This window comes from Brevundimonas sp. PWP3-1b1, from assembly GCF_049896065.1.
Classification (GTDB): domain Bacteria; phylum Pseudomonadota; class Alphaproteobacteria; order Caulobacterales; family Caulobacteraceae; genus Brevundimonas; species Brevundimonas intermedia_B.
On sequence record NZ_JAFCTO010000001.1, the window covers coordinates 391,527 to 447,241 of the forward strand.

Here is a 55,715-nt window from a genome sequence, read left to right on the forward strand (position 1 = left end):
CGCCGGCTCTGTTCCCGGCGGCGGTCCGCCGGATGGACGGCAGCGCGCCGGTCTATTTCGAGGCAGCGGCCATCATCACCGTCCTGGTTCTGGTGGGCCAGATTCTTGAGCTGCGCGCCCGCGAACAGACGTCCGGCGCCATCCGGGCGCTGCTTGATTTGGCGCCCAAGACCGCGCGGCGGCTCCGTGACGACGGCGGCGACGAGGACGTCACGCTCGACATGGTCGCCGTCGGAGACCGGCTGCGCGTCCGCCCCGGCGAGAAGGTGGCGGTCGATGGCGAGATTCTGGACGGTCGGGTGACCATCGACGAGTCCCTCGTCACGGGTGAATCCATGCCGGTGACCAAGGACGTCGGCGACAAGGTCGTCGCCGGATCGCTCAACAAGACCGGCTCGTTCGTGATGCGGGCCGACAAGGTGGGCGCCGACACCCTTCTGGCGCAGATCGTCCAGATGGTGGCCCAGGCCCAGCGCAGCCGCGCGCCGATCCAGCGGCTGGCCGACAAGGTGTCCGGCTGGTTCGTGCCGGCCGTGATCGCCATCGCGGTTCTCGCCGCCGTCGTCTGGGGCCTGATCGGTCCGGAGCCGCGCCTGTCCTACGCCCTCGTCGCCGCGGTGTCGGTGCTGATCATCGCCTGTCCCTGCGCCCTGGGCCTGGCCACGCCGATCTCGATCATGGTCGGGGTGGGGCGCGGCGCCCACGCCGGGGTGCTGATCAAGAACGCCGAGGCGCTGGAGCGTTTCGAAAAGGTCGACACCTTGGTGCTCGACAAGACCGGTACCCTGACGGAGGGGCGACCGTCGGTGACGGCCATCCGGCCCGCCGCCGGGTTCGACGAGACCGAGCTTCTGAGACTCTCCGCCAGTCTGGAGCGGGCCAGCGAACATCCGCTGGCCGACGCCGTCGTCCGCGCCGCGACGGATCGCAAGCTCGCGCTGTCGGAGGCCTCGGAGTTCGACAGCCCGGTCGGGCGTGGCGTCACCGGGGTGGTCGACGGCCGCCGCGTGGCGCTCGGCAACGGCCGCTACCTCGGCGAGATCGGCGTCGATGTCGCCGCCCTCGAGGCCGAGGCCGAGGCGCTACGCCAGGACGGCGCCACCGCGATCTTCGTGGCCGTGGACGGGGCCGCGGCCGGCGTCCTCGGCATCGCCGACCCGGTCAAGGCGACGACCGCCGGGGCCATTCGCGATCTGAAGGCCGCGGGCCTGCGCCTGGTGATGATGACCGGGGATAACCGGACCACGGCCGAGGCGGTGGCGCGCCGGCTCGGCATAGACGACGTCCAGGCCGAGGTCCTGCCGCAGGACAAGGCGGCGGTCGTCGAGCGGCTGCGCGCCGAGGGCCGGATCGTCGCCATGGCTGGCGACGGGGTCAACGATGCCCCGGCCCTGGCCGCCGCCGATGTTGGTGTGGCCATGGGCGCAGGTTCCGACGTGGCGATCGAGAGCGCCGGCGTCACCCTGCTGGGGGGCGACCTCCAGGGCATCGTCCGGGCCCGCAAGCTGTCGAAGGCGGTGATGAGCAACATTCGCCAGAATCTCGTCTTCGCCTTCGGGTACAACGCCCTGGGCATCCCGGTCGCGGCGGGGCTGCTGTACCCGATCTTTGGCCTCCTGCTGTCGCCGGCTCTGGCGGCGTTGGCGATGGCCCTGTCCTCCGTGAGCGTCATCGGCAATGCGCTGCGGCTTCGTGCGGTCAGACTTTAACGGGGGCGGCATGGGGGACCGGGGCCAGGAGAAGGCGACGACCGGCGTTTGCGCCATTACGCACTCCGGCAGCCGATCCCTCGCCTGATCCAACAGCGTTCGGGTATATTTGATCAAGGCGGAACCGTGTCGGAGGACCCGGATTTAACTGGCGTTCATGTCCGGTTGCGCAACGGCGCCGAGATCCCGGTTCAAGTCCGCGTCCCGCCGCCGCCCCGCGGCGCTTTCGTCAACTAGCCGCCGGCCGATTCGCCGGCGCCGCCCCACGCCGGAGACACCCGATGTTCAACCTGACCTTCACACGCTCGTCCGTTCTGCTCGCCGGCTGTTCCGCTCTCCTCGTGGCGGCGTGCAGCCCGGCCGCCGAGCCGCCGGCGGCCTCCAAGGCCGACGAGTCGGCGCAGACTCCGGAGCCCATGGCGATGGCGCAGACGTCCTTCTCCGCCGCCGAGGCGAGGATGCACGAGGCCATGAGGTCGGCGACGGGAGCCAGCGCCGGAGAGGCATGGGCCCGCAAGATGATCCCCCATCACCAAGGCGCCCTCGATATGTCCCAGATCGTGCTGCGCGACACGCGGGATGCCGACATTCGCCGGATGGCGCAGAAGACCGTCGAGATGCAGACCGGGGACATCGCCGAGCTCCAGCGTTGGCTCGAAACAAACGTGGGGGCCGCAGCCGGTGCGGCAGCGCCGGGCGGAGGCGGTGAGCCGCCGTTCGCGCCGGCCGAAGCGAAAATGATGGAGGCCATGATGGCCGCGACCGGGGTCGACACGGACCAGACCTGGGCTCGCAAGATGATCGCGCATCACCAGGGCGCCCTCGACATGGCCCAGGTGGTGCTGCGCGAAAGCCAGGACGCCGACATCCGGCGCATGGCGCAGAAGACGATCGAGATGCAGACCGCGGACATCGCGGAGCTGCGCGCCTGGCTGGAGGCTCATCCCGCCAGCGCAGGATGATCCGGCGTCGGCGAGAAGTCCCGTTGCAGATTTGCGAGTAGAGGAAGAACAATCGATGGAAAACATGAAGACCATGCACGCCATGAAGGGGAGCTACCGTTCCTTCGGCTTCGAGCTCGTCTTGGATTTCATCATCATGTACCTGGTGATGTACACGATGATCGCGTCCCTCAATCACTTCTATTTCAACCTCAACAACGTCTACATGACGCTGATGATGGTCTCGCCTATGGCGATCCTCATGCTGGTGTTCATGCGGTCGATGTATCCGTCGAAACGGACGAATCTGCTGATCGGCGGGGCTGCCGCCCTGGTGTTTGCGGTCAGCTTCTGGGGTATGCGGACCCAGGCGGCGGTGGGAGACACGGAGTTCCTGCGTTCGATGATCCCGCACCACTCCGGCGCCATCCTGATGTGCCAGCAAGCCTCGCTGACGGATCCGGAAGTGCTCGGTCTGTGCGAGGAAATCGTCCGCTCCCAGGAACAGGAGATCGCCCAGATGAAGGCTCTTCTGGCGCGGCGCTGATCCAGCGCTAGGCGACGGGAGTTTCCGGCCCGGTCGGCTCTGCGGCAGCGTGTCGCGAGGGGCGACCGGGTCGCCTGCGTAAAACCATATAGATCGTCGCCTCGCCGAGGCGCGGTTCTGACTTTAAGGAGTATCTTATGAAGCTGGATCGTCGACTGCTGCTGCGCGGCGCCGTCGCGGGCGGCGGTCTCGCCGCCTTGCAGGGCCTGATGCCCGCCTGGGCGCAGACGGGCTCGCCGGGGCTGCGGTCGGACCTGCCTACCCTGACTGGGCCGAATATCGATCTGACCATCGGTCAGACGCCCTTCACCGTGAACGGGCGCACCGCGACGGCCACGACCATCAACGGCGTGCTGCCGGCGCCGGTGTTGCGGCTGCGCGAAGGCCAGAACGTCCGTCTGGCGGTGACGAACACCCTGGACGAAGACACCTCGATCCACTGGCATGGGTTTCTTCTACCCTTCCAGATGGACGGGGTGCCCGGGATCAGCTTCCCAGGCATCAAGCCGCGCGAGACCTTCGTCTACGAGTTTCCGATCAGGCAGTCCGGCACCTTCTGGTATCACAGCCACTCCGGCCTGCAGGAGGCGCTCGGCCACTACGGGCCGATCGTCATCGATCCGGCCGGCGCCGATCCGGTCGCCTACGACCGCGAGCATGTGCTGGTCCTGTCGGACTGGAGTTTCATGCATCCGCACGAAATCCTCGACAAGCTGAAGAAGAGCCCCGGCTACTTCAACCGGCAGCGCACGACCCTGGCGGGCCTCTTCTCCGGCGAGGACCGCATGAGCCTGGAAGAACGGCGCATGTGGGGCCAGATGCGGATGGACCCGCGCGACATCCTCGACGTGAATGGGACGACCTACACCTATCTGATCAATGGACACGGCCCGCAGGAGAACTGGACCGGCCTGTTCCGACCCGGCGAACGGGTGCGACTGCGCATCATCAACGCCTCGGCCATGTCGATCTTCAACGTCCGCATCCCCGGCCTGCCGATGACGGTGGTCCAGGCCGACGGCGAGAACGTGCGTCCGGTCGAGACCGACGAGTTCCAGATCTCCGTCGCCGAGACCTATGACGTTATCGTCCGGCCGACCGAGGACCGGGCCTACACCATCGTGTCGGAAGCCATTGACCGTTCCGGCATGGGGCGGGCGACCCTTGCTCCGCGCCTGGGGATGACCGCCGAGGTTCCGCCGCTCCGCGAGGTTCCCAACCTGACCATGAAGGACATGGGCATGGGGGACATGGGCGGCATGGGCGGCATGGACCACGGCTCGATGGGGGGCCAGCCGGGCGGCGCCATGGCGGGGATGGATCATAGCGCCATGACCGGCGCCTCCGGCGGCACCATGGCCGGGATGGATCACGGCGCCATGGCGCCCCAGTCCACGGGTGCGATGACCGGGATGGACCACGGCTCCATGGCCGGCATGAACATGCGCGATCCCGCCAACGCCCCGCCGGACATGGCGGTGGGGGTCGGCGTGGACGCCATCGCCATGGCGCCGGCCAACCGCATGGGCGAGCGCCCGACGGGACTGGCCGACGTACCCCACCGCGTGCTGGTCTACACCGACCTGGTCTCGCTGACGCCCAACAAGGACCAGCGTCCCCCGTCGCGGACCATGGAGATCCACCTGACCGGCAACATGGAGCGGTTCATGTGGGGCTTCGACGGGAGGAAGTTCAGCGAACTGGTCGAGCCGATCCGCTTTGAGCGGAACGAGCGGGTGAGGGTGACCCTGGTCAACGACACCATGATGGCCCACCCCATCCATCTGCACGGCCACTTCTTCGAACTGGTGACCGGCGGACCGGCGGGCCACCAACCGCTGAAGCATACGGTCAACGTTCTCCCCGGCGGCAAGGTCACCTTTGACCTGACCGCCGACAATCCCGGGGACTGGGCCTTCCACTGTCACATGCTGATGCACATGCACGCGGGCATGTTCAACGTCGTCACCGTCCGCCCGATGTCAGGAGCCTCGTCATGATCCGTCGGTCCGTGGGTCTCGTCCCTCTGCTCCTCGCGGCCTCGGCCGGCCCGGTGTTCGCCCAGAGCCACGCCGGGCACGGCGCGGCGGCTAACGCCGTCCAGACCGCCGTCCAGCTGCCCGCCGGTTGCGTCCGGCGCGGCGCGCCGACGGCGGATCCGTCCCGCGTCGGAACGCCCGGGGCGCCGGTCTGCCCGACCGGCGCCGTGCCCGAGCGCGCGCCGGCGTCGGCGGATCCCCACGCCGGGCACGACATGTCGACGATGAGCCAGACCGCGCCCGCGCCGGCCATGCCGGCGGGACATGACATGTCGACCATGCAGAGCGGCCAACAGCCGGCCGCCGCCGGTCAGCCGGATCCCCACGCCGGGCACGACATGTCGACGATGCGGCAGACCGCGCCCGCGCCGGCCACGCCGGCGGGCCACGACATGTCGACCATGCAGAGCGGCCAGCGGCCGGCCGCCGCCGGTCAGCCGGATCCCCACGCCGGACATGACATGTCGACGATGGGCCAGACCGCGCCGGCGCCGGCCATGCCGGCGGGACATGACATGTCGACCATGCAGAGCGGCCAGCAGCCGGCCGCCGCCGCTCAGCCGGATCCCCACGCCGGGCACGACATGTCAACGATGCGGCAGACCGCGCCCGCGTCGGCCATGCCGGCGGGACATGACATGTCGACCATGGGGCAGATGCCCCCGGGTCATGACATGTCGGCCATGGCGATGCCGCCCGACGTGCCGACCAGCGCGGACAACCCGGGACGCCCTCCGGAAATGCCCCTTCCGCCCGGGGCGACCAGCGGCCCCGCTCACGCCGCCGATACCCTGTTCGATCCCGCGGAGATGGCGGCGGCCCGCGAACAGCTTCGCGTCGAGAATGGCGACGTGCGGACCACCGCGGTGATCATCGACCAGCTCGAAGCGAGTTTCGGAGACGGCGAAGAAGGCTACGCGCTGGACGCGCAGGGCTGGACCGGCGGCGACATCAACCGCTTCTGGTGGAAGTCGGAAGTCGAGGGCGACTTCGACGGCGAGGTCGAGGAAGCCGAGGTCCAAGCCCTTTACAGCCGGGCGTTCCGGCCCTTCTTCGACTTCCAGACCGGCCTGCGGCAGACCTACCGGCCCGAGGGCGACCGGACCGATCTGGTCGTCGGCATTCAGGGTCTGGCGCCCTACTGGTTCGAGGTCGATGCGGCGGCCTTCCTGTCCAACAAGGGCGAACTGACGGCGAGGGCGGAGGCCGAATATGATCAGCGGATCACCAATCGCTGGATCGTGCAGCCCCGGGCCGAGGTGGTGCTGTCGGCGGAGGACATCCCCGAACTCCGGATCGGGTCCGGCCTGTCGACGCTCCAGATCGGGGCCCGCTTGCGCTACGAGTTCCGCAAGGAATTCGCACCCTATGTCGGCGTCGAATGGACCAAGAGCTTCGGCAATACGGCGGACTTCCTGGAAGCTGACGGGCGAAGCTCGGAAGACACCCGGCTGGTCGTCGGCATTCGGGCGTGGTTCTAGCGAAGCGGCGGCGGGTCTTGTCTTGACGCCGGCGCCCCCACAGGCACGCAACGGGTCGGTTGTCAGGACGCCCCCGCCGGGGCCAGGGCCTCGCTACAGCCTGTGCCTTGCGCCGGCCGGTGACCGGCCCGGTGTTGTCCAATGACAGCGGGGCGGCGGATCCGGGCCGTCGTGATCGATCTGGATGACACCCTGCTCTCAGCCTATCGCCGCCCTGATCTGGCGTGGCGCAGCGTCTGTCAGGTATACCAGACCGAGCTTGGCGACCTCGCTCCGGACGTTGCAGCGCGCGCCCTGACGGAGGCGGGGCGGGCCTTCTGGAGCGATCCGGACAGCCACGCCGTGGGCCGCGCAGACCCGAAGCAGGCCCGGCGCGTCATCGCAGCCAAAGCCTTCGAGGCCTTGCGGCGCGACAGTAGTCCAACGGTATCTCCCGAGATCGCAGAGCGCATCGCCGACGCCTTCAGCCTCCATCGCGACCGGCAGATGCGGCTCGAACCCAAGGCGGACGCCGTGTTGGTCCAACTGCGGGACGCTGGATACCGGCTCGCGCTGCTCACCAACGGCGCCGGTCCACTGCAGCGCGCCAAGATCGAGCGTTTCGGTCTGGCTTCGCGTTTCCATCATATCCAGATTGAAGGCGAGGTCGGCGTTGGCAAGCCCGATCCGGGCGCGTTCAGGCGAGTGTTTGCCGCCTTGAACGTCGATCCGCCCGAGGTCTGTGTCGTCGGAGACAGTCTGGAATGGGACATTCGCCCGGCCAAGGCGCTGGGCTGTTTCACCATTCTGTACGACCCGGAGGCTGGCCAAGCTGTAGGACGCGGTTTCGGCGACGCCCACGTTGTGACCCGGACATTGGCGAGCTTGGCGCCCCACCTTCAGGAGCGTAGTTCGCCCCCCGGCCGGATGGATCGCGCCGGCCGGCGATCACGGCGCGCCGACTGAGCCCAGGGCTGAAAGACCATCGCGAGGGGTCAGCCGGGGAGCCGACCGCTGATCGACGACGGAAAAACGCCGCGCGGCAGGTCGCGCGGCGTTCCTTCCACATCCGGCTTCGGCCCCTCAGGAGGCGGGAGGCCGATCCCTCAGTGAACCATGAAACGGACGAGGCCGTTCATCTGGTGGCCGTCGGCGCCCTTCGCGGCCCAGGCGGCGGAATAGGATCCGGGGGCCAGGACGGGGAGGGGCGCGCTGACCGTGGTGACCGGCGCCGCGTCGTCGACCACAGCCACGTCGATGGACCGGGCGTCAGGGCCCGTCAGCCTGAGAGAGGTCAGGGTCATGGCGTGCGGGAACGTCGCCGAGAAGGTCGTCGGCGCGACCGCTAGCATGGCGTTGTCCGCGGGCGCGGTGACGACGCCGTTGGCGGGGGCCTGCATGGCGGCGTGATCCTGCGCCGACATGCCCGCGTGCGAATGGCTCTGGGCCTGGGCGAGGGAGACGGGAGCCAGCGCCGCCAGAGCGGCCAGGCTGGTGAGGATTGAACGGTTCATGAGAGACTTCCTGATGCTTACGTGGACTACTGGTTGGGCGGCATGGTCATGCCGTCCATCTTCGACATGTCATGGCCGGCCATCGGATCGGCCGGCGGCGGCGTCGGGGCGGGTGCTGGCGCCGGCGCGGGGCGGGTCGGTCGGGGCGTCGAGGCCCGGGGGGACGGCGCCGGGGCTGATGCGGCGGCCTGCGGCTGCGGGGTCGGCTCGGGCGTGGCGACCGGCGCGGCCTCCATCGGGGTCGTCGCCGAGGCGCCCGGCGCCGTCTGGGCCTCGACCGGTTGAGGGTCGGCGGCCGGCTGGCAGGCGCCCAAGGTGATCGCCGCTGCGGCGGCTAGGATCGGGACTCTCATGTGACAAGCTCCTGAAAGAAAAGGGCGATGATCGGGTCGATTTCCCGCGACGCCCTCATACTAGAATACGCGGACGGGCGCCGCATCCCTCGCCGCCTGGAGGTCGATCGACGGAGCGCCGCTGCGGCCCGAGCGGGGCTAAGGCGCGACGAAGGTTCCGAGGACCCTCGAGCTGATCACTCAAGAGCGGCCCGGACAGCGGGCGTGTCGTCCAGCGCCTCGGACAGCTTGCGACGAGCCCGCGCCACGCGGGTCTCCACGGTCTTGATGGAGACACCCAGCATCCCGGCCGTTTCCGCCTGACTGCGCCCCTCGATCGCCGTCAGCAGAAGCGGAGCCTTGAGGTGCGGCGGCAGATGGCTCACAGCCTCGTTCAACCGCGCCAGCCTTGCGCTGGCATCCATCCGGTCATCCACCGCCTCGGCCCCGTCCGGCACGGACATGGCTTCCGGCGACGACAGGTCGACGCCGCCCCGGATGAGCCGCCGAACGAAGCGGCGACGGCTCCAGTCCCGGCATTTATTGAGTGCGATGGTCCGGATCCAGGCCTCGAAGGGTCGGACCGGGTCGTAGCGGCGAATGTTGATCCAGGCCGCCGCATAGGTGTCCTGCAACAGGTCCCAGGCGTCCTGTTCATCGCCGACATAGCGCCGGACGAAACGGAACAGAGAAGTCTTGGTCTGCCGCATCAACTCGCTGAAGGCCGCCCGGTCCCCGCCGGCGGCGCGGGCTGACAGGTCGTTGGGGCTGTCCACGCGGAACGCTAGCCTTCGTCGGGCGCGAGGGCCTCGACGATACGGTCGTCGAATACCTCGGCCTGGGCCGGCGTCAGAACGGACCGCATCTCGAAGACGTGGGCGATCGTCTCCTTCTGCAAGGCGCCCATGGCGACGTGGAAATGGTCCACCGCCGCCTGGACCTGGGGACCGTCGCCGTCGCTCCGTGCGATCGCGCGCGCCAGTTCCTGATTGGCCGCGCGGACGTCCGCTTCGAGCGCGGGCCGGCGCGCGGCGAACCGGGCTTCGACTGCGTCGATGCGGGTCAGCTGGTCGGGCGAGAGCTTCAGGTCGTGGTGCACGATGTCGTGCAGGGATGGCGGTTCGCGCCGGCTCAGCACCCAGCTGGCGCTGATCCAAGTGCCCGCGCCGCTGGCGACCGCCGCCAGGACGGCCGTCAGGGCGATGGCCTGCCAGCCGCGCTTCATCGGCCGGTTTCCAGTCTCACCAGAGGCGACAGGCCCGCGTCGACCGTGAAAATGGCCATCTCCCCGGCCGGTCTGGGGGCGGCGACCGCGCCGACGCCGCCTGCCGTCAGGCCGGTGACCAGGGCCATGGCGACGGCCCCCAAACGCAGTTGCGACGCGAGCCTTTCGCCGCGAAGCGCGTCGACCCGGCTCCAGACGAGCGGTTCGAGCCCGTCGAGCGACCGGCCCAAGGGCGTCGCCGCCGATCCGGCCAAAAGATCATCCAAATTACGCGCCATCGAACACTCTCCTTGCGCCCCTAATCCCTACTACGCCGAAACAAGCCAAATCCCTCAAACGAGGGGACGGCCTCCCCGGTGCGTAGTTAGCAGAAGGGACGGGATGGGAGAGAACAATGTCGATACGCAAACTTCTGTCGGGGATCGCCCTGGTGGTGGCGCTGTCTGTCAGCGCGCCCGCGTTCGCGCACGAGGATCATGACAAGCAGGCCGCGGCCCGTGCCCAGGCCGCCGCGCCGGCGGGCGCCGTGCCAGAAGGCGGCGTGATGGCCATGCCGGGGATGGCTATGGACATGGAACACGGGGCCATGACGGCGGACGAGGGTCCCAAGCCAATGCCCCAGCGCCTGTATCGCTGGCTCGGCGCCATGCATCCCGCCGCCGTCCATTTCCCGATCGCGCTGTTCCTCGTCGCCGCGCTCCTCGAGATCGCCGCCCTGACGCTGCGTCGGCCGGTCCTGACCCAGGGCACGCGGGTGATCATCGCCCTGGCGGCGATCTCCGCGGTCGCCGCGGTGGCGCTGGGATGGTTCGCTATGGGGCTGCCCGGGAAGGACGATGTGACTCACCTCTACCATCGGTGGCTCGGCACCTCGATCGCCGCGCTCGGCCTGCTGAGCTGGTGGGCGAAGGAACAATGGGTCCGCCGGCCGGGGCGCGGGCGCGAGCTGATCTACATCGGTCTTTTGACCGTGACCGCCGCCGCCGTGGTGGTCAACGGCCTGCTGGGCGGGATGCTGACCCATGGCATGAGGCATCTGATGTTCTGACGGCCTTGGGGTCCGTCGTCGCCCGAACGCCTCGTTCTTCATCTACTTCGCCGGACCGGGTTCTACTGCGGCCGCGGCAAACCAGGAGACTGCACCATGATGTTCCGTTCAGCACTCGCCGGATCGGCGGTCGCCGCCCTCCTCGCGACCTCCGGCCAAGCGCAAGCTCAATCACAGGCGCCGGCCCGCTCCCACGCCCCCGGCTCGGCCCATACGCCAGGCTCGGCGCACGCCCCCGGCGATGCGCAATCCGCTGACGAGGCCCAGGTCCGAGCGGTCGTCACCGCCTACAAGGACGCCATCGAGCGGATGGACGTGTCGCAGACGCCGGCCCTGTTCTGGACCGACTCGGAGATCTTCGAGAACGGCGGCGTGGAGGGATCGTTCGCCTATTATCTGGAGCACCATCTCGGGCCCGAATTCGCCGATCTGGCCGGCTTCGACTTCCGCAACCACGAAATGAAAGTCGAGGTTGACGGCGACACCGCCTTCGTGAGCGAGACCTACACCTTCCACATCACCTTCAAGGACGGAGCCCGGGCCCCCATAGAGCGCCGCGGCGCCGCCACGAGCGTCCTGCGCAAGCGGGGTGACGAGTGGAGGTTCGACGTCTATCACTCCTCGGCCCGGCCCTTCCGCCCCGCCGCCTGATCGCGGCGGCGACCGTCATCGGCGGCCTCCAGATATCGCTCGCCAGAGGGACCCATGAGATCGATGCCCACCCTTTCACGCCGTGCGTTTCTGGCCGCGGGGGCCGGCTCCGTCGCCGTCGCGGCCTGCGCTCCGGGCGCCCGTTCATCGACCGAGCTCGCGGTCTACAAGACCCCGACCTGCGCCTGTTGCACGGCCTGGGTGGATCACATGCGCGCCGCCGGCTTCAAGGCGCGGGTCAACGAACTCCCGAGCCTTCGCTCTATACGCAGCACCCAAGGCGTGCCCGAGGCGCTCGCCTCCTGCCACACGGCCATGATCGGCGGCTATGTCCTCGAGGGCCATGTGCCGGCCGAGGATGTCCGCAAGCTTCTGGCCGAACGTCCCGAGGCCGTGGGCCTCGCAGTGCCGGCGATGCCGCTGGGGTCTCCCGGCATGGAGACGCCAGACGGCCAACGTGAGCCCTATGAGACCCTGCTGATCCTCAAGGGCGGCGGTACGCGCGTCTTCGCGCGTCACGGCTAGGCGAGGCCCAGGGATGAAGGTTCTCAAGCTCTCCACCCAGCTGCACAAATGGATTGCGCTCGTCGTCGGCCTTCAGGTCCTGTTCTGGGTCGGCGGCGGTCTGGTGATGACGGCCATTCCGATCGAGACGGTGCGCGGCGAACATCGGGCGGTTGACCTCAAGCCGAGCCCGCTGGAGCTCGGCGCGCTTCCGGCACTGAGCGAGATCGCGCGCCGAGCGGGCGTCGCGCCTGTCCAGGCGGAGCTTCACACGACGCCGCGGGGGGCGGCCTGGACCTTGAAGCCGGCGTCGGGCGAGCCAGTCGTCGTGTCCGCCGCGACCGGCCGGCCGTTCGGACCGATGTCGGCCGCCGACGCCTCGGCCTTCGCCAAGGGCGCGTACAAGGGCGAGGCGCGGGTTTCCGGCGCGGTTCTTCTGGCGACGGCGCCCGAGGAGACGGGACGCACCGGACCGCTGTGGCGGGTAGACTTCGCCGACCGCGAAAAGACGGCCTTCTACCTGTCGCCAGCGACAGGCGAAGTGGTGACGCGCCGCTCGGGCGTGTGGCGGATCTTCGACTTCTTCTGGCGACTGCACGTCATGGACTGGAACGACGGCGAGGACTTCAATCACCCCCTGATCATCATCACTACCGCCTTGACCCTGAGCATTGTGATTTCGGGCTTCATCCTGCTGTGGATACGGATCTCCCGCGACCTGAAAATGGCGCGTGCGGTTCGCAAGCGGGAGCCATGAGGCAGGCGACGGCTCGATCACAGGAAGCTCTGCCAAGAGACAACGACCGGACTTCACCACCGCGTCTCGCCGCCCTGACCACCGCCTGGCCGCCGCACATCCTGCGGCAAGAGGACGTCGCGGCCAACGGGGCCGAAATGTTCGCCACGACCCACGGCGGTTTCGAGCGGCTGGCGCCTATCTATCGAAACGCCTTGATCGACACACGGCATTCGTGCGTCCCAATGGACTGGTATCTGCAGCCGCACAGCTTCGCGGAGCGGAACGACCTGTTCCTGGAACACGCAGTCGCCCTGATGGCCGAGAGCACGACGAGCGCGCTGGAGCAAGCGGGGTGATCGCGACCTTGGCCGGTTTTGGACCACTCGGATCATCACCTGCCCGGCGCGCCGCTAGTCCGATCCGGCCCTTCCGGGTCATTCGTCATCCCAACTACTGGATCGCATCTCTTGAGATCGCCATCCTGCCGCTGGTTTTCGGCCAGGTCTGGATAGCAGTGGTGTTCACCGCGCTTAATGCCATGCTGATCACCTGGCGGGTGCGGCTGGAGGATCGCGCTCTTGCCTATCAGGCCTGTGAGCCAGAACGACCTGGATGCGAGGCGGGCCAGTCACCGACGATCAGGTCACGCGGTGCGAAATCTCGGTCAGAGCCCTGAGACCGGTTCCGAAGCGGGCGATTGATGCCCGGTGCCGTTCCAGTTCTCCGTAGGGCAGATAGCGCACATTGAGATCGGCGATCCGGCTGAAGGCCGGACGTTGCAACTGCGCCCGCACATCGTTTTCGCGGCTGTCGGGAGCGACCAGGAAAAGGCCGGCGGAGATGTTTAGTTCGCCTGACAGGGCGAGGTCCAGCATTCGCACGACACCGGAGTAGATCGTGGTGGAATGCTCGACCTCGAAGGCGGCCGCCACGCGGTCCGCGTCTCCCTCCAGCCAGAGTACGTCGATCAGCCGGATGGACTCGGCGCCTGGACCGTTCGCCAGCGACGGCGGTAGTTGTTCTAGGCAGCCCTCGCTCAGGCGTGCGCCCTCGTGCTGGCGCCCGCGGTCATTGGACGCGATCCAGACCCTGTAGCCCAGCGCGCGACCCAGATCACGGACCCAGGCCTGGATCTCTGTGTGGGTCCGGTCCGTCTCGCCCTGCTGGAGCGCGGTCTTCTCGAACTTGACCGCTTCGGCGCGCGCTTCGGCCAGCCGCGCGTCCCAGCCGCTGGCGGACAGACTCTCGTCGTCCAGGGGCGGCGCGGGATAACGGCCGGAGCCCACGTCGAACAGGAAGCCCGCGATCGCCCCGAGATCGTTGGACAGAAGATCGCTGTAGCGAGCGTTGAGGGCCAAAATTCCTTGCCGCATCGCAAGGTAGTGCTCCCAGCTCCCGAGCTTGACCTTTGATCCGGTGATCGCGTTGTAGCCGTTGACGATCGCGGTATTGAACGGCGAAACGTGGGTGGGATGGAGAAAATAGATCAGGTTGGCCACTGCAGGCCCGAGTCCCTTGATTCGGAGTTGGTCGATCGTGCGGATGCCCGCGAGAATTTCCGTTGCTGTCGAACAACAGCTGCAGTGATGCAGGAGCCGGCCGAAAGCGCGTTGATTGGCCGGGTTTTCGTAGATGTCCGGGATGCGAAGTTTGGGCTTCCAGAGGAAGGCATGGTCCGCGCCCTTGAAGATCTGCCGTTGTTCGGCCACCGAATGAACGATCGTCTCCAGCGACGACCCGCGATAGGCCACGCCGAACCGGCCTGCTTCGATCTCCTTGACGACCTGGCCGATGCCGCGACGGATGGAGCGGAAATTCTTCAGACGCTCGTCCCACAAGAACCAGGTCTGGTAGGTCGCAGCCGGGTCGCGCCGCCACTGTTCAATAAGATCACGAACTCGATCTGACACGGCGCGCCCCCTCAATTCTTGAGCAGTCTAGGCGGGTCCAGGTCGCTGGGCCAACGGCCATTCGCAGCCGGTCCCAAGAGCGCGTGCGACGCACCTGGCTCCAGCGCGTTCGGCGCGCGCCAACGGCTACATCGCCATTTCCATGGCCGAGACCGGAGCCAGGGTTCCCATGATGGACACCAGGGCCAGCAGCCCCAGGGCGAGGAGGGTCTCCATCACCAAGCTGCGTTTCAGCCGTGAAATGGCGGGGCCAAGATACTCGGGATCGTCCAGGGCGCTGCCGAGGTGGGGCGTCAGATAAAAGCGGTTCGCGGCCGCCAGAACCAGCATGAGCGCGAAGAGCACGAGCTTGCCCGTCAACAGCAGACCGTAGGGCGTGCTCAAGAGGCCAGCGATACGATCGGGTCCGACCATGAACCAGCTGTTCACCAGTCCGCTCAGAACCAGGACGGCGACCGATGCGGTTCCGACGCCGGCAAATCCGTGAAGCGCTCGATGAAGGATCCTGTCGCTATCAACCGTTTTTGACCGTCGCCCGAAGGTCAGGATAAGCAGCGCCGCGAGCGCGCCGAGCCACACCGCCGCCGCCCAGCTGTGCAAAATAGCGGCCGTCAGATGCACATAGCGCCCGGCGCCTTCGGTGGCCGCGCCGTGTCCCGTCCAGGCGAAGCTGGCGCCGACGATCAGACCGGCGACGGCGAAGAATCCCCACAGGCCGCGGGACGGCTTGTCTTGGATGAGCGCAAGAAGCGCGAGCAACGCGGCCAGCGTCCGGACGAGAAAGGCGGGTCCGAGGCTCGTGCCCGTGAGCATGAAGCCGAGCGTCGCCGGCTTGAGACCTTCAGTCAGCGAGCCCGCCATCACAGCGGTCTGGGCCGCGAAGGCGGCGGCGGAGCCTATGGCGACCACGGCCGCCGCGCTGACCAGCAAGGATCTCGTCCAGCCGAGGGCCACCGCGTCCGACCCGCGCAACCCGTAGAGGAGGAACAGCGGCGTCCCGAGCAGGACGACAGCGCCGCCGTACTGCGCGAGCCGGAGCAGGATGACCAGAACGTCGAGCACGATGGGTCAGCGCACCGTGAAGGCGATGGCGCCGGTCATACGGTGGCCGTCTGCGGAGGCGGCGTGCCAGTTGAGGCTGTAGGCGCCGGCCGCGAGCGGTCGCGCCGTCCGTCCCGAAACGGTCATGCCGTCATCGGAGACGGTGGTCGCGACCGGGAATTTGGCACCGGCGGCGTTCACGACCTCGAGGCCCGAGAAAGCGGGAACGACGCGTTCGCTGAAGGTGACCGTCAGCGAACGCGGCGAGGCGATGCTCGCGCTCGCCGCCGGGTTGGAGGCGACGACGCGCGCGTGGGCGGCAGCCTGCGTCGCCCCCAACAGCAGGGCGCCGACGGCGCCGACGACGGAAAGGATTTTGCGAGTGGTCATAGGGAGGCTCCGAAACCAGAGGGGTTCAATGAGTTATACGGGCGCCGGGGTTGAATCCCTCGTTCGAACTGCGGGCGGGCGCGCGCTGATCCGGAGCATTGCGTTGCGCGCGCCCGACGCCAGCCCGTCGGTCGCTTGACACGGCCGGCCGACGGGCGTGGGATGAACGCGCATGTGGAACCTCGTCCGCACCCTTCTGTTCGCCCTGGCGGTGGCCGGCTTCGTCGGCCAGTCGTCCGCGCACGCCACGCCGTTCCAGGTATTCGAAGCGACGGGCGGCATGGCGGACATGGATTGCGCCGAGATGATGGTGATGGCGGACGGGCCTTCCGGCGGCGCTACTAGCCCTTGCGACGAGATGACGCCCGACTGCATCGCCAAGATGGGCTGCGCCGCCGTCGCGGCGCCCATGCCGCCGGCGCCGACCGTTCAACGGCCTTCGGCTCCGCGGGGACTCCGGTTCGCAGCCGTCGATGTCGTGCGAGAGGGCGCAGGCCCGCTTCCACTGAAGAATCCGCCGAAACGGCTGGCTTAGAACGCTTTCGCTGAACGGTAGGCCGTGCGCGACGTTACGCCGCGGTAACCGATCGATCTGAGCCCTTCGCCGGTGTCCTGCCCTCACGGCGGGTCCGATGGTTTCGAGGAATTTCATGACCATTCGTTTGAGGACGGCGACACGCGCGTCTGCTTGTCAGCCGCCCCGTGTCCGCCTGCCGCGCGTCACGACGCGGCGAGCCGAGGCTTCGGCGCCCACCCGGTGCCGTGAGCTAACCGCAAGCTGGGCGATCCTTCCCGCTTCCGTTCTGCTCCTGAGCGTCTGGACCGCGCCGGCCCAGGCTGACCCCCAGACGTTCGACGAGGCCCTGGCCCGCGCGGCGTTCAGCGCACCCAGTCTGCGCGCCAGCGCATTGGGTGTCGACGCCGCTCGTGCGGCCGTTCCGGCAGCGGGGCTTCTGCCGGACCCCCGGCTCTCCGTCGGTCTCGACGGATATCCGGTGACCGGGCCGTTCGCGGGGCAATTCGATGAAGACTTCACCATGCTCAGGATCGGCGTCGAGCAGGAGGTGCCCAGCCGCGCGCGTCGTCGCGCCGAGCGAGACATCGCCGAGGCGGCGATCGGCGTCGCCGGCGCTGAGGAGTCCGTCGCGCGACGAGAGGTCCGGGTCGCCGTGGGCCTTGCGTGGATCGACCTGTTCTATGCCGAACGCCGCTTTGCGGCGTTGGAAGAGCTGCTGGCGACGTTGCAACCCCTGTGGGACGCCGCCCCGGCCGGAGTCGCGTCCGGCGCCTATCGGCCCGCCAACGCTCTCGGGCCCGTTCAGCTCAAAGCCGATCTTGACGATCGCCGCAGCAGTCTCGCCGCCGACATCGAGAAGGCGCGAGCCGAACTCGCCCGGTGGACGGGCGACGCCGATCCCGAGACGGTTGGCCCGCCGCCGCAGGACGATCTCGACCTGACCGCCTTGCGGAACGGCATCGCCCAGCTGCCGACCGTGCGGGCCTATGGAGCCGCCGCGCGCCGCGCCGAAGCCGAGGTCGACCTGGCCCGCGCCGGACGTCGCCCGGACTGGTCGTTCCAAGCCAGCTACGCCCGCCGCGATGAGCGGTTCGGCGATCTGTTCTCCGTCGGAGCGAGCGTGCGGCTGCCGATCTTTCCCGGTCGAAGGCAGGATCCCGTCATCGCCGCGCGCGCCGCTGATGCGCTGCGGGTCACCGCCGAGCGTGAGGACGCTGAGCGCGTGTTGACCGCGTCGCTGCGAAGCGCCCTGGCCGAATACGCGACCGCTCACGATCAATGGGTCCGGTCGCGCGACGTCGTTCTGCCCAGTGTCCTTCAGCGTTCCGATCTCGAAACCGCGAGCTATGCGGCGGGTCGGGCGGGCATCGTTGAAGTTCTCGAAGCCTTCACCGCCGTGGCCAACGCCCGGCTCGACACGCTCGATCGCGAGGCCGCCGTGATGCGTCAAGTGGTCGAGATCACTCTCACCTATGGGAACGACGACCGATGAACGCCCTTCGCAACAAACGCCTGGGCATCGCCATGGGCGCGCTTCTTTTGGTCGGGGTCGGCGTCGGGGCCGGCATCGTCGTCGCTCCGCGGCTGGATGGGGCCGGCGGTGAGACCGCCGAGGGGGGAGGGGAGCGCGAGATCCTCTATTGGTACGATCCCATGGTTCCAAACGAACGCTACCCGGGGCCGGGGAAGTCGTCCATGAACATGGAGACCATCCCCAAATATGCCGATGAGGGGGGAACGACCGCCACCCCCGGCGTTCGAATCGATCCGGCGCTGGCCCAGAATTTGGGGGTCCGGTATGCCACGGCTCGCCGTGGCGACCTTGAGGGCGATCTGAGCGCCACGGCGGTGGTCGATTACAATGAACGCGACATCGCCGTGGTCCAGTCGCGGGCCGACGGCTTCGTGCAGCGAGTCTACAACCGCGCGCCGGGCGATGTCATCGCTGCGGGCGCGCCTCTGGTCGATTTGCTCATCCCGACCTGGGGCGGCGCCCAGACGGAATATCTGGCCGTACGGCGCACCGGCAACACGCCCCTGATCCAGGCGGCGCGGCAGCGACTGGTGCTGATGGGCATGTCCGAGAGCCTGATCGCCTCGGTGGAGCGCAGCGGGCGGGCGCGAAACACGATCACGATCTCAACGCCCACTGGCGGCGTGATCAAGACCCTGGGCGTGCGCGCCGGCATGAGCGTGACCCAAGGCATGACCTTGGCCGAGATCAACGGCCTGGCCACCGTCTGGGTCAATGCCGCCATCCCGGAGGCGCTGGGGAGCCGGCTAAGGGTCGGACAGTCCGTCGAGGTGGCTTTGACCGCGTTCCCGGGAGAGCGGTTCACGGGTCGTCTGACCGCCCTGTTGCCGGAACTCGTCGGCGACAGCCGCACGGTCACGGGACGGATCGAAATGGCCAATCGCGGGGGCCGTTTGCGCCCCGGCATGTTCGGCCGGATCACCTTCGGCGGCGGTTCGACGACGGCGTTGCTCGTGCCGACCGAGGCGGTGATCCGAACGGGTGAACGGGACATTGTCATGCTCGCCCGGCCGGAAGGCCGGTATCAACCGGCCGAGGTCCGTGTCGGGCGAGAAGCCGGGGGGCAAACCGAGATCCTCGCCGGTCTCAGGGAAGGCGAACGGATCGTCGCGTCGGGGCAGTTCCTGATCGATTCCGAAGCCAGCCTGTCAGGCGTAACGGCGCGGCCGATCGGCCCGACGTCCCGGCCCGCCACCGCCGCCCCAACGGGCGCATCCATGGCCGCGCCCGCCTCGCGCGGGAGGTCGAGCCAATGATCGCCGCGGTCATTCGCGCCTCGGTCAAGGGGCGCTTCCTCGTCCTTATGGCCGCCGTCGCCCTGCTCGCCGCCGGCCTGTTCGCGGTTCGCAGCACGCCGGTCGACGCCTTGCCGGACCTGTCGGACGTGCAGGTCATCATTCGCACCAGCTACCCGGGGCAGGCGCCCCAGATCGTCGAGAACCAGGTCACCTATCCTCTGGCGACCACCATGCTGTCCGTACCCGGCGCGCGAACGGTTCGAGGCTATTCCTTCTTCGGCGACAGCTTCGTCTATGTGCTGTTCGAAGATGGGACGGACCTCTACTGGGCGCGTTCCCGGGTCCTCGAATACCTCAGCCAGGTGCAGGCGCGGCTTCCCGCGACCGCCCAACCGGCACTTGGTCCGGACGCCACCGGCGTAGGCTGGGTCTATGAATACGCCCTGGTCGATCGCACAGGCCGCAACGATCTGGCGCAATTGCGAAGCCTGCAGGATTGGTTCCTCCGCTACGAGCTGAAGACCGTGCCGGGGGTCGCCGAGGTCGCCAGCCTGGGCGGCATGGTGCGGCAATACCAGGTGGTGCTCGACCCCGTCAGGCTCGCGTCCTACGGCGTCACCCATCAGGCGGTGGTGGACGCTCTCCAGCGCGCCAACGGCGAGACGGGCGGCTCGGTGCTCCAGCTCGCCGAAGCCGAATACATGATCCGCGCCAACGGCTATCTGACCGAGCTCGACGACTTCCGGGCCGTGCCGCTCCGCACGGCGGCTGGAGGCGTGCCGATCAGCCTCGGGGATGTCGCGACCATCCAGATCGGCCCGGAGATGAGACGCGGCATAGCCGAGCTCAACGGCGAAGGCGAGGTCGCGGGCGGCGTCGTCATCCTTCGATCCGGCGCAAACGCCCGCGCCACGATCGCGGCCGTGACCGAGAAACTCGAGACGCTCAAAGCCGGACTGCCCCCGGGAGTCGAAGTGGTGACGACCTACGATCGCTCGCAGCTCATCGACCGGGCGATCGACAATCTGAGCGGCAAGCTGATCGAGGAGTTCATAGTCGTCGCCCTGGTCTGCGGCCTGTTCCTCTGGCACGCCCGGTCGGCGCTGGTCGCCATCCTGACCCTGCCGCTGGGCGTCCTGGCGGCCTTCCTGATCATGAATCTTCAGGGCGTGAACGCCAACATCATGTCGCTGGGCGGCATCGCCATCGCCATCGGCGCCATGGTGGATGCGGCGGTGGTCATGATCGAGAACGCCCACAAACACATCGAACGATGGGAACACGATCACCCGGATGAAAAGCTGGCGGGCGAAGATCGCTGGAAGGTCATCACCGAGGCGGCCGTGGAGGTCGGCCCCGCGCTGTTCCTGAGCCTGCTGATCATCACCCTGTCGTTCATCCCGGTGTTCAGCCTGCAGGCCCAGGAGGGCCGGCTGTTCGCGCCCCTAGCCTTTACCAAGAGCTATGCGATGGCGGCGGCGGCGATCCTGTCCATCACTCTCGTGCCGGTTCTGATGGGCTATCTGATCCGCGGACGGATCCCGGCCGAACAGAGCAATCCGATCAATCGCTGGCTCACGCGCATCTATCGCGGGCCATTGGACTGGGTGCTGCATCATCCCAGAAAGACCTTGGTGGCAGCCTTGCTGATCTTCGCCACCACCGCCTGGCCTCTTAGCCAGCTCGGCGGCGAATTCATGCCGGCGATGGACGAGGGCGACCTGCTGTATATGCCTTCGGCCCAGCCGGGTCTCTCCCCGGCCAAGGCCGCGGAACTGCTGCAACAGACGGACCGGATGATCCGCACCGTGCCCGAAGTGGCGACCGTGTTCGGCAAGGCGGGCCGGGCGGAAACCGCCACGGATCCGGCTCCGCTGGAGATGTTCGAGACCACCATCCAGTTCAAGCCGCGCGATGAATGGCGGCCGGGCATGACCCCGGAAAAACTGATCGAAGAACTCGATCGCGCGGTTCAGGTCCCCGGACTGTCCAACGTCTGGGTCCCTCCCATCCGAAATCGCATCGACATGCTGGCGACGGGCATCAAGAGCCCCGTCGGCGTCAAGGTGTCCGGCTCTGACCTGGCCGCGATGGACCGTATCGCGGCCCAGGTGGCCGATGTCGCCAGGACCGTACCGGGCGTGACCTCCGCCTTGGCCGAACGCCTGACCGGCGGGCGTTATGTCGACATCGACATCGACCGGCGCGCGGCGGCCCGCTACGGCCTGAACATCGCCGATGTCCAATCGATCGTATCGGGCGCCGTGGGCGGCGAGACGATCGGACAGACGGTGGAGGGGCTCGCCCGCTATCCGATCAGCGTCCGTTACCCGAGAGAATTGCGCGACAGTCTGGAGCAACTGCGCGCCCTGCCGATGCTGACGCCGTCGGGCCAGCAGATCACCCTTGGCACGGTCACCAATATCCAGATCGCGGACGGCCCGCCGATGCTCAAGTCCGAGAACGGCAGGCTGACCACCTGGGTCTATGTCGACACTCGGGGGCGCGACCTCGCGTCTGTCGTCGCCGATCTGCGTCAGGCGGTCGCCAGCGAGGTGGATCTCGCGCCGGGCGTCAGCATCGCCTACTCCGGCCAGTTCGAATATCTGGAACGGGCGGCCGAGCGGCTAAAGATCGTGGTTCCGGCCACGCTCGTGATCATCTTCATCCTGCTCTATCTGACCTTCGGGCGCTTCGACGAAGCCCTCCTCATCATGGGCACCCTGCCATTCGCCCTGACCGGCGGCTTCTGGTTGCTCTATCTGATGGGCTTCGATCAGTCGGTCGCGACCGGGGTTGGCTTCATCGCCCTCGCTGGCCTGTCGGCGGAGTTCGGCGTCGTGATGCTGATCTATCTCAAACATGCGCTGAAGGATCGAGGACCTGATCCCGACCGGGAGCAGGTCGAGGAGGCCGTTCGCGAGGGCGCCCTTCTGCGGGTCCGGCCCAAGGCGATGACGGTCGCCGTGATCTTGGGCGGTCTGTTCCCGATCCTGATCGGCCACGGCGCGGGGTCGGAGATCATGACCCGGATCGCGGCGCCAGTCATTGGCGGCATGATCACCGCGCCCCTCCTGTCGATGCTCGTCATCCCAGCCGGCTATCTCCTCCTGAGACGCCGGAAATCACGTCCCACCCAAACCCCCACCCAAGGAGCTACCCTATGAAAAACCTGTTCGTGAAGTCGGCCAGGCTCGCCCTCGGCCTGAGCCTGTCAGCCGGGGCGGTCATTGCCCTGGCGGCCTGCAGTCAGCAGCCGGCGACGGAGACGGAAACCCCAGCCGCCACCGGTTCCGCCGTTGCCCCCGCGGCGCCGGCGGAGATGGACGCCATGTCGTCGGCGGCCGGAGAGGAGTCCGCGACCGCGCGCGGGGTGATTTCGGCCATCGACGCGGAGGGCGGCAAGATCACGATCGAGCACGAGCCGATCGCCAGTCTGGAATGGCCCGCGATGACCATGGGCTTCGCGGCGTCACCCGCCCTGATTGACCAGGCGAAGGTCGGCGACCGGGTCGAGTTTGATCTGGTCGTTACAGGCAGCGCGGGCGAAGTGAAGGCGATTCGGCCGCAGTAATCCCCTGCTGCCGGACTGTCGTCGCACGGGGCGGCGGCGTCCGGGTTGACGACGCGGCGGGGAACCTTTGGCTTCTCCGCCGCGTCGAGCCTTTATGGGTTCAGCAGACGGCTTCAAAGCGGCGTGAAGATGGACAGTGCCGACTGTCCGAGTTGTTTCGGTCCGAACCCGAATGGGCTTCGAGGCGGCGCTCGGCGCGGGGATGTCGTGCGAACAAGCCGAACCGTGGACTGAGGGACCGCAGCGTTGGAACTCGCCTTGGAGTACCCGAGTTCGATCTTGAAGGAGGTGGGTGACATGAGCGACATGAACGGAATGCCCTCAAGGTCGGGCGAGGCACGCCTGTCGTGCCTGCTGAGGTCCATCGATCTGACTCCTCAACGACGGGCGCCCGCGTCGGATCTTCTTGGGCGGTCCCGCCGGGGCTCGGTGGCCGCCGCCCTGCTGCTGGTGCTCCTGGTGGTCGCCGTCGTGAGCTGGCGAATCGGTCCCGCCGGCGTGGCGTCCGGGGCGCGGGAAGAGCGCCTCGAGGACGACGCCGACGAGCCCGCGCGATCCGACCGCCGCGACGAGCGAGATCGCCGCGGCCGATCCGGGGGCCGGGACCGTGACTGACCCCATCCGGCGTCGTTTCCCGCCTGTGGCGCGCCGGTGAGCCCTGACGGCGCCTGGCGCGGGGGTCTGCAGATCGGCCCGGGCTGGGCGCGGTGGCGCGGCGCGGTCGGCGACAACGCGCTTCACCGGCACCTCGCGGCGCAGGCGGTGTTCGCCGACCGGCCGATCGCCGTCGAGACTGCGGGCGGCCGCGTCCTTCGCGCCACGGCGTTTCTCGTCGATCCGCTCGTGGGCCATCGGCTCGGCGCCGCGGCGCAGGCCGAGATCCTGTTTTTCGAGCCGGGAAGTCTGGGCGTGGAGGCGCGCGCGGCGCTTCGGGCCGTGCTCGTCCGCGCGTCCAGCGCCCACGTGCTGGCGGCCGAGGGCCGTCGGCGGTTCTGGTCGGACCAGGCGGGCGGAGCCGGAGGCGAGCCGGCCGCGCCCGCGGTGTCCTGGATGGCCGGCGTCCTGACGTTCATCGACGCCGCGCTCTCGGAAGGCCCCGTGCGGCTCGATGCGGCTGCGGGCCGCGCGGGTTTGTCGGCCGACCGGTTCCGTCACGTCTTCGCCGAAGCGCAAGGCTTGTCGTTCAAGCGGTTCGTCCTCTGGCGGCGGCTGCAGCTTGCGGCGACACTGCTGGCGGGCGGGGTCGACGTGACCACCGCCGCCCATGAGGCCGGCTTCTCCGACGGCGCGCACCTCGCGCGGACGATGAAGGCGATGTTCGGGGTGCAGCCGCGGCGCCTGGTCCCCTCCGGCTGAGCAGCCGCTTCGTTCAAGCGGCGAGCCCGAATCCAGGCGATGCTCGTCGCCATGAACCAGGACAGAGACTTCGTCCCCGCGCTCGGTCGCCACGAGCTCACCGGCGCCTACGACAGGGTGCTGGCCGTCATGACCCGGGAGCGTCGCTGGCGGTGCGCCCTGCTGTCGGAAGCCGATCCGCAGCCTGGCGAGACAATCCTCGACGTCGGCTGCGGCACCGGGACCTTCGCGATCCAGCTCAAGACGGCGTCGCCGGGATCGCGCCTCATCGGCGTCGATCCCGACAAGGCGGTGCTGGAGATCGCGCGCGACAAGGCTCGCCGGGCCGGGGTCCACGTGGAATGGCGAGCCGGCTACGGGGACGCGCTGACCGCGATCCTGCCGGGCGCGGCCGCGGACAAGGTGGTCTCGAGCCTGGTGCTGCATCAATGCCCGATGCCCGTGAAGCGGGCGATCCTCGCCGCCTGCCTGGGCGCGCTTCGACCCGGCGGCCGGCTGCATATGGCCGACGCCGGCCGCCAGGCGAATCCCTTGATGCGCCTGCTCTTCCGGCAGGTTCAGATGCTGGACGGCTTCGAGCACACCGAGCCCAATGCGCTCGGCGTGCTCCCGGACCTCATGCGCGAAGCCGGCTTCGAGGCCGTGAGCGAGACGCGGCGGATTCCCACCCCGACCGGGTCGATCTCCCTCTACGCGGCCGTGCGGCCGTAGGCCGCCGTCGGGGGCGCCGCGACGCCCTCGACAGCGAGCTCCGCCTGCCCGCGATGACGGCGGGCCCGAGCTCGGGCGGCCGCGGCGCGCGACGGAGGGCGCAACTTGCCGGGCGCCGGGCCGCTCCTGTACCGGTCGACGCCAAAGGAGGCCGAGCGCATGAACTCTATTCCAACCGGGCGCAGGGGTTCGTGCGTGTGGCGGTTTGCACGCCGCGCATCGCCGTGGCCGATCCGGCGGCCAACCTCCTCGAGACCCTGAAACTGGCGCGGGAGGGACACGCCCGCGGCGCCGACCTCATGCTGTTTCCGGAGCTGGGCCTGTCCGCCTATGCGATCGACGACCTCCTGCTCCAGGACGCCCTCCTTCAGGCGGTGAACGCCGCGCTCGCCGAGCTCGTGCAGGCGAGCCGGGACCTGCAGCCGGTGCTGGTGGTGGGAGCGCCCCTCGTCCGCAACGGACGGCTCTACAATTGCGCCGTCGCCCTCGCCCGGGGCCGCGTCCTGGGGGTCGTGCCCAAGAGCTTCCTTCCGAACTATCGGGAGTATTACGAGAACCGCTGGTTCGCCCCCGGCGCCGGCGTGCGCGGCCTGGACATCGCCGTCGCCGGGCAGAGGGCGCCGTTCGGGACCGACCTGATCATCGAGGCCAGCGACGTCCCGGACTTCGTCTTCCACATGGAGCTCTGCGAGGACTTCTGGGCCGCCACCCCGCCCTCGACCCTGGCGGCGCTGGCGGGAGCCACCCTGCTCTGCAACCTGTCGGCGTCCAACATCGTGGTCGGCAAGGCCGACGAGCGCGCGCTGCTCTGCGCCTCGCAGTCGATGCGATGCCAGGCCGCCTACCTCTACGCCGCGGCCGGGCCCGGCGAGAGCACCACCGACCTGGCCTGGGACGGGCAGGCGACCATCCACGAGCTCGGCCGTCTGCTGGCCGCGACCCGCCGCTTCCCGGACGTCGCCCAGATGGCCGTGGCGGACGTGGACGTCGAACGCATGCGCCTCGAGCGGCTGCGGACGCCCACCTTCAACAACGCCGCCGCCGCCGCCGGCCACCCCGAGCACGCTTTCCGGCGGATCGCCTTCGAGCATGCGGCGGAGCACGTCGATATCGGGCTGCTGCGGCCGCACGACCGGTTTCCGTTCGTGCCGGACGATCCGGCCCGGCTGGACCAGGATTGCTATGAAGCCTTCAACATCCAGGTGCAGGGCCTCGCCAAGCGCCTCGACGCGGCGGGCGTCAGGCGCGTCGTGGTCGGCGTCTCCGGCGGCCTCGACTCCACCCACGCCCTGATGGTCGCGGCGAAGGCCTTCGACGCCCTGGGCCGTCCGCGCACGGACATCCTGGGCTTCACCATGCCCGGCTTCGCCACCAGCGAGGGCACCAAGCGCAACGCCTGGGCCCTGATGCGAAGCCTCGGGGTGACGGGCGAAGAGATCGACATCCGGCCCGCGGCGCGGACGATGCTGGAGGCGATCGGCCACCCGTTCGCCCGCGGCGAACCGGTCTACGACGTCACCTTCGAAAACGTCCAGGCCGGGCTGAGGAGCGACTTCCTGTTCCGGCTCGCCAACCAGCGCGAGGGCCTGGTGCTCGGCACAGGCAACCTGTCCGAGTCGGCGCTGGGCTGGCAGACCTACGGCGTCGGCGATCACATGAGCCACTACAACGTCAACGGCTCGGTCCCCAAGACCCTCATCCAGCACCTGATCCGCTGGGTCGCGGCCACCGGGCAGTTGGACGAGGCGGCCTCGGCGACCTTGCTTGGCGTGCTGGGCACGGAGATCTCGCCCGAGCTGGTGCCGCAGGCCGCCGCGGACGCGCTTCAGAGCACGCAGTCCAGGATCGGGCCCTACGAACTGCAGGATTTCAACCTGTTCTACCTGACGCGCTACGGCCTGCGTCCCTCCAAGGTCGCCTTCCTGGCCTGGCACGCTTGGCGGGATCTCGAGGCGGGGGCGTGGCCGGCCCACTTCCCGGCCGCCTCGCGCGCCGCCTATGATCTGCCGACGATCAAGCAATGGCTGGAGGTGTTTGTCACCCGGTTTTTCGCCCTCAGCCAGTTCAAGCGCTCCGCCATGCCGAACGGCCCCAAGGTGATTTCGGGCGGCAACCTTTCGCCGCGCGGCGACTGGCGGGCGCCCTCGGACGCGAGCGCCCGGGTCTGGCTGGACGACCTGAAGCGCAATGTCCCATAGTTCGCCCCGCACGACGCCCCGCCGGTTTTCGGGCCAGGGCGGTCTGCTCGCGTCCTGGGGGCGCCAGGCCTGACGGCGGCCCGCGACATCGTCAGCGTCGTCAACGCCCGGCGATCCGGCTAGGATCGTCGCCTCGCTCGCCAGGATGCCGTCATGCCCGCCTCTTCGCCCTCCCCCTCCCGACGCGCCCTTCTGACGGCGCTGCCGGCCCTCGCCTTCGCCGGCCCGGCCCTCGCCGCGCCGCCGAAGCGGATGACCGCCTACAAGACGCCCTGGTGCGGCTGCTGCGGCGGCTGGATCGCGCACATGCGCCAGGCCGGCTGGACCGTCGAGGTCGTCGAGCGCGAGGATCTGGCTCCGATCCGGGCGCAGCACGGCGTTCCGGACCGGCTGGCCTCGTGTCACACGGCGGTGGTCGGCGCCTACGCCATCGAAGGCCACGTCCCCGCCGGCGATGTCGATCGGCTGCTCAGCGAACGCCCCGCCGCCAGGGCCTTGAGCGCGCCCGGCATGCCGGCGGGCTCGCCGGGCATGGAGGCCGCCGGCCGCGAACCCTATACGACGGTGCTGATCCTCAACGACGGCTCGACCCGCGTGTTCGGCCGACACAACGGCACCTGACCGCCGACCCGCGGCCGGAGGGCGTCAGGCGACCGGTTCACGGCCTGTCGGGTTGGCCCGCCCCAGCCGCTTCCGCCGGGTCGTCGCCGCCATCGGCGCCTCGCGAAAAGTCAGCCTGATGCGGGTGACCGCCGTGCTGGGCGCGATACTCGGCCGGGCTGAGACCCCTGCCCGTCATATGGAGCTTCGGCGGCGTCGCGGGAGCGTCCGGATCAGTCTCGCCGCGGGTCCTCGCGGTGTCGGGGCGCTCGCCATCGACATCCGGTTGATCGCCAGTCTGTTCGCCCATGACACCCTGCGCTCCGCTCCGGCGTCGCTTGCCGTGTCGGGATGCAATCCGCGAGCGGAGGCAGGGTTGCGCGGCGCCGGATAATCCCTGACCTTCGCTGGCCAGGGGCTGACCCGGATCCCTCCCGGCGCGGCCCTTCGAGCCCGGCTCTCTCCCGTCAGGCCTGTCGACGCGGCGTCCAGCGCAGCAGGCGCATGGCGTTGGCCGTGACCAGGACCGTGGCTCCGGTGTCGGCGAGGATGGCGGGCCACAGGCCCGTCACTCCGATCACGGTGGTGACCAGGAAGACGGCCTTCAATCCCAAGGCGATGGTTATGTTTTGCCGGATATTGCCCATCACCCCGCGGGACAGGGCGATCATGTCGGGAATGTCCCTGACCCGGCCGCGCAGGACGGCGGCGTCCGCGGTCTCCAGGGCCACGTCGGTGCCGCCGCCCATGGCGATGCCGACATCCGCCTGGGCCAGGGCCGGGGCGTCGTTGATGCCGTCCCCGACCTTGGCGACCACCAGACCTTCGGCCTGGAGCGCCTTGACGATCACCAGCTTGTCCTGCGGCAGCAGTTCGGCCCGGGGCTCGATGCCCAGCCCGGCGGCGACCGCCTCCGCCGTGCGGCGATTGTCGCCCGTCAGCATGACGGTGCGGATGCCCCGCGCCTTCAGGTCGGCCAGACCCTGGACCGCATCGGGCCGCGCCTCGTCACGCATGGCGAGGAACCCGGCCACCCCGCCTGCGGCGACAAGGACGGACACCGTCTTGCCCTCGGCGTTGAGGGCGGCGATGGCTGCGTCCTGGGCTGGCGAGATCGGCGCGCGCCGGGCCGCGGCCTGCGGCGAGCCGAGGAATATGCGTTCGCCGCCGACCTCGCCTTCGACGCCCTCCCCCGCAATGGCCTGGGTGGCCGACGCCGGCGGCGCCGTGATCTCATCCGCCTCGGCTCGGGCCAGGATGGCGAGGGCCAGCGGATGGCTTGATCCCGTCTCCAGCGCGGCCGCCAGGGTCAGCAGGGCGGAGGCGTCCCGCGTCCCGGCGACGACGTCGGTGACGACGGGCTTGCCGGCGGTCAAGGTCCCCGTCTTGTCGAAGGCGATCGCGGTGATCTTGCCGAGCGTTTCCAGCACGGCCCCGCCCTTCATTAGCAGGCCGCGCCGGGCGCCCGCCGACAGGCCGGCGGCGATGGCGGCCGGCGTGGATATGACCAGGGCGCAGGGGCAGCCGATCAGCAGCACGGCGAGGCCCTTGTAGATCCATTCGCTCCACGTTCCGCCGAACAGCAGCGGCGGCGTGACCGCGACGAGGGCGGCGAACACGAGCACGCCCGGCGTGTAGATTTTCGAGAAGCGGTCGATGAACCGTTCGGTCGGAGATTTCGATTCCTGCGCCTCCTCGACGAGACGCACCACCCGGGCGATGGTGTTGTCCGAGGCCGAGGCCGTCACGCGCACCCGCAGGACGCTGCCGCCGTTGATCGTGCCGGCGAACACAGGATCGCCCACGACCTTGCGTTTGGGCACGCTCTCGCCCGTCACCGGGGCCTCGTCGAGGTCTCCCGCGCCCTCGATGATCTCGCCATCCGCGGGAACGCGGTCTCCGGGCCGGACCAGGATGACCGCGCCCACCGCCACGGTCTCGGCGGCGACCTCCGTGGTCACGCCGTCCACCTCGACGAAGGCGGTCTTGGGCACGAGGGCGGCGAGCCCCTGGATGCTCTTGCGCGCGCGTCCGGCCGCCACCCCTTCCAGCATTTCGCCGACGAGGAACAGCAGGACGACGGCGGCGGCCTCTTCCGCGGCCCCGATGAAGACGGCGCCGACGGCGGCGATGGTCATCAGCATTTCGATGGAGAAGGGCGTGCCGTGGCGCGCCGCCGAAAAGGCGCGCGACGCGATCGGAATCAACCCCACGGCCAGGGCGGCGAGGAAGGCGTATCGTTCGAGGGAGGGGAACAGCGTGCCCAGTCCATAGGCGGACAGCAGCGCCAGGCCGCAGAGCGCGGTGAGGCGCGCCTTCCCGGTCCACCACCACGGGGCGCCCCCGGCCCCGGCGGCCGCCGGAGGCGGGCCGGCCGGCGCCGCAACGGATCCGGACGTCGGCGAGGCCGCTTCCCCGCTGTAGCCCAGGTTGCGCAGTTGCTGCAGGACCGCTTCGTCAGCGAGGTCTCCGTCATGCCTGATCTTCAGCACGCCGGTCTGCACCGCCACCGACACGTCCTCGACGCCCGGCAGCCTGCGGATCGCCGTGTCGATCTTGCGGCCGCAGCTGGCGCAATCCATCCCGGTCACCCGGTATCGGCTTTCGAGGGTTTGCGCCGTCATGTCTGTTCCTTGTGATCTCTACAGGGCAAGGCTACCTCCTCCAGCGACTGTAGATGCAAGCTAAAAATGAGCGCGCCGTTCGGTTGGAGTGAAGGGCGCCGTCCGCTGAACCTGGAGGCCGGGCCCAGCCCGTTGATGACCTCGCCTTGTCCGCACGACCGGGAGACCGCGCCGCCGACGGCGGCACAGGTGGAACGCGCTTTGGGCGCAGCCGCCGCCCGCGTGGCCGCCGCTGGGGACAGGCTGACGCGCCCCCGGCGCAGGGTGCTGGAGCTCCTGCTTATCGCGGGCTCTCCGGCCAAGGCCTATGATCTCGTGGCGACGTATCACCGGGAGGCCCGCGTCGCGAAGCCTGCGACGGTCTATCGGGCGCTGCAGTTCCTCGAGACCCGAGGACTGGTTCATCGTCTTTCCACCCTCAAATCCTACGTGGCCTGCGATCCCGAGCGGCCCGGCGCGCCGGCCCTTTACCTGCTGTGCGACTGCTGCGGCTCCTGTCGCGAGGTTCCCGCGCCCGACCTGGCTGCGCTGAACGCGGCCGCGACAGCGGCGGGCTACGAGATCGAACGGATCACGCTCGAAGGCCAGGGTCTGTGTTCGGCTTGCCGCCCGCCGCGCCCCGGCGCCGCCCGGGATCCGGTCCTCCAGACGGAGCCGGAGGCGGCCGCGGGGTCCGGGCCCGCAAGCATTGAGCCGCGCCCCTGATCAAGCCCGCGGCGGGTCGATGACGGCCTGGCCCGGGCGCCCGGCCGCGGCGACGCCGGGGCCCGCGGCCAGTTCCATGGCCCGTTCGGTGGCGGCGGCCGACATTCGGGTCGCCCCCCCCCGTCGGGACGGACTAAGCCAGGTCTGGACCGGTCGGTCGAAGCCGTAGCGAAACACGGCGGCGGCCACGAACGCCCCGACCAAGCCGATCGCCCACAGGACCCAGCGAACGCCGGACGACCACGCCTCCTGTCCAAGGGCGTCGAGCAGGCCGAACCAGACGATGCGGCTCACCTCATTCGTGAGGAACATCGAGAACGACATTAGGGCCAGATGCTCGATCAGCCGTGAAGGACTGCGCACCGGCACGGCGCCGGCGGCCCAGATGATCACGGTCATCAGGCCGAGCGACACCAGGCTGAAGGCGCCGAAGGCCTGCAGCCCCACGAGCGCGAAGGCGGCGGCGAGGCCGATCGCCCTGGCCCGGTGCGGCGCGACACAGACCCGCGAACCGTAGAAGGCCGCCGCGACTCCGAGCAGGAAGAGCGGCAGGGCGCGCAGGATGCCGTAGCGCATCGGCAGGCGGTAGATCGGATCGCCGAGCCACAGCGAGGCGGCGATATCGGCGGCGACGACGAGGAGCGTCGCGCCGATCACCATTGCGACCGGCGGCCAGCGCCACAGGGCGCGGCAGATCCAGGGCAGCAGGAGATAGCAGCCGATCAGGGCCGAGAGGGTCCAGGTCGGGGCGTTCCACCCCTGCCCGCCCGGCACGCCATAGGCCTGGACCAGTAGCACCTGCGCGGGCAGTTGCGACCAGTCGAACCAGCGCGGATTGCTGGGCGCGATCCCGGCCAGGGCGGCGCCGCCGACGAGCAGCACCAGGACGAGGCTGACCGCCAGGTGGGCCGGAATGACCCGCAGCAGGCGCTGGCGCGCATAGGCGCGCAGCGAGGCCTGTCCGGACGCGAGGCGATCACCGTAGATGCGGGCCAGGACATAGCCGGAGTCGATGATGAAGAAGTCGGTGAGCAGATAGCCGCGCTCGAAGACTGGATGCAATTGTCCGAGAGGCACAGGCGCGGCCTCGCGGAAATGGTAGAGGATGATCAGCGCCCCTACGATAAAACGCAGCGCGTCCAGCCAGCCGCCGCGCGCGATCCGGACGGGGCGAGGCGATGGCTCGGTCAGCGCGGCTTCGGGCATTCAGTCAGCCTTCCGTGGCGCAGACTTGGCGGCGGCGCTGCGGTGCTCATGTGGACGCAGGACGATCTGGTCTCGCGAAGCGTAGAGGACGGCCGTTCCCAAAACCCAAACGACGACCAAGCCTCCGACGACCATCAGTCCGGGCCTATCGCGGGGTCCAAACACAAACGAGCAGCCGATCACGCCGCCCAGAATGGCCCCGTAACCAAAATGCAGCGGCACCTTGTGTGCGCCCAGCAGCAGAAGGGCCATGCAGAAGACCAGGCCTCCTGCGAACAGGCTGACCCCGATGGCGACGAGCGTATCGAGCACGGGCCGTGGCTTCAGCGGGCGCGCCTGGAGCCGCCGCCTACCTCGTTGGCGATAGCGGCCTTCCCGCCAACGAATGCTCCGGCCGCGCACGGTGAAGCGTTTGCCGGCCATGCGTCAGGGCCTTGCGTTGGGCGCGGGCGTGTCCTCATGGCGCGCAAGAAGGATTCTCATCCGGACAATTTCGGATTCCTGGGCCGCAATGATCTCATCGGCCAGATTACGCACGTCGCGGGCTTCGCCATGCTCGACGGCGACCTTGGCCATTGCGAGCGCACCCTCGTGGTGGGCGATCATTCCGCGCAGGAAGTCGATGTCGGCGTCGCCCGTGTAGTTGATGCTCATGGCCTGGTGCATCTTCGCGCTGGCCTCGCGATAGGCGCGAGTCGATGGGCTGTCCGTGGTCTCGCCAGCGTGGCTTGCCTCGGTGTCGCTCGGGCGAGAGTCAGCCGCCGACGGCGCCGCAGGGACCTCGCGGGTTTGCCGCGAGATCATCCCGAAGGCGAAGACCGACAGGGCGAGAAAGACGGCGATGACGGAAATCCATCCGAAACGCTTCATGACGATGTCCTCGAGAGAGCCGGCGGGGCCACGGGGGCGGCCGGGATTGCACTGGGAAGGATGGGCGCCGTTCGGTCGCGGTAGCCGAGCAGGCGCAGAGCGTTGAACACCACCAGCAGGGTCGACCCCTCGTGGAGCGCCACGGCAGGGCCGATGCCAAGGCCGAGGATCGTCGCCGGCACAAGGAAGGCGACGATTCCGAGACTGACGTAGAGATTCTGGAGAATGATGCGCCGCGTCTGTCGGCTGAGACCGACGGTGAAGGGCAGCTGCGACAGGTCGTCGGACATCAAGGCGACGTCGGCGGTCTCAAGCGCAACATCGGAGCCAGCCGCGCCCATCGCGATACCGACGGTCGCCGTGGCCATGGCCGGGGCGTCGTTCACCCCGTCGCCGACCATGGCAATCTTGCCGTCAGCGCGAAGGCGTTTGATGGCGTCGACCTTGTCCTCGGGCATGAGGTCGCCCCAAGCCTCTGTCAGGCCGACCTGTCCGGCGATCGCCTGTGCGGCCTTCTGGTGATCGCCCGAGATCATGATCATTCGCCCGATGCCGAGGGCGCGAAGAGCGGTCAGCGTCGGCCGCGCTGCTGGGCGAGGCGTATCAAGAAGCCCAATGACACCGAGATCGCGCGTGCCGCGTCGCACCACCATCAGGGTTCGCCCCTGCAGTCGCAACTGAGCGACGACAGAGGTTGTTTCGTCGCCGAGCGGCGCTACGCCGTCGACGCCGAACATCTCCGGCTTCCCTATCCAGATCGTCTCGCCGTGCAGCTGGGCGGTCACGCCCTTGCCCGTCAGGCTCTTGAGGTCGATCGCGGCCGGGATGATCGTATCGCGCAAGCGTGCGCCACCGTCGCGCGCGATGGCCTCCGCCAACGGGTGGTCGCTGAGCCGTTCGACCGCCACAGCGACCGCCAGAAGATCGCCCTCCTTCGTCCCGCGCACCGTCATGACGTCGGTGATCCGCGGCCGTCCCTCGGTCAGGGTGCCGGTCTTGTCGAAGGCGATGGCGTTGAGCGAGCCGAGGTTCTCCAACGGCGCGCCGCCCTTGATCAGGACACCGGCGCGCGCCGCACGGGCGACGCCCGAGAGGACGGCGCTCGGGGTGGCGATGGCGAGCGCGCAAGGACTCGCGGCGACCAGCACGGCCATGGCGCGATAGAAGCTGTCGCGGAACGGCTCATCGACGACGACCCAGGCGAACAGCAGGACAAAGGCGAGCGCCAGCACCACAGGCACGAAGATGCGTTCGAACCTGTCCGTGAAGCGCTGGGTCGGCGACTTCTGCGTCTCGGCCTCACTCACCATCCGAACCACCTTGGCCAGGGTGGTGTCGCTCGATGTGCGGGTCGTCTCAATCTCGATGGCGCCTGAGCCATTGATGGTGCCCGCGAAGACGAGAGACGGCGATCCGACCTGGGCCGGTCTCGCCCGCGCCGCCTCGGGATCCGCGACGGGCTGCTTGTCGACAGGCATGCTTTCGCCGGTCACGGGGGCTTGGTTGATGCTTGTGGTGCCGACCACGACAAAGCCATCAGCGGGCAGTCGTTCGTTTGGACGCACCACCACGGTGTCGCCGACGACCAAATCTTCGACAGGCAATTCGACGACCTGCCCGTCGCGTCGCACATGGGCTGTCCGGGGGGCAAGCTCGGCCAGGGCCTCGATCGCGCGTTTGGCGCGGCCCATGGCGTAGTGTTCGAGCGCGTGGCCGATGCTGAACAGAAACAGCAGGAGAGCGCCTTCGGCCCAGGCCCCGAGCGCCGCCGCACCTGCGGCTGCGACGAGCATCAAGGTATCGATCTCGAAGCGCTTCTGGCGGAGGTTCTCGAACGCTTCTCGCACCGTAAAAAAGCCGCCGAAGATGTAGGCGATCAGGAAGAGGGCGAGGGGAATCCAAGCGGGAAGGCCCGTTGCGAGTTTCTCGAGGGCGAATCCAAGGCCCAGAGCAAGGCCACTTGTCAGGGCGAAGATCAGCTCCGTATTGGAGCCTAGAACGCCACCGTGATCGTGCTCCTCGGACTTGGTGTGGAGATGGTCCGGCAGTGTTGTGCTGGTCATAAATAGGGTCCCGTTGCGGGTTGGGAATCGCGGCTGCTTGCGGCGACCGCCGCGATCGAGGGGGCGGGATAGCGACACGGGCGAAGGCGCGCCGGGCCAGCGGGTTCCAGCGCGATCCGCTCGCAGGTGGTCATCCCGGTTCTCCCGACCTCAGGGCACGGGCACGACGGCATTAAAGCCCCCGAGCCGCTGGAGCTGCTCAATCGCTTCGAAAAGCGGAAGCGCTAGGAGAAAGACGAAGCCGTCGCGCACCGTGCGGACGAAGAATACCGGCCGGATCATGATTTCCGCCTCGTCGCGCCATAGGGAGAGCTTGGGCAGGAACCGAGGGGTGCGCTCACGGTAAGCTTGGTAGTCGTGTCCAAAGGCGTCGGAGAGGAAGCGTTCTTCGCGGCCGACCACGATGCGAAACACCACCCAGCAGGCTAATCCGAAGACCAAACCGACGCTAAGGCTGCCGGACTGGGCGCCGATGCCAAACGCGCCGATGAAGCTGAAGACGTACAGCGGATTGCGGCTGACCGAATACGGTCCTGCGGATATGATCTCCTGTTTCTTGCGGCCACCGATGTAAAGGGAACACCAAGCCCGACCGATGATGCAAACCATGATGGCGATCAGGCCCAGATGCTCGACAGGATGTTCGAGCAAGGGCCAGGATGTGACGAGCGCCGCGCAGACGACAAGAAGCAGGCCCCCGACGAGAATGCCCGCCTTGCGCCATCGTTGAACGGATTGGATATCGACCGCTGATCGACAGGCGTCATCAGGGGGCGAGGAGCCGGACAAAGCGGGGCTTGCGGGCTTGGAGACGCTGTCGGAGGGCTCGAGCGGCATCATTGCCCCTCCCCCTCAGCCGGACGATCCTTAGCCGCATCGCGCAGGATATCCACGCCGCCCTTCAACGCGATGGCGGCCACGAGGACGCCGACGACGAGGTCCGGCCACGCCTGGCCGAGCCAGAGCACCAGGGCCCCGGCGACGAGGATTCCCCCGTTGGAGGCGAAGTCGTTAAAGCTGAACGTCTCGGCAGCCTTCATGTTGACGTCGCCGCTGTGCTGACGGCGGATCAACTGCAGGCAGATCAGGTTGATGATCGCTGCGACGACCGAGAGTCCCATCATGGTCGGGCCGATCGGTTCGGTCCCGATGAGGAATCGACGACCCGCGTCCAGAAGGACGCCAGCGCCGAAGATAAGGAGCATGACGCCCGAGAGGCGCGCCGCCCCCCGCTTCCACGAACCAGGCCGACCGATCGCGAGAAAGCTGATCAGATAGACAGCAGCGTCCGAGGCGTTGTCCACTGCATTGGCCAGCAGAGCGCTGGAATCGGCGGACAAGCCGCCGATCCCGAGCGCTAATGCCAGGCCCGCGTTGAGCGCGAGAACCGTCAGCAACGTGCGTCGCTGCTGACGGTCATCCTGAGTGCGAGCAATCAATCCTCAACCCCCTCGTCCTTGCGATGACGCACCGCCTTGGCCGCGAAGGTCGGCAGGACCAGCAGGGTCAGGGCCGTCGCGGTCAGAAGGCCGCCGATGACGACCGTCGCCAGAGGCTTCTGAACCTCGGCCCCCGCGCCGTGGGCGAGCGCCATCGGGATGAAGCCGACAATGGCGACCAAGGCTGTCGTCAACACCGCACGCAATCGGCTGGACGCCCCTTCGATCGCCGCGTCCCGGGGCGCGAGCCCCGCCTGCAATCGCTCGCGAATGGCCTGCATCAAAACAAGTCCGTTCAGGGTCGCCACACCCGAGACGGCGATGAAGCCAACGGCCGCAGACACCGAGAACGGCATCCCTCGCATGAGAAGCGCCAAGGCGCCGCCGATCAAGGCCAAGGGCACGCAGGCGAAGACCAGCCCAGCCTCGGAGAACGACCCCAGAGCCATAAACAGCAGCACACCGATCAGGACGAAGACGATCGGAATAACCAGGCCCAGCCGTTGTTCGGCCCGTTTGAGGTTCTCGAACTGACCGCCCCAGGTCAGGCGGACGCCCGGCGGGAGCTGGATTTGGTCCACCTTGGTTTGTGCGTCGGTGACGAAGCCGCCCAGATCCCGGCCGCGAACGTTGGCCTGGACCACCATCCGTCGGCTACCGTCGTTGCGGCTGATCTGGTTCGGCCCCTCGGCGCTTTGGATACGGGCTACCGAAGACAGCGGCACGGTTACGCCTGTCGAAGAGACGATCGGCAGGGCCGCGAGCGCCGCCGGATCGTTGCGCGCATCGTCCGGAAGACGGACGACGACGTCGAAGCGACGGTCGCCCTCGAAAATCCGGCCGGCCTCCGCGCCGCCGATGGCGGCCGAGACCGCTTCAGAAACGTCGGCTGCGGACAGGCCGTAGCTGGCCGCCGCGAACCGATCGACGCTGACCGTGAGCGTCGGCAAGCCCGACGCTTGTTCGACGCGAACGTCGGCGGAGCCGGTGGTCTGCCGCAGTACGCCGGCCACCTCATCAGCGACCCGCTGCATGGTGTCGAAGTCATCGCCGTAGACCATGACCGCGAGGTCGGTCCGGACCCCGGAAATGAGTTCGTTGAAGCGGAGCTCGATGGGTTGGCTGAACTCGAAATTATTCCCGATCTGTTGGTTGGCGAGCTCTTCGAACCGCTCGAGCAAGGCTTCCTTCTCGAGACCTGAATCCGGCCAGTCCTTGCGGTCCTTCAGAACGATGACGCTGTCCGAAATGTTGGGCGGCATCGGGTCGACGGCAGCCTCGGCGGTGCCGGTCCTGGAGAACATGGTCTCGACTTCCGGCTGGGCGGTGATGACCCGTTCCAACGCCATCTGCATGGCGAGGGACTGTTCCAGCGACGCCGAGGGAACACGCAGCGCCTGCATGGCGATGTCGCCCTCGTCCAGAGTGGGGATGAACTCCCGTCCCAGGGACGAGAAGGCCAGACCACCGACAACAACCGCGCCGAGTGCCGAGATCAGCACGATCTTAGGACGATCGACGGCGGCGCGGATGGCCGGCTGGATCCAACGCCGCGCGTGGCGGAGCAGGAAGGTCTCATGTTCGTGGGCTTGGCCGTGTTCGTCGGTCTCGACCTTCTTGGGGTCCCGCACCAGCAGGGCCGTCATGGCCGGAACGAAGGTGAAGGAGAAGATGAAGGCGCCGACGAGCGCCAGCATGACCGTTGCGCCCATGGGGACGAACGTCTTGCCCTCGACGCCCTCGAGCATCAGCAAGGGGGTGAAGACGAGCAGGATAATCAGCTGACCGAAGGCGGCTGGCTTGACCATCTTGCGAGCTGCGGCCACGGCGACATCAAGGCGTTCCCGACGGGTCAGAGCCCGTCCCAGATCGATCCGCCGCTGCGACAGCATCAACAAGGTGCTTTCAACGACGATGACCGCCCCATCGACCAGAAGGCCGAAGTCCAGCGCGCCCAAGCTCATCAGGTTTCCACTGATGCCAAACCTATTCATGCCGATGACGGCGAACAGGAAGCTGATCGGGATCATCAAGGCCGTGATGCTGGCCGCACGAATGTTTCCGAGCAGCAGGAACAGCACGACGATGACCAGAAGGGCGCCCTCGGTGAGGTTGCGGGCCACGGTCGAGATGGTCGAGTTGACCAGGGCGCTACGGTCAAGGACCGTCACCGCCTCGATCCCTGCGGGCAGAGTCTTGCGAACCTCATCGAGTCGCTCCCCGGCCGCCTGGGCCACGGTGCGGCTGTTGCCGCCCGCGATCATCAGCGCCGTTCCGAGCACGGCCTCGTGGCCGTCACGGCTGGCGCCGCCCAGGCGCGGAGCCTGGCCGATCTCGACCGTGGCGACATCGGCGACCCGCACGATCAGGCCGTTCCGGTTGACGACCGGCGCCTGAGCCAGATCTTCCACGGTGGAGGCCAAGGCGTCGGTGCGGACCGTCAGAGCTTCGCCAGCGCGCTGGATATAGCCTGCGCCGGCCTGAGTGTTGGCGCGATCGAGGGCCTGGATAAGGTCGCCCATGCCCAGGCCGTAGGCGGAAAGGCGCGCCGCGTCCGGACGGACCGCATACTCCTTCACATAGCCGCCGACGGTGTCGACGCCGGCGAGACCGGGGGCGGTCCGCATTTGCGGCGCGACGATCCAGTCCTGCACGGTGCGCAGATAGGTGGCGCGCTGCTGCGGGGTCGAAAGCAGATCGCCTTCGGGCGTCAGATAGGCTCCGCCCGCCTGCCAGCCCGGCTCGCCAGGCTTGGCGAGGTTCTGACTGTTGAATGGCTTGTAGTCGATCGTCCACATCAGCACTTCACCGAGGCCCGTGGTGATCGGGGCCATGGTCGGCTCCACCCCGTCAGGCATGGCCTCCCGGGCGCCCGCGAGCCGTTCGGCGACCTGCTGGCGCGCGAAATAGATGTCGGTCTGGTCGGTAAAGATGACCGTGACCTGGCTGAAGCCGTTTCGGCTGAGGGATCGGGTCGTGGTCAGGCCGGGAATGCCGGCCATGGCGGTTTCAATCGGGTAGGTGACCTGTCGTTCGATCTGTTCAGGCGCGAGCGCCGGAGCGACCGTGGTCACCTGGACCTGGCGATTGGTGATATCCGGCACGGCGTCGATGGGAAGCCGTGTCAGCTCGAGGAGTCCGTAGGCCGCGACAAGCGCCGTGGCGAGAACCACGAACCATCGGAATTTGACCGAGAGTTCGATGATGAATTTGAACATGCGGTGCGCCCCTAGTGACCGTGCTCGGCCTCGCCCTTGGCGAGCTCGGCTTTGAGGAGGAAGGCGTTCGTGCCGGCGACCCGTTCAGCCCCGGTGAGGCCACGCAGGATTTCAGTCCGCCCCCCGGCCTGACGACCGGCGAGCACCGGACGGGCCTGGAAGCCGTTCGGGACCTGAACGAAGACGACGGTGTTGCCGTCGACGGTCTGGACGGACTCGGTCGGCACGGTGAGACCGCCGGTCGTCTCGCCCGTCACGATCGCCCCCGTGACGGCGGAACCGGCCGGCGGGAGGACAGAGCCCGTCGGCCGGGCCCGAATGACCGTGGCGCCGCTTTCGCCGCCCGCGCCTGCGGCAACGCCGGTGACGATGGCGTCGAAGTCGCCGCTGGGGTTGCTGACCCGCAGAGGCGCCCCGGCCCTTACATTGGCGGCCAAAGCAGGCGGCGCGTTGAAGACGAGCTCAACCCTGGCCGGGTTGGTGACCTCGGCGACAACGCCGCCAGGGGCGACGAAGCCGCCCGGTCCGACCTGGACGCTGGTCACGACTCCGGTGATGGGGCTGGTGACGCTGAGGCGGCCCGAAGCGTTGGGCGAGCCCGCCGCGCTGGACCGCGCGCGAGCCGCGCGGGCGCCGGCTTCGGCGCTGAGCAGTTGCGCGCGGGACGCCTCGACCTCCTGTCGGGCGACAACGCCCTGGTCCGCCAGATTGCGGTTGCGTTGATAAGCCTGGCGCGCCACTTCAGTTTCGGCGGCCGCCGCGTCTGCGTCCGCGCGGAACGTCGCCGCTTCACCGCTGACGACGCTCGCCAGGGGCTGACCGATCCGGACCGACTGGCCCGGAGCTACGAGAACCCGCTCGACCCGCCCGCCGACGGACGCCGCCACAGCGGCGCGCGCGTCGACCATGGGCTCGACCCGCCCGGAGAGCCGGGTTTCGGCGCCCCCTCCCCGACCGACGCCGACCACGATCAGGTTGGCGGCCTGGGCCTGGGCCGCGCTCAGAGCGACGAAGCCTTCCGGCGCTTCGGCCTCGCCTTCGTGGCCGGCTTCGCCCTCGGCATGAGCGCCCTCTTCTTCAGCGTGACCCGCCTCACCCTCGGCGGCGGCTGGAGCGGCGTCCGGCCCGCGCGTGAGCAGGAACAGCCCGCCTCCGCCAAGCAGAACGACGGCGGCGGCGCCGCCGATCAGCAACGTCTTGTTGGATGTGCGCTTGCGCATCATTGGGCTCCTTGGAAGGGGGCGCGGCCGTCCTGGCGCGCGAGTTCAATCTCGGCCTGGACACGTGCAAGGCGTGCATCGACGGCCGAAGTCCGAGCTGAGATCAGGGCGGTGCGTGTGACCCGCAGTTCGAGCTGGGAGATCCTCCCGGCTTCGGTTCCAATCCGCGACAGACGGTAGGCTTCCTCAGCGGACGCCACCCCTGCATCGGCGGCGGAGACCCGGCTGACGGAGGCGGCAAGCCGCGCCCGCGCCGCGGCGCGATCGGCCTGGGCTTCCTGACGGGCTCCAAGAAGCCGCGCGTCCGCAGCCCGGAAGTCGGCCTGCGCCGCGTCTATGTTCCCGCGGTTGCGGTCGAACAGGGGCAGCGGCATGCTGACGCCGAAAGTCAACGCCGTCGCGTCCTCCATCTCGTATCGACGGACACCGACGCTGGCGTTGATGTCCGGGCGCGAGCGGATTCGCTCCACGTCGATCCGGCGTTCGGCGGCCGCGCGGTGAGCCTCGGCGACGCGAACGGTCGGCGCATCCGCCGGGGCCGCGAAGGTGGCGGCAGGCGCGAGGTCCAGCAGGCTGGCGTCGATGGTCGTCACCGGAGCCGCCAGCATGGCGACTGCGGTCAGTCGCGCGAAGGCCGCGTCGCGCTCCGCGACGGCCTCATCGCGCGAGGCACGCGCCGCAGCCGCTTCGCTTTCACCCTGGATGCCGCGCAGCAGTGGCTCACGGCCTTCTTCGACAAGAACGAGGGCGGCCCTCGCATCGGCGATGGTCAAGGTAAGGCTTTCCTCGGCGAGCACGGCCCGCCGTTGAGCGGCTTCCGCATCGGCATAGACCTGTGCGAGTCGTCCGGCGGCGTCGATGATGGCGAGGTCCCGTTGCAGCGCCGCGGTTCCGGCTTCCGCGCGGGCGACATTCACCCGCGCGGTTCGGCGTCCCCAGAGCTCAAGGTCCTGACTGATCGACAAGGTGGTTTCTGCGTTGGCGTAGCCTGAGAAGGGCCCCGTGCCGAACGCGTTTTCGGCGTCGAGAGCGATCGTCGGATTAGGCCTGACACGGGCCTGGCGGACACGCGCTTCAGCGGCGTCGGACAGGGCGCCGGCTTCAAGGGTGGCCGGGGTTTGATCGAGCTGGGCGAGCAGCTCGGCGAACGACGGAGCGGGGTCAGCCCAAGCGGGACTGGCCAGCACGGCCGCAAATGCGGCCAGCGCGCAGCCGACCGCGAAACGCGGCGGCCTGCGATGTGAGGGAGGCATGATTCATCTTCCAGAAATTTGACACGAGATCGCGCGCACGGCGGCGCAGACGTCGTGTCAGACTCTGGGCGGACGCTTCAGGCCGTCGGGCGAGATCGACGACGGAAAATCACTCGAGGGGAAGGCGTGAACCGGCCTTGCGTGGATTTGCATCGCGATGTCGTCGGCGACATCCGCACGGGCGGTTCCGTTGTGGTGGCAGTGGCCGTGGGTGCAGACTCCGTGCCCACCGCCAAGGTCGCCCTGGTCGCTATCGCCTGCATCCTGAGCGACAATGGCGTGAGCCGAGGTCGTCTCTGGGGCGCAGGTCGCGGCGTCAGCGATCGGGGCGACGAAAAACACGGCGGAGACCAGGGTCACCGCCAGTATCAGTCTTGCCCATGTCGCAATTGGCCACGCCATCGCGTGGTGGATACTTTCATTCGGGCGATCAAGCAATCTGTTACAGTGTTCGGGGGCTGCGACTGTTTCGAGTGACCACCAATCCGCGGTGAGGGAGAGGGAAAGTCGACATGCAAGGCCGAGAGTGGCGCGTCGTCGGCCATCTCGACCTATTCAGCAACGTCGAGCGATCTTTAAGCGAGCGCACGCTGATCGCGTCCGATTCTTTCGCTGCGTCTGCAGGTGGATCGAGATTGCAGAATGCGCAATCTTCACCTGAGTAGCGCTCCCGCTATCAGGTCGGGCCATCGTGAACCGGTCAGCCAGACCGCTCCGCCGGTCGCCGCGACGCCAGGCTCTGGGTAAGGTCGTTGCGCGCGCATAGCCAGAGCGAGCGGACGTTGGCGTCGCCTGCGCAGTGGCTTACCAGCAGTAAGCCGGCCAGGGCGTTGGCGAAGAAGCCCAGAGGGCCCAGTCCGGTGATGCCACGGGACGGCGCCCCGGAGGTGGCTCGCGAGATCGCGTAGCTGAGGAATAACAGCACCAACGCAACGAGGCTGGCGCCTTGGCCATTGGCCGCCCCGGACTGCACGGCGACCGAACGTCCGATCACGGCCAGGCTGATGCCGTAGGTGGCGCGTCGGCCAGGAAGTTGAGCACATTGGCGCCCAGGGGGCGCCGAGCCTTGCAGGGACACGCCGCTGGCTATGGCCATAAAGGCGGCGCAGTTGACGGCGATCACCGCGATCATGATGCGCCGGTAGGCGGGGTGGCGCTGTCGAACCTGGAGGCCACGCCGCAACTGCAGCCGGGCGAGGAAGTGCACAGGACGAGAGGGGGTTCAGTCATCGGATTACCCTTTCGCGAGAAGCATGCATCTCCCAATGGCTAGACGATCATGCCGAGAATGCATGGCTTCCATGAAAGAAACGCCTGTCAGATAAAACCAGCTTGATCCTCTAGTAACTAGAGGGCCCAAAATCAGTTGAAATCCATTGGAGGCTTCATGATCACCATGCACCCGACGCGACGCGTTCCCGGCCGCCTGCAGACGATCGCCTTCGCGCTCGCGGCGCTGATCGCCGTCGTGGATCAGGCCGCCAAGGCCGCGGCGCGCGCTCAGCTGGACGCTCCGATCAACCTCACGCCGTTTCTCGCGCTGCGTCTCGGGTTCAACCCCGGCGTCACCTTCGGCCTGTTCGCCGGCTCAGGCGCCGTCGGCCGCTGGGCGCTGAGCGCCGTGGCCTCCCTGATCATCGGCGCCCTGCTGGCGTGGATCTGGCGCACGCGCAGCGCCGTGACGGCGGCCGCCGCAGGCCTCATCGCCGGTGGAGCGATCGGGAACCTCGTCGACCGGCTACGCTTTGGCGCGGTCACCGATTTTATCGATCTTCATTGGGGGGCGGCGCACTGGCCGACCTTCAACCTCGCCGATGCGGCCATTGTCTGCGGCGTCGCGCTGCTCCTCCTCACCGTCCGGGGCTCGGACAGCCGCGCGGCGTCCTCGACCCTGGGACGGGCGGCGCGATGAGGCTTCCCGCCGAACAGAGGGCGATCGCCGTCCGCTCGGCGCCGGCGATTCTCATCACCGCCTCAGCGGCGGCCTCCGCCTGGCTGCGGCTTTCCCCGCCCCTTCTCGGCGCGGCGCGCGACATGGCGACGGCCGATAGGCTGGCCTATGCCCTGCAGGCGAATCTCCCGGTCTTCCTGTGGCTCGCGGGGTGTTTGAGGGTGGTGGCCAGCATCCGGTTCCGGTCCGACGCCGACCGGCCGGGTCCGCCGATGCGGCGCCCGGCGCCAGGCTCGCCCTACCCGCCGCCGTGCTACAGAACTCGCTTGAACAGACCGTTCTGGCGGTGAGCGCCCACCTGGTGCTCGCCACCGTGCTGCGCGGCGAGGAGATGATCCTGCTGCCGGTGTTGGTCCCTCTTTATCTGGTTGGTCGGGGTTTCTTCGCCCTGGGTTACGCGCAGGGCGCGGCGGCCCCGGCCTTCGGCATGGCGCTCACCGGCGCCTCCACGATTGCCGCCTTCGGCATCGCCGTCGTCCTGATGGGGCTGGGCCGATGATCCCTCCCCGCCCCAGATGCCTTTCACCCGCCGTTACGAGCTGACGCGATGCCCCTCCCCTCTCCCGCCTCGTCCGGGTTGCGCCCCATCGGCAAACTGGCCGCCGCCACGGGCGTCAAGGTTCCGACCATCCGCTTCTATGAAGAAATCGGCTTGCTTCCGCCGCCGCCGCGCACCGCCAGCGACCGGCGCATGTATGACGACGCGGCGGAGCGCCGCCTGTCATTCATCCGGCATGCCCGCCAGCTGGGCTTCGATCTGGATTCGATCCGCTCCTTGCTTGATCTGTCGGATCACCCCGATCGGCCCTGCGCCGAGGCCAGCACCCTGGCCGAACGTCATCTCGCCGATGTGAAACAGAAGATCGCCCGGCTCCGCGCCCTCCAGCGCGAACTGTCGCGGATGACGACGGAATGCGCCGGGGGCCGGGTCTCCGCCTGCAAGGTGATCGAGGCGTTGCACGATCCATCCGCGCCGCTTTGACCCTGTGGAAGATCCGGAAGGCGCAAAGACCCCGGAGCCATTAGCCCACCGCGACGTTTGGAGGCGATTGGCGGCTCCCGTCGCGGACCGCCCGTCCTTCTGGAGGATTTCGATGACGCATCGGCCGACCTCGCGACACGGCGACCAGACCCTGGCCCTGCTGACAGACCCTTATCGGCGCCTTTCCCACCTGTTCGAGCAGGCCGGCGCCGACGTCGTCGAGACCCGCCTGGCGCTGAAGGAGACGACCTGTCTGAGAGGCCGCGAGGCGGCGCGGATCTTCTATGACGAGACCCGCATCGTGCGGGCGGGCGCCATGCCGGCGCCGGTCCGCCGCACGCTGCTCGGCGAGGGCGGCGTCCAGGGGCTGGACGGCGAGGCCCACCGCGCCCGCAAGGGCGTGTTCATGTCCCTGATGTCGCCAGCCCGTGTCGCGCGGCTGGGCGAACTGTTCGAAGCGGAGTGGCGGCGCGCGACCGTCGAATGGGCCGGCGAGGAGGACATCGTGCTCTATGACGCCCTGCAGCCGGTGCTGACGCGGGCTGTCTGCGGCTGGGCCGGCGTGCCGCTTGAGCCGCACGACGAAGCGAAGCGGGTCCGTCACCTGAGGGCGCTGTTCGACGCGGCGGGATCGCGGGGCCCCCGGCATCTGTGGTCGAGGCACGCGCGTCGCCGCGTCGACGCCTGGCTGGGCTCGATCATTGAAGACATTCGCGCCGGCCGTCTGTCGCCGGATCCGGACACGGCCGCCCACGCCTGGGCCTGGACCCGCGCCGAAGACGGCGAACCGTTGCCGATCCACACGGCGGCGGTCGAACTGGCCAATGTATTGCGGCCGACTGTCGCGACCTCGGTCTACATCGTGTTTGTGGCGCACGCGATGCAGGCTCACCCGGATGCGGCCCGTCTGGCCGTCGCCGACCCCGGACGTCGCCGCGCCTTCGTCCAGGAAGTCCGACGCTTCTATCCGTTCTTCCCGGCAGTGATCGGGCGTGTGCGCGCGCCGTTTCGCTGGCGCGACCTGGTCTTCCCGGAGGGCCGTCAGGTGGTCCTCGACCTCTATGGCTCCAATCACGATCCCGCACACTGGACTGATCCCGAGGCGTTCCGGCCGGAGCGGTTCAGCGACGGCTCCGGAGATCCGTTCGGTCTCATCCCCCAGGGCGGTGGGGATGCGGCGACCGGTCACCGTTGCCCTGGCGAAGGGATCGTCGTGGAGCTGATGGAGCGCGCCGTCGGCCTGCTCGCCGACCTGAACTACCGGCTGCCGGATCAGGATCTGGAGATCGACTTCCGCCGCCTGCCGGCCCTCCCCGGAAGCGGGTTCCGAATGGAGACGCGCGACGCGGCCCTCAATGAGGGGGGCGCCTGATGCCGCTTCCTCGGGCTGGCCGGGGCCCTTCTCTCCCATCCACTCGCAGCAAAGGCTGACGCCATGAGCCGTTCGACGACCTCCTACGACCTGGTGATCATCGGCGGCGGGCCGGGCGGATACCCGTGTGCGATCCGGGCGAGCCAGCTCGGCCTGTCGGTGGCGGTCATCGACGACCGCGAACTGCTCGGGGGGACCTGCCTGAACATCGGGTGCATTCCGTCCAAGGCGCTGCTCCAGGCCACCGAGCGGCTGGAGATGGCGCGCAATCTCGAAGCGTTCGGCGTCATGGTAGACAATGTGCGGGCCGATCTTGACGGTGTCATGCGGCACAAGGGCAAGGTGGTGACCGAGCTTGGCGAAGGGGTCGCCTACCTCCTGCGCAAGCACAAGGTCGCCCGCTTCCAGGGCCGCGGGCGGCTGCTGGCGCGCGACCGGGTGGAGGTGCGCGCCGCGGACGGCGCTTTCGAGGTGCAGGCCAGCAAGGCGGTGGTCATCGCCAGCGGATCGGAAGCGGCGACCTTGCCCGACCTGCCCATCGACGAGCGGCGAATCGTCACCTCCGCCGGCGCCCTGAGCCTGACGGCGGCGCCGCGCCATCTGGCGGTGATCGGCGGCGGCTACGTCGGACTGGAGCTGGGGTCGGTCTGGCGTCGGCTCGGCAGCGAGGTCACGGTCATCGAGGTGCTCGACCGGATCGCCTCCGGCGTCGACTCGGAGATGTCGGCGGCGCTGCACAAGGTGCTCGAGGCCCAGGGCTTCCAGTTCTGCCTTGGGCATAAGGTGGTCGGATCGCGGATGGAGGGCGACGACGTCGTCCTCGACGTCGAGCCCATGGGCGATGGCGCGCGAGGAACCATCAAGGCCGATGTCGTGCTGGTCTCCATCGGCCGACGGCCCGCAACCGCCAGGCTCGATCTGGAAACGGTCGGCATTGCGCCCGACCGCAGGGGCTTTATTCCGGTGGACGAAGGGTTCCGGACCAGCGCCGACGGGGTCTACGCCATCGGCGACGTCATCGGCGGCGCCATGCTGGCCCACAAGGCGGAGGAGGAAGGGATCGCCCTGGCCGAACGCCTGGCGGGGGGCGCGGGCCATGTGGACTACGGAACGATTCCGGCGGTCGTCTATACCTGGCCGGAACTGGCCTCAGTCGGGCGCACCGAGGACGACCTCAAGGCGGCCGGCGTGGCCTATCGCGTCGGGCGCTTTCCGTTCTCGGCAAACGCCATGGCCAAGGCGCGGTTGGAGAAGAACGGGTTGGTCAAGGTGTTGGCGGACGCCAGGACGGACAAGATTCTCGGCGTGCACATCCTGGGGCCGGACGCCGGCAGTCTGATCCATGAAGCGGTCGCCGTCATGCAATTCGGCGCGGCGGCCGAGGACGTGGCGCGGACGAGCCATGCGCATCCGACGCTTCCGGAAGCCTTGCGCGAGGCATGCCTGGCTGTGGCCGACCGCACGATCCACCTGTAACGAGCGCCGCGCCGCGTAGCTGCCCGGGCTGGCCACGCAGCGCCGTGGCGTCTCGGCGGACGGGGAGCCGTCGCCGCCTGCGAGCCCGGCCGCGTCGCGAATAAAGCGCGACAGTGCCGTCGCCTGAATGCTATTGCGAGCCGCTCACAACTAGGTCTCCCATGCGCCCTCTGCTCCGCCTTTTCGCCCTGATGCTTGCGATGGGGCTGTCCGCACCCGCCCTGGCCCAGGCGCCGTCCGCCTCCGAGGCCCAGGTCGCCTGGCGACTGCTCGACTATGTGGCGGTCGACTATGCCGGCGCGGTTGCCAATGGTCAGGTGACCAATCCGGCCGAATACGGCGAGATGATCGAGTTCGGCGGCCAGATCCGGACCCGCCTGGACGCCCTGCCGCCGAACCCGGCCAAGGCCGGCCTGATCCGTGACGCGGAGGCCCTGCAGGCGGCCATCCTCGACAAGGCCGACCCGGGGGTCGTCGGGGCCCGGGCCAAGGCGCTGGCCGGCGCGGTGCTGGCGGCCTATCCGAGCCCGCTCGCGCCTTCGTTCCCGCCTGATCTGGCCCGCGGCGCGACCCTCTATGCCGAGCAATGCTCGGTCTGCCATGGCGTGACCGGACGCGCCGACGGACCGGGCGCCGAGGGGCTCGACCCGCCTGCGATCGCCTTCGCGGATGTGGAGCGCGCCCGTCAGCGCAGCGTGTTCGGCCTCTACCAGGTGATCGATCAGGGGCTCGAGGGCACGGCCATGGCCAGCTTCGCCCATCTGCCGGCCGAGGATCGCTGGGCCTTGGCCTTCTACGTGGGCCGGTTCGCCTTCACCGACGCCGAAGCCGCCGAAGGTCGACGCCTCTGGGAGAGCGACGCGGCGATCCGCGCCGCGTTCCCTGACCTGGCCGCCCTCACCCAGGCCACCCCGGCGGAGCTGGCGACAAGGATCGGCGAGACGAAGGCGCGGGCGGTCATCGCTCACCTGCGTCGCCATCCCGAGGCGACGGTTCGCGCCGAGGGATCGACCCTGACCCTGGCCCGGACGCGACTGGCCGAAAGCGAGGCCGCCTATCGCCGGGGCGACCGCAAGGCCGCGACCGACCTCGCCCTCTCGGCCTATCTCGACGGCGTCGAACCGGTGGAGCCGGCGCTCGGCGCTCGTGACGGCGCCTTGCTGCGGCGGGTCGAGACGGCCATGACCGACCTGCGCATCTCGATCAGCAGGCGCGCGCCGACCCAGGAGGTCGCGGACCGGGTCGCCCGCGCGAACGCCCTGCTGGACACGGCCGAACGCGCCCTCGCGCCCCAGGAGGCGGACAATCTCGCCAGCTTCCTCGGCGCTTTCACCATCCTGCTGCGCGAAGGGCTGGAAGCCATCCTCATCGTGGTGGCGATGATCGCCTTCCTGAGGAAGGCCGAACGGCCCGAGGTGCTGCGCTACGTCCACGGCGGCTGGGTGGCCGCGCTGGTCGCCGGCGGCGCCACCTGGGCGGCCGCGACCTTCTTCATCTCCATCAGCGGCGCCAGCCGGGAGCTCACCGAAGGATTCGGCTCGCTCCTGGCGGCCGTGGTGCTCGTCTCGGTCGGCATCTGGATGCATGGGAAGTCGCACGCCGACGCCTGGCAGACCTATATCCGCGACAAGCTCTCCAAGGCGCTGTCGAAGCGGTCCGCATGGTTCCTGTTCCTGCTGGCCTTCGTGGTGGTCTACCGCGAGGTGTTCGAGACCATCCTCTTCTATGCGGCGATCTGGAGCCAGGGCGGCCATCTCGGCATGCTGGCCGGCGCCCTGACGGCGGTGGCCATCCTGGCCGTGGTGGCCTGGGCCTTGCTGGCCTACAGCATGCGCCTCCCGATCGGCCGGTTCTTCTCGCTGAGCTCGATCCTCATGGCCATCCTGTCGGTCGTCCTCGTCGGCAAGGGCGTGGCTGCGCTGCAGGAGGCGGGCTGGCTCGATGTCCATCCGCTGGAGTGGATCCCCCGCATCGAGATCCTCGGTCTTTATCCGACGGTCGAGGGCGTCGCCGTTCAGCTTCTGACGATTGCTATCCTCGTGGTCGGCTTCTCCCGGCATGCGGCGCCGAAGGGCGCGCGCCCAGCCTCTTGAGCGGGCGTCTCCGCCTGAGGCCCAACTGCGGCCCGCGGGTTTCGGAGCTCCTTGGGCGCCGATAGCCGCGCAGTCCGCGGATACCCAGGGTGCGGGGGCCGCCTATAGTGTGCGAGGCCTCCCTTGGTGCGGAGATTAGGCGTCCTATTCTCCGCACTTCACGCGGAGAACAGCCTTGCTCCTGCGGCGCATAACGCCCATATTCCCCGCAAGGAGTGCGGGGAATGGCGCAATACATCCATGAGATCGAAGGCTGGCCGCGTCTGGAATGGCGCGCTGACGCGCTTGCCGATCGCCTCCCAGCCGTCCGTCATCGCCAAGGCCTTCTGCTTGGCCGGATGCACACGCTCGGCTTCGACCTCCGCGCTGAAGCCGTCCTCGAGACCCTTACCGAAGATGTCCTGAAATCCAGCGAAATCGAAGGCGAGCTGCTCGACAAGGATCAGGTGCGATCCTCCATCGCCCGCCGCCTCGGCATGGATATCGGGGCCCTCGCCCCCGCGGATCGCAACGTCGAAGGCGTCGTCGAAATGATGCTCGACGCGACCCAGAACTTTGCGTCTCCGCTCACCGAGGAACGGCTGTTCGGCTGGCACGCCGCCCTGTTTCCGACCGGACGCAGCGGCATGACGAAGATCGTCGTCGGCGCCTGGCGCAACGAGAGCTCCGGCCCGATGCAGGTCGTCTCGGGCCCCTTCGGACGAGAGCGCGTGCACTATGAAGCGCCGCCCGCCGCCCGTCTGCAGGACGAGATGCGCGCGTTCCTCGACTGGTTCACTGACGAGCCGCGGACGGATCCGGTCCTCAAGGCCGCGATCGCCCACCTGTGGTTCGTGACCATCCACCCGTTCGACGACGGGAACGGCCGGATCGCCCGGGCGATCGCCGACATGGCGCTCGCCCGTTCCGAGAAAAGCGCCCAGCGGTTCTACAGCATGTCCGCCCAGATCCGGCTGGAGCGCAAGGACTACTACGCGACCCTGGAGACGACCCAGAAAGGCGCGCTGGACGTGACCCTCTGGCTGGACTGGTTCCTCGGCTGCCTCGATCGCGCATTCGACGGCGCGGAAACCACCCTGACCCATGTGATGCGCAAGGCGCGCTTCTGGGAGGCGCTCGCAGGTCAGACGTTGAGCGAGCGCCAGAGCACGGTCATCAACCGGCTGCTCGACGGCTTCGAAGGCAAGCTCACCTCGACCAAATGGGCGGCGCTGACGAAGTCCTCGCCCGACACGGCCTTGCGCGACATCAAAGATCTGGTGGACCGGGGCATCCTCGTGAAGGATGACGGCGGGGGACGCAGCACAAGCTATTCTCTGGTCGATCGAGGATAAGCGCCTCCCCATGGCGCCGGCGAGGCTCTGCGCCGTGCGGCTCCACTGAAGACCCTGCCTCGACAGGGAGGATCGCAATTCGCCAGTTCTGGCGCGTTACCGCCAAAAACGCAGCCTCAGGCCTGGCGTGCGATAGCAATGGCCGAGAGGTCGGACGCGGCATCCACCAAAACTCCGGCCGCCTTGCGCTCCGAATAGCGGTCCACGAGCTGAACGGCGTGGGGCCGGACCAGGATGGTGAAGCGCACCAGTTCCTCCATCACATCGACAATCCGCTCATAGTAGGCCGAGGGTTTCATCCGGCCGGCCTCGTCGAATTCCTGGAAGGCCTTGGCCACGCTCGACTGGTTGGGGATGGTGACCATCCGCATCCAGCGGCCCAGAAGGCGCAGAGTGTTGACGGCGTTGAAGCTCTGGGACCCGCCCGACACCTGCATGACGGCGAGCGTCCGGCCCTGGGTCGGGCGCATGCCGCCCAGGCTCAACGGCAGGTGATCGATCTGCAGCTTCATCAGTCCGGAGACCTGGCCGTGCCGCTCCGGGCTGCACCAGACCATGCCCTCCGACCACAAGGCGTGTTCGCGCAACTCGCGCACCGCCGGGTGGTCGTCGTCGCCGGGCGCGCCCGGCAGGGGCAGGTCGGTGGGGTCGAAGATGCGGGTCTCGCATCCCATTTGCTGCAGCAGGCGGGCCGCTTCCTCGACGCAGAACCGCGAATACGACCGCTCGCGCAGCGATCCGTACAGGAGAAGGATACGCGGCGCCGGCTCGGTCGGGCCCAGTCCACGGGCGGGATCGGCGGACAGATAGGCCGCGTCCAGAGCCGGCAGATGATCCGGGTCCGGCAGCGAGCGCAGGCGGGTGAAGGTCATCACAGGTCCTTGGTCAGACAGGCGGCCGACGCCGGCCAGACGTCCGCGAAGTCCGACGTGCGGACGAGCGATAGACCGGGCCGGTCCTATTAAGGTCACTACAGGACGGTGAACAGCAATCGCTCGGGACCGCGCCGAGACCGCGACACCCTGACCGTCGCCAAACCCCGCGGGATCCTTCAGAGAGTCAAAGGCGGCGGTTGACGGATACGAGGCAAGAAGCTGCGGGCAACAACATTCCAAGGCACTATTTTCCCGTGACCTGCTCGCGGGTCGATCTCCGCAAAAATTAGTTCGGTCTTTTCAGCAGATTTCAGGGGCCTTCACCGCAATGCGCCATGCCAATGGACAGGCGAGCGCTCGCCAGCAAAAGATTTTTGGTAGCGGTGTGGTAGCGGCGTAAAAAATAGGGTGGGCGATCCCGTTGGGATCGCCCTGCCATAACCTATTGATTGCCTTGGCAATCTCGACTGGAGCGGGCGAAGAGATTCGAACTCTCGACCCCAACCTTGGCAAGGTTGTGCTCTACCACTGAGCTACGCCCGCACTCCGTAGGAGCTAGGTGCGCTCCCCGTCGAGGAGGGGGCGTATAGCGGAGGGTTGAGCGGTCCCGCAAGCTCTTTTTTGCGGCTATCGCGCTTCGCGCTACTTGAGCCGATTTGCGTATCGCGGTTCACGCGACATGAGCCGCAAGCTTGCCGACAGAGCGACCCCGCTGCTCGCCGCCAGAGCGCCTTTGCGCTCAAGCAGCGAGCGACCGCGTCGCGAGCGTAGCGCCCTTCCGCGCCTCAGCGCGGAGCCAGCCTGATAGCCCCGTCCAGGCGGATGCATTCGCCGTTGATATAGACGTTGCGGGCCAGTTCCAGCACCAGCGACGCATAGTCGGCCGGCGTGCCCAGGCGGCTGGGGAAGGGGATGGCGGCGGCCAGGGCATCCTGGATCTTCTGGTCCATGCCGGCCATCATCGGCGTCCACATGATGCCGGGCAGGATGGTGTTGCAGCGGATTCCTTCCTGGGCCAGATCGCGCGCCACCGGCAGAGTCATCGCATAGACCCCGCCCTTGGACGCCGAATAGGCCGCCTGGCCGATCTGGCCGTCCTGTGCCGCCACGGACGCCGTATTGACGATCAGGCCGCGCTCGCCGTCCGCCATCGGCTCCAGCGTCACCATGCCCGCCGCCGACTGCGACAGGACGCGGAAGGTGCCGAACAGATTGACCCGCACCGTGCGTTCGAACTGGGCCATGTCGTGGGCGCGGATCTCGCCGGTGTCCTTTTTGCGCGACACGGTCTTCTGGCCCGTGGCGATGCCGGCGCAGTTGACGGTCAGCCGCTCCTGGCCGTGGGCGGCGCGGGCCTTTTCGAAGGCCGAGGCCACCGAGGCGTCGTCAGTGACATCGACCTTGCAGAAGACGCCGCCGATTTCCCTGGCGATCTCCTCGCCCCGCTCCTCGTTCAGGTCGAACAGGGCCACCTTGGCCCCGGTTGCGGCGATGGCGCGGGCGGTGCCTTCGCCCAGGCCCGAGGCGCCCCCGGTGACCACGGCGGCGATGGTGTTGTCGAGTTTCATCCTGATCGTTCCTATGTATTGTTTGAACCTGAGTTTCTTTTGAGGATTTAGCGGCCATGACCGCCAAAGCCAAACCCGCCGATCCGTCTGACGCCCTGGACCCGAAAAAGGCCCTCGTCCCTTCCGTCGTGAAGGTCAACGAGGCGCGCGTTACCAGGGGCTTCTGGCCCAAGATCACCCGCACGGCGGCGCGCATTCCGTTCGCCGACCAGGCCTTGGCCGCCTGGTACGCCGCGCGCGATCCGCAGACGCCGATGGCGGCCAAGGGCATGATCTTCGCCGGCCTGGCCTATTTCGTCCTGCCCGTGGACGCCATTCCCGACATCTTCGCCGGCATCGGCTACACCGACGACGCCGCCGTTATCACCGCCGTCCTGGCCATGGTCGGCGCCAACATCAAACGCCGCCACCGCGACAAGGCCGAGGATGCGGTGCAGCGGCTGAAGGGGAAATGACGATCCTCCCCCGAGAAGCGTAGCGGAACGGGGGAGGGGGACCGCGAAGCGGTGGAGGGGGCGACGCGCGCGCTGCGCCAAACGTTTCGCATCCAGTCCGCTTCCGCCCCCTCCACCACGCTGCGCGCGGTCCCCCTCCCCCGCTGCGCTGGGGAGGATTCAGCTCTCCACCGTCACCACGATCTTGCCCAGGGCCTGACGGTCGCCCAGCGCCTTGATCGCCTGGCCCGCCTTCTCCAGCGGGAAGGTCCGGGACACGCGCGGCTTGATCTTGCCCTCGGCGTACATCTGCATCAGCTCGGCCATGTTGGCGGCGTGGCCCTTGGGATCGCGCGCCACGGCCGCGCCCCAGAAGACCCCGATCACCGACACCGACTTCAGCAGGGTCAGGTTCAGCGGCAATGACGGAATTCCCGCCGGGAAGCCGACCACCAGATACCGTCCGTTCCAGTCCATAGCCCTGAGCGCCGGATCGGCGTAGTCGCCGCCCACCGCGTCATAGACCACGTCCGCGCCGTCGCGGCCGGTCGCCAGCTTGAACTCGCCCGACAACTCCTTCTGCGCCGCCCTGTCCATCAGGCCGGACGGATAGATCAGGCCGTTGTCGGCCCCCAGGTCCAGGGCGAACTGGACCTTGTCGTTGGTCGAGGCGGCGGCGACCACGCGCGCGCCCATGGCCTTGCCCAGTTCGACGGCGGCGGCGCCCACGCCCCCCGCCGCGCCCAGCACCAGCAGGGTCTCGCCGGCCTTCAGCTGCGCCCGATCCTTCAGCGCGTAATAGCTTGTGCCGTAGGTCATGATCAGGGCCGCCGCCTCCTCGAAGCTCATGGCCTCGGGGATCGGGATGACCGTCTCGGCCCGCACCGCCAGCCGCTCCACCAGCCCGCCCCAACCCGGCACGGCGATGACGCGGTCGCCCTTGCGCACGCCCTTGACGCCCTCGCCCACCGCCTCGACCACGCCCGCCACCTCGGCGCCGGGCGAGAAGGGCCGCTCTGGCCGGAACTGGTATTTGTCCTCGATGATCAGGGTGTCGGGATAGTTGATCCCCACCGCCTTGACCTCGATGATCACCTCGCCCGCCTTCGGTGTCGGATCGAGCACGTCCTCGACCACCAGAGTTTCGGGACCGCCAGGCGTCTTGGACAAAACAGCGCGCATCTTTCCTCCTTGGCCGACATGGCGCGGCCTTCATCGCGACGCTAAACAGCGCCACGCCCGATTGAAAGAGGC

Annotated in this window: 54 protein-coding genes, 1 tRNA gene and 1 pseudogene (1 of these 56 only partly in view); 33 read left to right on the top strand and 23 right to left on the bottom strand. The window is 68.4% G+C overall.

Going from position 1 to position 55,715, the window contains the following annotated elements:
- From ACP69V_RS01910 to ACP69V_RS01935, 6 genes are all read left to right on the top strand, one after another.
- On the top strand, positions 1–1,709 hold the 3' portion of the coding sequence (locus tag ACP69V_RS01910; protein WP_426022429.1) for a heavy metal translocating P-type ATPase. The gene continues 646 nt to the left of window position 1, outside the view; only the last 1,709 of its 2,355 coding nucleotides appear in the window; its start codon lies beyond the left edge, outside the window; its stop codon occupies positions 1,707–1,709.
- 281 nt (positions 1,710–1,990) lie between these two features.
- Positions 1,991–2,671, top strand: coding sequence for a DUF305 domain-containing protein (locus tag ACP69V_RS01915; RefSeq protein ID WP_426022430.1), 681 nt, complete (start codon positions 1,991–1,993; stop codon positions 2,669–2,671).
- A 55-nt stretch (positions 2,672–2,726) separates the two neighbouring features.
- Positions 2,727–3,197: a DUF305 domain-containing protein gene (locus ACP69V_RS01920; RefSeq protein WP_112863190.1), complete on the top strand. Its 471-nt coding sequence runs from the start codon at positions 2,727–2,729 to the stop codon at positions 3,195–3,197.
- Positions 3,198–3,334: 137 nt separating this feature from the next.
- Positions 3,335–5,197 carry a copper resistance system multicopper oxidase gene (locus ACP69V_RS01925; RefSeq protein ID WP_112863189.1) on the top strand — a complete coding sequence of 621 codons (1,863 nt, stop codon included), beginning with the start codon at positions 3,335–3,337 and terminating at the stop codon, positions 5,195–5,197.
- Positions 5,194–6,717 (top strand): copper resistance protein B, encoded by a 1,524-nt coding sequence (locus ACP69V_RS01930; protein WP_245159369.1) that lies wholly within the window; start codon positions 5,194–5,196, stop codon positions 6,715–6,717. Before ACP69V_RS01925 ends, ACP69V_RS01930 begins: the two co-directional genes overlap by 4 nt.
- A 171-nt stretch (positions 6,718–6,888) precedes the next feature.
- Positions 6,889–7,662 (top strand): HAD family hydrolase, encoded by a 774-nt coding sequence (locus ACP69V_RS01935; RefSeq protein WP_164952667.1) that lies wholly within the window; start codon positions 6,889–6,891, stop codon positions 7,660–7,662.
- Positions 7,663–7,802: 140 nt separating this feature from the next.
- Here the strand turns inward: ACP69V_RS01935 and ACP69V_RS01940 are convergent, their stop codons facing one another.
- Positions 7,803–8,210 (bottom strand): copper resistance CopC family protein, encoded by a 408-nt coding sequence (locus tag ACP69V_RS01940; RefSeq protein WP_426022431.1) that lies wholly within the window; start codon positions 8,208–8,210, stop codon positions 7,803–7,805.
- A 21-nt stretch (positions 8,211–8,231) separates the two neighbouring features.
- Between ACP69V_RS01940 and ACP69V_RS01945 the strand changes: the two genes are divergently transcribed.
- The gene (locus ACP69V_RS01945) at positions 8,232–8,495 is read left to right on the top strand and encodes a hypothetical protein (protein ID WP_088582504.1); all 264 of its coding nucleotides are present in this window, start codon (positions 8,232–8,234) and stop codon (positions 8,493–8,495) included.
- A gap of 244 nt (positions 8,496–8,739) precedes the next feature.
- Here ACP69V_RS01945 and ACP69V_RS01950 read toward each other — a convergent pair whose 3' ends face one another.
- From ACP69V_RS01950 to ACP69V_RS01960, 3 genes are read right to left on the bottom strand one after another with little or no spacing between them, the layout of a single operon-like run.
- The gene (locus tag ACP69V_RS01950) at positions 8,740–9,318 is read right to left on the bottom strand and encodes an RNA polymerase sigma factor (protein WP_245159370.1); all 579 of its coding nucleotides are present in this window, start codon (positions 9,316–9,318) and stop codon (positions 8,740–8,742) included.
- Positions 9,319–9,326: 8 nt separating this feature from the next.
- On the bottom strand, positions 9,327–9,767 hold the full coding sequence (locus ACP69V_RS01955) for a Spy/CpxP family protein refolding chaperone (protein WP_088582505.1): 441 nt from the start codon (positions 9,765–9,767) through the stop codon (positions 9,327–9,329).
- Complete coding sequence (locus tag ACP69V_RS01960) at positions 9,764–10,045, bottom strand: hypothetical protein (RefSeq protein WP_088582506.1); 282 nt, start codon at positions 10,043–10,045, stop codon at positions 9,764–9,766. Before ACP69V_RS01960 ends, ACP69V_RS01955 begins: the two co-directional genes overlap by 4 nt.
- 116 nt (positions 10,046–10,161) lie before the next feature.
- On the opposite strand from ACP69V_RS01960, the gene ACP69V_RS01965 reads away from it, so the two are divergent.
- From ACP69V_RS01965 to ACP69V_RS01990, 6 genes are all read left to right on the top strand, one after another.
- Positions 10,162–10,815, top strand: coding sequence for a DUF2231 domain-containing protein (locus tag ACP69V_RS01965; RefSeq protein ID WP_426022432.1), 654 nt, complete (start codon positions 10,162–10,164; stop codon positions 10,813–10,815).
- 96 nt (positions 10,816–10,911) lie between these two features.
- Complete coding sequence (locus ACP69V_RS01970; RefSeq protein ID WP_135194142.1) at positions 10,912–11,466, top strand: YybH family protein; 555 nt, start codon at positions 10,912–10,914, stop codon at positions 11,464–11,466.
- A 54-nt stretch (positions 11,467–11,520) separates the two neighbouring features.
- A complete protein-coding gene (locus ACP69V_RS01975) occupies positions 11,521–11,991 on the top strand; it encodes a DUF411 domain-containing protein (RefSeq protein WP_306418727.1) in 471 nt (156 codons plus the stop codon).
- 13 nt (positions 11,992–12,004) lie between these two features.
- Positions 12,005–12,727: a PepSY domain-containing protein gene (locus ACP69V_RS01980; RefSeq protein WP_088582510.1), complete on the top strand. Its 723-nt coding sequence runs from the start codon at positions 12,005–12,007 to the stop codon at positions 12,725–12,727.
- Positions 12,724–13,065: a hypothetical protein gene (locus ACP69V_RS01985; RefSeq protein WP_088582511.1), complete on the top strand. Its 342-nt coding sequence runs from the start codon at positions 12,724–12,726 to the stop codon at positions 13,063–13,065. The genes ACP69V_RS01980 and ACP69V_RS01985 overlap by 4 nt, the downstream gene beginning before the upstream one ends.
- A complete protein-coding gene (locus ACP69V_RS01990) occupies positions 13,062–13,385 on the top strand; it encodes an isoprenylcysteine carboxylmethyltransferase family protein (protein WP_205678542.1) in 324 nt (107 codons plus the stop codon). The genes ACP69V_RS01985 and ACP69V_RS01990 overlap by 4 nt, the downstream gene beginning before the upstream one ends.
- Here the strand turns inward: ACP69V_RS01990 and ACP69V_RS01995 are convergent.
- From ACP69V_RS01995 to copC, 3 genes are all read right to left on the bottom strand, one after another.
- Positions 13,348–14,619 carry a type II restriction endonuclease gene (locus tag ACP69V_RS01995; protein ID WP_088582921.1) on the bottom strand — a complete coding sequence of 424 codons (1,272 nt, stop codon included), beginning with the start codon at positions 14,617–14,619 and terminating at the stop codon, positions 13,348–13,350. The two genes, ACP69V_RS01990 and ACP69V_RS01995, sit on opposite strands and share 38 nt — an antisense overlap.
- A gap of 126 nt (positions 14,620–14,745) precedes the next feature.
- A complete protein-coding gene (gene copD / locus ACP69V_RS02000; protein ID WP_184279852.1) occupies positions 14,746–15,681 on the bottom strand; it encodes a copper homeostasis membrane protein CopD in 936 nt (311 codons plus the stop codon).
- A gap of 6 nt (positions 15,682–15,687) precedes the next feature.
- Positions 15,688–16,050: a copper homeostasis periplasmic binding protein CopC gene (gene copC, locus ACP69V_RS02005; protein WP_088582513.1), complete on the bottom strand. Its 363-nt coding sequence runs from the start codon at positions 16,048–16,050 to the stop codon at positions 15,688–15,690.
- 172 nt (positions 16,051–16,222) lie between these two features.
- Here copC and ACP69V_RS02010 point away from each other — a divergent pair, with 172 nt between their 5' ends.
- The 10 genes and pseudogenes from ACP69V_RS02010 (at position 16,223) to ACP69V_RS02055 (ending at position 27,799) form a co-directional block, all read left to right on the top strand.
- Positions 16,223–16,585 carry a hypothetical protein gene (locus tag ACP69V_RS02010; RefSeq protein WP_088582514.1) on the top strand — a complete coding sequence of 121 codons (363 nt, stop codon included), beginning with the start codon at positions 16,223–16,225 and terminating at the stop codon, positions 16,583–16,585.
- A gap of 115 nt (positions 16,586–16,700) precedes the next feature.
- Entirely contained in the window at positions 16,701–18,059 is a 1,359-nt protein-coding gene (locus ACP69V_RS02015; protein WP_135194144.1) for a TolC family protein, read from the top strand.
- Positions 18,056–19,357, top strand: a complete 1,302-nt coding sequence (locus ACP69V_RS02020; protein WP_112863185.1) for an efflux RND transporter periplasmic adaptor subunit — start codon at positions 18,056–18,058, stop codon at positions 19,355–19,357. The genes ACP69V_RS02015 and ACP69V_RS02020 overlap by 4 nt, the downstream gene beginning before the upstream one ends.
- Positions 19,354–22,506: an efflux RND transporter permease subunit gene (locus tag ACP69V_RS02025; protein WP_112863184.1), complete on the top strand. Its 3,153-nt coding sequence runs from the start codon at positions 19,354–19,356 to the stop codon at positions 22,504–22,506. The genes ACP69V_RS02020 and ACP69V_RS02025 overlap by 4 nt, the downstream gene beginning before the upstream one ends.
- Positions 22,503–22,913, top strand: a complete 411-nt coding sequence (locus ACP69V_RS02030; RefSeq protein WP_035307582.1) for a copper-binding protein — start codon at positions 22,503–22,505, stop codon at positions 22,911–22,913. Before ACP69V_RS02025 ends, ACP69V_RS02030 begins: the two co-directional genes overlap by 4 nt.
- Positions 22,914–23,210: 297 nt before the next feature.
- Positions 23,211–23,528, top strand: coding sequence for a hypothetical protein (locus ACP69V_RS02035; RefSeq protein ID WP_135194148.1), 318 nt, complete (start codon positions 23,211–23,213; stop codon positions 23,526–23,528).
- A gap of 36 nt (positions 23,529–23,564) precedes the next feature.
- Positions 23,565–24,269, top strand: a complete 705-nt coding sequence (locus ACP69V_RS02040) for a helix-turn-helix transcriptional regulator (protein ID WP_052004914.1) — start codon at positions 23,565–23,567, stop codon at positions 24,267–24,269.
- A 39-nt stretch (positions 24,270–24,308) separates the two neighbouring features.
- Positions 24,309–24,980: a class I SAM-dependent methyltransferase gene (locus tag ACP69V_RS02045; protein ID WP_230307678.1), complete on the top strand. Its 672-nt coding sequence runs from the start codon at positions 24,309–24,311 to the stop codon at positions 24,978–24,980.
- Between the two features lie 167 nt (positions 24,981–25,147).
- Positions 25,148–27,178: pseudogene (locus tag ACP69V_RS02050) on the top strand (NAD(+) synthase); the annotation flags it as partial.
- Positions 27,179–27,331: 153 nt separating this feature from the next.
- Positions 27,332–27,799, top strand: coding sequence for a DUF411 domain-containing protein (locus tag ACP69V_RS02055; protein ID WP_035307575.1), 468 nt, complete (start codon positions 27,332–27,334; stop codon positions 27,797–27,799).
- A gap of 446 nt (positions 27,800–28,245) precedes the next feature.
- Here the strand turns inward: ACP69V_RS02055 and ACP69V_RS02060 are convergent, their stop codons facing one another.
- On the bottom strand, positions 28,246–30,402 hold the full coding sequence (locus tag ACP69V_RS02060; RefSeq protein WP_088582517.1) for a heavy metal translocating P-type ATPase: 2,157 nt from the start codon (positions 30,400–30,402) through the stop codon (positions 28,246–28,248).
- A 66-nt stretch (positions 30,403–30,468) separates the two neighbouring features.
- Here ACP69V_RS02060 and ACP69V_RS02065 point away from each other — a divergent pair, with 66 nt between their 5' ends.
- Entirely contained in the window at positions 30,469–31,107 is a 639-nt protein-coding gene (locus ACP69V_RS02065; RefSeq protein ID WP_240612159.1) for a Fur family transcriptional regulator, read from the top strand.
- Here the strand turns inward: ACP69V_RS02065 and ACP69V_RS02070 are convergent, their stop codons facing one another.
- From ACP69V_RS02070 to ACP69V_RS02115, 10 genes are all read right to left on the bottom strand, one after another.
- Positions 31,108–32,313: an acyltransferase family protein gene (locus ACP69V_RS02070; protein WP_105625181.1), complete on the bottom strand. Its 1,206-nt coding sequence runs from the start codon at positions 32,311–32,313 to the stop codon at positions 31,108–31,110.
- A complete protein-coding gene (locus ACP69V_RS02075) occupies positions 32,314–32,736 on the bottom strand; it encodes a hypothetical protein (RefSeq protein ID WP_112863181.1) in 423 nt (140 codons plus the stop codon).
- Between the two features lie 3 nt (positions 32,737–32,739).
- Positions 32,740–33,183 carry a CopM family metallochaperone gene (gene copM, locus ACP69V_RS02080; protein ID WP_088582518.1) on the bottom strand — a complete coding sequence of 148 codons (444 nt, stop codon included), beginning with the start codon at positions 33,181–33,183 and terminating at the stop codon, positions 32,740–32,742.
- Complete coding sequence (locus tag ACP69V_RS02085) at positions 33,180–35,324, bottom strand: heavy metal translocating P-type ATPase (RefSeq protein ID WP_425331944.1); 2,145 nt, start codon at positions 35,322–35,324, stop codon at positions 33,180–33,182. The genes copM and ACP69V_RS02085 overlap by 4 nt, the downstream gene beginning before the upstream one ends.
- Before the next feature lie 72 nt (positions 35,325–35,396).
- On the bottom strand, positions 35,397–36,086 hold the full coding sequence (locus ACP69V_RS02090; protein ID WP_008264189.1) for a methyltransferase family protein: 690 nt from the start codon (positions 36,084–36,086) through the stop codon (positions 35,397–35,399).
- Positions 36,083–36,643 (bottom strand): cation transporter, encoded by a 561-nt coding sequence (locus ACP69V_RS02095; protein ID WP_008261511.1) that lies wholly within the window; start codon positions 36,641–36,643, stop codon positions 36,083–36,085. The genes ACP69V_RS02090 and ACP69V_RS02095 overlap by 4 nt, the downstream gene beginning before the upstream one ends.
- A gap of 38 nt (positions 36,644–36,681) precedes the next feature.
- A complete protein-coding gene (locus ACP69V_RS02100) occupies positions 36,682–39,903 on the bottom strand; it encodes an efflux RND transporter permease subunit (protein WP_112863180.1) in 3,222 nt (1,073 codons plus the stop codon).
- A gap of 11 nt (positions 39,904–39,914) precedes the next feature.
- Entirely contained in the window at positions 39,915–41,123 is a 1,209-nt protein-coding gene (locus ACP69V_RS02105) for an efflux RND transporter periplasmic adaptor subunit (RefSeq protein WP_112863179.1), read from the bottom strand.
- Positions 41,123–42,310, bottom strand: coding sequence for a TolC family protein (locus ACP69V_RS02110; protein ID WP_291836590.1), 1,188 nt, complete (start codon positions 42,308–42,310; stop codon positions 41,123–41,125). Before ACP69V_RS02110 ends, ACP69V_RS02105 begins: the two co-directional genes overlap by 1 nt.
- A gap of 123 nt (positions 42,311–42,433) precedes the next feature.
- Positions 42,434–42,700 carry a hypothetical protein gene (locus ACP69V_RS02115; protein WP_353738805.1) on the bottom strand — a complete coding sequence of 89 codons (267 nt, stop codon included), beginning with the start codon at positions 42,698–42,700 and terminating at the stop codon, positions 42,434–42,436.
- On the opposite strand from ACP69V_RS02115, the gene ACP69V_RS02120 reads away from it, so the two are divergent.
- Entirely contained in the window at positions 42,584–42,853 is a 270-nt protein-coding gene (locus ACP69V_RS02120) for a hypothetical protein (RefSeq protein WP_353738804.1), read from the top strand. The genes ACP69V_RS02115 and ACP69V_RS02120 overlap by 117 nt on opposite strands.
- A gap of 223 nt (positions 42,854–43,076) precedes the next feature.
- On the opposite strand, the gene ACP69V_RS02125 is transcribed toward ACP69V_RS02120, so the two are convergent.
- A complete protein-coding gene (locus ACP69V_RS02125; RefSeq protein WP_050771603.1) occupies positions 43,077–43,583 on the bottom strand; it encodes a hypothetical protein in 507 nt (168 codons plus the stop codon).
- Between the two features lie 180 nt (positions 43,584–43,763).
- On the opposite strand from ACP69V_RS02125, the gene lspA reads away from it, so the two are divergent.
- The 7 genes from lspA to ACP69V_RS02160 all read left to right on the top strand — a co-directional run bounded on the left by lspA (position 43,764) and on the right by ACP69V_RS02160 (position 51,584).
- A complete protein-coding gene (lspA, locus tag ACP69V_RS02130) occupies positions 43,764–44,288 on the top strand; it encodes a signal peptidase II (RefSeq protein WP_008258720.1) in 525 nt (174 codons plus the stop codon).
- A gap of 190 nt (positions 44,289–44,478) precedes the next feature.
- Positions 44,479–44,826 carry an MAPEG family protein gene (locus ACP69V_RS02135; RefSeq protein ID WP_153923203.1) on the top strand — a complete coding sequence of 116 codons (348 nt, stop codon included), beginning with the start codon at positions 44,479–44,481 and terminating at the stop codon, positions 44,824–44,826.
- Between the two features lie 48 nt (positions 44,827–44,874).
- Entirely contained in the window at positions 44,875–45,309 is a 435-nt protein-coding gene (locus tag ACP69V_RS02140) for a MerR family transcriptional regulator (protein WP_040349346.1), read from the top strand.
- A gap of 112 nt (positions 45,310–45,421) precedes the next feature.
- Positions 45,422–46,681: a cytochrome P450 gene (locus ACP69V_RS02145; protein WP_426022433.1), complete on the top strand. Its 1,260-nt coding sequence runs from the start codon at positions 45,422–45,424 to the stop codon at positions 46,679–46,681.
- A 63-nt stretch (positions 46,682–46,744) separates the two neighbouring features.
- On the top strand, positions 46,745–48,157 hold the full coding sequence (gene lpdA / locus ACP69V_RS02150) for a dihydrolipoyl dehydrogenase (RefSeq protein WP_088582523.1): 1,413 nt from the start codon (positions 46,745–46,747) through the stop codon (positions 48,155–48,157).
- 161 nt (positions 48,158–48,318) lie between these two features.
- The gene (locus tag ACP69V_RS02155; RefSeq protein WP_112863178.1) at positions 48,319–50,250 is read left to right on the top strand and encodes a cytochrome c/FTR1 family iron permease; all 1,932 of its coding nucleotides are present in this window, start codon (positions 48,319–48,321) and stop codon (positions 50,248–50,250) included.
- A 224-nt stretch (positions 50,251–50,474) separates the two neighbouring features.
- On the top strand, positions 50,475–51,584 hold the full coding sequence (locus tag ACP69V_RS02160; protein ID WP_035307547.1) for a Fic family protein: 1,110 nt from the start codon (positions 50,475–50,477) through the stop codon (positions 51,582–51,584).
- 116 nt (positions 51,585–51,700) lie between these two features.
- Here ACP69V_RS02160 and arsH read toward each other — a convergent pair whose 3' ends face one another.
- The 3 genes from arsH to ACP69V_RS02175 form a co-directional block, all read right to left on the bottom strand.
- On the bottom strand, positions 51,701–52,456 hold the full coding sequence (gene arsH, locus ACP69V_RS02165) for an arsenical resistance protein ArsH (protein WP_035307546.1): 756 nt from the start codon (positions 52,454–52,456) through the stop codon (positions 51,701–51,703).
- A 471-nt stretch (positions 52,457–52,927) separates the two neighbouring features.
- Positions 52,928–53,002, bottom strand: a tRNA-Gly gene (locus ACP69V_RS02170).
- Positions 53,003–53,244: 242 nt separating this feature from the next.
- Positions 53,245–54,027, bottom strand: a complete 783-nt coding sequence (locus ACP69V_RS02175; RefSeq protein ID WP_426022434.1) for an SDR family oxidoreductase — start codon at positions 54,025–54,027, stop codon at positions 53,245–53,247.
- 56 nt (positions 54,028–54,083) lie between these two features.
- Here ACP69V_RS02175 and ACP69V_RS02180 point away from each other — a divergent pair, with 56 nt between their 5' ends.
- Positions 54,084–54,482 (top strand): YkvA family protein, encoded by a 399-nt coding sequence (locus tag ACP69V_RS02180; protein WP_426022435.1) that lies wholly within the window; start codon positions 54,084–54,086, stop codon positions 54,480–54,482.
- 159 nt (positions 54,483–54,641) lie between these two features.
- Here ACP69V_RS02180 and ACP69V_RS02185 read toward each other — a convergent pair whose 3' ends face one another.
- On the bottom strand, positions 54,642–55,643 hold the full coding sequence (locus ACP69V_RS02185) for an NADPH:quinone oxidoreductase family protein (protein WP_426022436.1): 1,002 nt from the start codon (positions 55,641–55,643) through the stop codon (positions 54,642–54,644).
- Positions 55,644–55,715: the final 72 nt, after the last annotated feature.

What these genes read in the sequence shown, in the direction of transcription:
- ACP69V_RS02105 (WP_112863179.1), bottom strand. Translation starts at nt 41,123, where the DNA reads ATGCGCAAGCGCACATCCAACAAGACGTTGCTGATCGGCGGCGCCGCC.
- ACP69V_RS02160 (WP_035307547.1), top strand. Translation starts at nt 50,475, where the DNA reads ATGGCGCAATACATCCATGAGATCGAAGGCTGGCCGCGTCTGGAATGG.
- ACP69V_RS02025 (WP_112863184.1), top strand. Translation starts at nt 19,354, where the DNA reads ATGATCGCCGCGGTCATTCGCGCCTCGGTCAAGGGGCGCTTCCTCGTC.
- ACP69V_RS02045 (WP_230307678.1), top strand. Translation starts at nt 24,309, where the DNA reads ATGCTCGTCGCCATGAACCAGGACAGAGACTTCGTCCCCGCGCTCGGT.
- ACP69V_RS01960 (WP_088582506.1), bottom strand. Translation starts at nt 10,045, where the DNA reads ATGGCGCGTAATTTGGATGATCTTTTGGCCGGATCGGCGGCGACGCCC.
- ACP69V_RS01920 (WP_112863190.1), top strand. Translation starts at nt 2,727, where the DNA reads ATGGAAAACATGAAGACCATGCACGCCATGAAGGGGAGCTACCGTTCC.
- ACP69V_RS01970 (WP_135194142.1), top strand. Translation starts at nt 10,912, where the DNA reads ATGATGTTCCGTTCAGCACTCGCCGGATCGGCGGTCGCCGCCCTCCTC.
- ACP69V_RS01975 (WP_306418727.1), top strand. Translation starts at nt 11,521, where the DNA reads ATGAGATCGATGCCCACCCTTTCACGCCGTGCGTTTCTGGCCGCGGGG.
- ACP69V_RS01985 (WP_088582511.1), top strand. Translation starts at nt 12,724, where the DNA reads ATGAGGCAGGCGACGGCTCGATCACAGGAAGCTCTGCCAAGAGACAAC.
- ACP69V_RS02155 (WP_112863178.1), top strand. Translation starts at nt 48,319, where the DNA reads ATGCGCCCTCTGCTCCGCCTTTTCGCCCTGATGCTTGCGATGGGGCTG.
- ACP69V_RS02140 (WP_040349346.1), top strand. Translation starts at nt 44,875, where the DNA reads ATGCCCCTCCCCTCTCCCGCCTCGTCCGGGTTGCGCCCCATCGGCAAA.
- ACP69V_RS01955 (WP_088582505.1), bottom strand. Translation starts at nt 9,767, where the DNA reads ATGAAGCGCGGCTGGCAGGCCATCGCCCTGACGGCCGTCCTGGCGGCG.
- ACP69V_RS02010 (WP_088582514.1), top strand. Translation starts at nt 16,223, where the DNA reads ATGTGGAACCTCGTCCGCACCCTTCTGTTCGCCCTGGCGGTGGCCGGC.
- ACP69V_RS02070 (WP_105625181.1), bottom strand. Translation starts at nt 32,313, where the DNA reads ATGCCCGAAGCCGCGCTGACCGAGCCATCGCCTCGCCCCGTCCGGATC.
- ACP69V_RS02075 (WP_112863181.1), bottom strand. Translation starts at nt 32,736, where the DNA reads ATGGCCGGCAAACGCTTCACCGTGCGCGGCCGGAGCATTCGTTGGCGG.
- ACP69V_RS02090 (WP_008264189.1), bottom strand. Translation starts at nt 36,086, where the DNA reads ATGATGCCGCTCGAGCCCTCCGACAGCGTCTCCAAGCCCGCAAGCCCC.
- ACP69V_RS02100 (WP_112863180.1), bottom strand. Translation starts at nt 39,903, where the DNA reads ATGTTCAAATTCATCATCGAACTCTCGGTCAAATTCCGATGGTTCGTG.
- copM (WP_088582518.1), bottom strand. Translation starts at nt 33,183, where the DNA reads ATGAAGCGTTTCGGATGGATTTCCGTCATCGCCGTCTTTCTCGCCCTG.
- ACP69V_RS02175 (WP_426022434.1), bottom strand. Translation starts at nt 54,027, where the DNA reads ATGAAACTCGACAACACCATCGCCGCCGTGGTCACCGGGGGCGCCTCG.
- lspA (WP_008258720.1), top strand. Translation starts at nt 43,764, where the DNA reads ATGATCACCATGCACCCGACGCGACGCGTTCCCGGCCGCCTGCAGACG.
- ACP69V_RS02065 (WP_240612159.1), top strand. Translation starts at nt 30,469, where the DNA reads ATGAGCGCGCCGTTCGGTTGGAGTGAAGGGCGCCGTCCGCTGAACCTG.
- ACP69V_RS02185 (WP_426022436.1), bottom strand. Translation starts at nt 55,643, where the DNA reads ATGCGCGCTGTTTTGTCCAAGACGCCTGGCGGTCCCGAAACTCTGGTG.
- ACP69V_RS01980 (WP_088582510.1), top strand. Translation starts at nt 12,005, where the DNA reads ATGAAGGTTCTCAAGCTCTCCACCCAGCTGCACAAATGGATTGCGCTC.
- ACP69V_RS02180 (WP_426022435.1), top strand. Translation starts at nt 54,084, where the DNA reads ATGACCGCCAAAGCCAAACCCGCCGATCCGTCTGACGCCCTGGACCCG.
- lpdA (WP_088582523.1), top strand. Translation starts at nt 46,745, where the DNA reads ATGAGCCGTTCGACGACCTCCTACGACCTGGTGATCATCGGCGGCGGG.
- copC (WP_088582513.1), bottom strand. Translation starts at nt 16,050, where the DNA reads ATGACCACTCGCAAAATCCTTTCCGTCGTCGGCGCCGTCGGCGCCCTG.
- ACP69V_RS02035 (WP_135194148.1), top strand. Translation starts at nt 23,211, where the DNA reads ATGAGCGACATGAACGGAATGCCCTCAAGGTCGGGCGAGGCACGCCTG.
- arsH (WP_035307546.1), bottom strand. Translation starts at nt 52,456, where the DNA reads ATGACCTTCACCCGCCTGCGCTCGCTGCCGGACCCGGATCATCTGCCG.
- ACP69V_RS02015 (WP_135194144.1), top strand. Translation starts at nt 16,701, where the DNA reads ATGACCATTCGTTTGAGGACGGCGACACGCGCGTCTGCTTGTCAGCCG.
- ACP69V_RS01940 (WP_426022431.1), bottom strand. Translation starts at nt 8,210, where the DNA reads ATGAACCGTTCAATCCTCACCAGCCTGGCCGCTCTGGCGGCGCTGGCT.
- ACP69V_RS01965 (WP_426022432.1), top strand. Translation starts at nt 10,162, where the DNA reads ATGTCGATACGCAAACTTCTGTCGGGGATCGCCCTGGTGGTGGCGCTG.
- ACP69V_RS01915 (WP_426022430.1), top strand. Translation starts at nt 1,991, where the DNA reads ATGTTCAACCTGACCTTCACACGCTCGTCCGTTCTGCTCGCCGGCTGT.
- ACP69V_RS01930 (WP_245159369.1), top strand. Translation starts at nt 5,194, where the DNA reads ATGATCCGTCGGTCCGTGGGTCTCGTCCCTCTGCTCCTCGCGGCCTCG.
- ACP69V_RS02060 (WP_088582517.1), bottom strand. Translation starts at nt 30,402, where the DNA reads ATGACGGCGCAAACCCTCGAAAGCCGATACCGGGTGACCGGGATGGAT.
- ACP69V_RS02145 (WP_426022433.1), top strand. Translation starts at nt 45,422, where the DNA reads ATGACGCATCGGCCGACCTCGCGACACGGCGACCAGACCCTGGCCCTG.
- ACP69V_RS01925 (WP_112863189.1), top strand. Translation starts at nt 3,335, where the DNA reads ATGAAGCTGGATCGTCGACTGCTGCTGCGCGGCGCCGTCGCGGGCGGC.
- ACP69V_RS02020 (WP_112863185.1), top strand. Translation starts at nt 18,056, where the DNA reads ATGAACGCCCTTCGCAACAAACGCCTGGGCATCGCCATGGGCGCGCTT.
- ACP69V_RS02030 (WP_035307582.1), top strand. Translation starts at nt 22,503, where the DNA reads ATGAAAAACCTGTTCGTGAAGTCGGCCAGGCTCGCCCTCGGCCTGAGC.
- ACP69V_RS02055 (WP_035307575.1), top strand. Translation starts at nt 27,332, where the DNA reads ATGCCCGCCTCTTCGCCCTCCCCCTCCCGACGCGCCCTTCTGACGGCG.